This window comes from Pseudarthrobacter sp. TE3704 (assembly GCF_056279405.1).
On sequence record NZ_JBWCCJ010000002.1, the window covers coordinates 1 to 55,249 of the forward strand.

Annotated in this window: 56 protein-coding genes (1 of these 56 cut by a window edge); 25 read left to right on the forward strand and 31 right to left on the reverse strand. The window is 62.6% G+C overall.

Annotation, left to right across the window (positions count from 1 at the left end):
• Positions 1 to 1,126 precede the first annotated feature (1,126 nt).
• Positions 1,127 to 1,531, reverse strand: coding sequence for a class F sortase (locus ACZ9BC_RS03950; protein ID WP_476244842.1), 405 nt, complete (start codon positions 1,529 to 1,531; stop codon positions 1,127 to 1,129).
• A 423-nt stretch (positions 1,532 to 1,954) separates the two neighbouring features.
• Positions 1,955 to 3,193, reverse strand: a complete 1,239-nt coding sequence (locus ACZ9BC_RS03955) for an ice-binding family protein (protein ID WP_476244843.1) — start codon at positions 3,191 to 3,193, stop codon at positions 1,955 to 1,957.
• 902 nt (positions 3,194 to 4,095) lie between these two features.
• Here ACZ9BC_RS03955 and ACZ9BC_RS03960 point away from each other — a divergent pair.
• The 4 genes from ACZ9BC_RS03960 to ACZ9BC_RS03975 all read left to right on the forward strand — a co-directional run bounded on the left by ACZ9BC_RS03960 (position 4,096) and on the right by ACZ9BC_RS03975 (position 5,076).
• A complete protein-coding gene (locus ACZ9BC_RS03960; protein ID WP_476244844.1) occupies positions 4,096 to 4,338 on the forward strand; it encodes a hypothetical protein in 243 nt (80 codons plus the stop codon).
• 167 nt (positions 4,339 to 4,505) lie between these two features.
• Positions 4,506 to 4,712 (forward strand): ribbon-helix-helix protein, CopG family, encoded by a 207-nt coding sequence (locus tag ACZ9BC_RS03965; protein WP_476244845.1) that lies wholly within the window; start codon positions 4,506 to 4,508, stop codon positions 4,710 to 4,712.
• Entirely contained in the window at positions 4,709 to 4,849 is a 141-nt protein-coding gene (locus ACZ9BC_RS03970; RefSeq protein ID WP_476244846.1) for a hypothetical protein, read from the forward strand. The genes ACZ9BC_RS03965 and ACZ9BC_RS03970 overlap by 4 nt, the downstream gene beginning before the upstream one ends.
• Positions 4,828 to 5,076 carry a type II toxin-antitoxin system death-on-curing family toxin gene (locus ACZ9BC_RS03975; RefSeq protein ID WP_476244847.1) on the forward strand — a complete coding sequence of 83 codons (249 nt, stop codon included), beginning with the start codon at positions 4,828 to 4,830 and terminating at the stop codon, positions 5,074 to 5,076. Before ACZ9BC_RS03970 ends, ACZ9BC_RS03975 begins: the two co-directional genes overlap by 22 nt.
• A 965-nt stretch (positions 5,077 to 6,041) precedes the next feature.
• Here ACZ9BC_RS03975 and ACZ9BC_RS03980 read toward each other — a convergent pair.
• The 4 genes from ACZ9BC_RS03980 to ACZ9BC_RS03995 are packed head-to-tail and all read right to left on the reverse strand — an operon-like array spanning position 6,042 to position 8,933.
• Entirely contained in the window at positions 6,042 to 6,329 is a 288-nt protein-coding gene (locus tag ACZ9BC_RS03980; protein ID WP_476244848.1) for a hypothetical protein, read from the reverse strand.
• A gap of 12 nt (positions 6,330 to 6,341) precedes the next feature.
• A complete protein-coding gene (locus ACZ9BC_RS03985) occupies positions 6,342 to 7,511 on the reverse strand; it encodes an acetyl-CoA C-acyltransferase (protein WP_476244849.1) in 1,170 nt (389 codons plus the stop codon).
• Positions 7,508 to 8,224: a CoA transferase subunit B gene (locus ACZ9BC_RS03990; RefSeq protein WP_476245388.1), complete on the reverse strand. Its 717-nt coding sequence runs from the start codon at positions 8,222 to 8,224 to the stop codon at positions 7,508 to 7,510. The genes ACZ9BC_RS03985 and ACZ9BC_RS03990 overlap by 4 nt, the downstream gene beginning before the upstream one ends.
• 1 nt (position 8,225) lies before the next feature.
• On the reverse strand, positions 8,226 to 8,933 hold the full coding sequence (locus tag ACZ9BC_RS03995; RefSeq protein WP_476244850.1) for a CoA transferase subunit A: 708 nt from the start codon (positions 8,931 to 8,933) through the stop codon (positions 8,226 to 8,228).
• Positions 8,934 to 9,081: 148 nt separating this feature from the next.
• Between ACZ9BC_RS03995 and ACZ9BC_RS04000 the strand changes: the two genes are divergently transcribed.
• From ACZ9BC_RS04000 to ACZ9BC_RS04010, 3 genes are all read left to right on the forward strand, one after another.
• Positions 9,082 to 9,849: an IclR family transcriptional regulator gene (locus tag ACZ9BC_RS04000; RefSeq protein ID WP_476244851.1), complete on the forward strand. Its 768-nt coding sequence runs from the start codon at positions 9,082 to 9,084 to the stop codon at positions 9,847 to 9,849.
• Between the two features lie 638 nt (positions 9,850 to 10,487).
• Positions 10,488 to 10,694 carry a ribbon-helix-helix protein, CopG family gene (locus ACZ9BC_RS04005; RefSeq protein WP_476244845.1) on the forward strand — a complete coding sequence of 69 codons (207 nt, stop codon included), beginning with the start codon at positions 10,488 to 10,490 and terminating at the stop codon, positions 10,692 to 10,694.
• Positions 10,691 to 10,963, forward strand: a complete 273-nt coding sequence (locus ACZ9BC_RS04010; RefSeq protein ID WP_476244852.1) for a type II toxin-antitoxin system death-on-curing family toxin — start codon at positions 10,691 to 10,693, stop codon at positions 10,961 to 10,963. The genes ACZ9BC_RS04005 and ACZ9BC_RS04010 overlap by 4 nt, the downstream gene beginning before the upstream one ends.
• Positions 10,964 to 11,271: 308 nt before the next feature.
• On the opposite strand, the gene ACZ9BC_RS04015 is transcribed toward ACZ9BC_RS04010, so the two are convergent.
• The 5 genes from ACZ9BC_RS04015 to ACZ9BC_RS04035 form a co-directional block, all read right to left on the reverse strand.
• Complete coding sequence (locus ACZ9BC_RS04015; RefSeq protein WP_476244853.1) at positions 11,272 to 11,925, reverse strand: IclR family transcriptional regulator; 654 nt, start codon at positions 11,923 to 11,925, stop codon at positions 11,272 to 11,274.
• A gap of 22 nt (positions 11,926 to 11,947) precedes the next feature.
• Positions 11,948 to 13,639 (reverse strand): thiamine pyrophosphate-binding protein, encoded by a 1,692-nt coding sequence (locus tag ACZ9BC_RS04020; protein WP_476244854.1) that lies wholly within the window; start codon positions 13,637 to 13,639, stop codon positions 11,948 to 11,950.
• A gap of 133 nt (positions 13,640 to 13,772) precedes the next feature.
• On the reverse strand, positions 13,773 to 15,155 hold the full coding sequence (locus tag ACZ9BC_RS04025) for a 2-hydroxycarboxylate transporter family protein (protein WP_476244855.1): 1,383 nt from the start codon (positions 15,153 to 15,155) through the stop codon (positions 13,773 to 13,775).
• Positions 15,156 to 15,296: 141 nt separating this feature from the next.
• Entirely contained in the window at positions 15,297 to 16,169 is an 873-nt protein-coding gene (locus ACZ9BC_RS04030) for a hydroxymethylglutaryl-CoA lyase (protein ID WP_476244856.1), read from the reverse strand.
• A complete protein-coding gene (locus tag ACZ9BC_RS04035) occupies positions 16,170 to 17,399 on the reverse strand; it encodes a CaiB/BaiF CoA transferase family protein (protein WP_476244857.1) in 1,230 nt (409 codons plus the stop codon).
• A 376-nt stretch (positions 17,400 to 17,775) separates the two neighbouring features.
• Between ACZ9BC_RS04035 and ACZ9BC_RS04040 the strand changes: the two genes are divergently transcribed.
• Entirely contained in the window at positions 17,776 to 18,846 is a 1,071-nt protein-coding gene (locus tag ACZ9BC_RS04040; protein WP_476244858.1) for an isocitrate/isopropylmalate dehydrogenase family protein, read from the forward strand.
• Positions 18,847 to 18,917: 71 nt separating this feature from the next.
• Positions 18,918 to 19,907, forward strand: coding sequence for an NAD(P)-dependent oxidoreductase (locus ACZ9BC_RS04045; protein ID WP_476244859.1), 990 nt, complete (start codon positions 18,918 to 18,920; stop codon positions 19,905 to 19,907).
• A gap of 687 nt (positions 19,908 to 20,594) precedes the next feature.
• Here the strand turns inward: ACZ9BC_RS04045 and ACZ9BC_RS04050 are convergent.
• Both ACZ9BC_RS04050 and ACZ9BC_RS04055 read right to left on the reverse strand, forming a co-directional pair.
• Complete coding sequence (locus ACZ9BC_RS04050) at positions 20,595 to 20,771, reverse strand: SDR family oxidoreductase (protein WP_476244860.1); 177 nt, start codon at positions 20,769 to 20,771, stop codon at positions 20,595 to 20,597.
• A 71-nt stretch (positions 20,772 to 20,842) separates the two neighbouring features.
• The gene (locus tag ACZ9BC_RS04055) at positions 20,843 to 21,391 is read right to left on the reverse strand and encodes an AMIN-like domain-containing (lipo)protein (RefSeq protein ID WP_476244861.1); all 549 of its coding nucleotides are present in this window, start codon (positions 21,389 to 21,391) and stop codon (positions 20,843 to 20,845) included.
• Between the two features lie 407 nt (positions 21,392 to 21,798).
• Here ACZ9BC_RS04055 and ACZ9BC_RS04060 point away from each other — a divergent pair, with 407 nt between their 5' ends.
• The gene (locus ACZ9BC_RS04060; RefSeq protein ID WP_476244862.1) at positions 21,799 to 22,056 is read left to right on the forward strand and encodes a DUF4259 domain-containing protein; all 258 of its coding nucleotides are present in this window, start codon (positions 21,799 to 21,801) and stop codon (positions 22,054 to 22,056) included.
• A 29-nt stretch (positions 22,057 to 22,085) separates the two neighbouring features.
• On the opposite strand, the gene ACZ9BC_RS04065 is transcribed toward ACZ9BC_RS04060, so the two are convergent.
• Positions 22,086 to 22,256, reverse strand: a complete 171-nt coding sequence (locus ACZ9BC_RS04065; RefSeq protein ID WP_476244863.1) for a hypothetical protein — start codon at positions 22,254 to 22,256, stop codon at positions 22,086 to 22,088.
• 555 nt (positions 22,257 to 22,811) lie between these two features.
• On the opposite strand from ACZ9BC_RS04065, the gene ACZ9BC_RS04070 reads away from it, so the two are divergent.
• From ACZ9BC_RS04070 to ACZ9BC_RS04080, 3 genes are read left to right on the forward strand one after another with little or no spacing between them, the layout of a single operon-like run.
• Entirely contained in the window at positions 22,812 to 23,075 is a 264-nt protein-coding gene (locus ACZ9BC_RS04070) for a BatC protein (RefSeq protein WP_476244864.1), read from the forward strand.
• A 3-nt stretch (positions 23,076 to 23,078) separates the two neighbouring features.
• Entirely contained in the window at positions 23,079 to 24,284 is a 1,206-nt protein-coding gene (locus ACZ9BC_RS04075) for a cupin domain-containing protein (RefSeq protein ID WP_476244865.1), read from the forward strand.
• A complete protein-coding gene (locus ACZ9BC_RS04080; RefSeq protein ID WP_476244866.1) occupies positions 24,274 to 25,203 on the forward strand; it encodes a sucrase ferredoxin in 930 nt (309 codons plus the stop codon). The genes ACZ9BC_RS04075 and ACZ9BC_RS04080 overlap by 11 nt, the downstream gene beginning before the upstream one ends.
• A 563-nt stretch (positions 25,204 to 25,766) precedes the next feature.
• On the opposite strand, the gene ACZ9BC_RS04085 is transcribed toward ACZ9BC_RS04080, so the two are convergent.
• The 3 genes from ACZ9BC_RS04085 to ACZ9BC_RS04095 all read right to left on the reverse strand — a co-directional run bounded on the left by ACZ9BC_RS04085 (position 25,767) and on the right by ACZ9BC_RS04095 (position 29,332).
• Positions 25,767 to 27,101, reverse strand: coding sequence for an MFS transporter (locus ACZ9BC_RS04085; RefSeq protein WP_476244867.1), 1,335 nt, complete (start codon positions 27,099 to 27,101; stop codon positions 25,767 to 25,769).
• Positions 27,102 to 27,195: 94 nt separating this feature from the next.
• Positions 27,196 to 28,209, reverse strand: coding sequence for a PDR/VanB family oxidoreductase (locus tag ACZ9BC_RS04090; RefSeq protein WP_476244868.1), 1,014 nt, complete (start codon positions 28,207 to 28,209; stop codon positions 27,196 to 27,198).
• A 28-nt stretch (positions 28,210 to 28,237) separates the two neighbouring features.
• A complete protein-coding gene (locus ACZ9BC_RS04095) occupies positions 28,238 to 29,332 on the reverse strand; it encodes an aromatic ring-hydroxylating oxygenase subunit alpha (RefSeq protein WP_476244869.1) in 1,095 nt (364 codons plus the stop codon).
• Between the two features lie 159 nt (positions 29,333 to 29,491).
• On the opposite strand from ACZ9BC_RS04095, the gene ACZ9BC_RS04100 reads away from it, so the two are divergent.
• A complete protein-coding gene (locus ACZ9BC_RS04100; protein WP_476244870.1) occupies positions 29,492 to 30,091 on the forward strand; it encodes a PadR family transcriptional regulator in 600 nt (199 codons plus the stop codon).
• A gap of 120 nt (positions 30,092 to 30,211) precedes the next feature.
• Here the strand turns inward: ACZ9BC_RS04100 and ACZ9BC_RS04105 are convergent, their stop codons facing one another.
• The 10 genes from ACZ9BC_RS04105 to ACZ9BC_RS04150 form a co-directional block, all read right to left on the reverse strand.
• Positions 30,212 to 31,252 carry an AAA family ATPase gene (locus tag ACZ9BC_RS04105; protein WP_476244871.1) on the reverse strand — a complete coding sequence of 347 codons (1,041 nt, stop codon included), beginning with the start codon at positions 31,250 to 31,252 and terminating at the stop codon, positions 30,212 to 30,214.
• A gap of 62 nt (positions 31,253 to 31,314) precedes the next feature.
• Positions 31,315 to 31,470 (reverse strand): hypothetical protein, encoded by a 156-nt coding sequence (locus ACZ9BC_RS04110; protein WP_476244872.1) that lies wholly within the window; start codon positions 31,468 to 31,470, stop codon positions 31,315 to 31,317.
• Positions 31,467 to 32,111 (reverse strand): hypothetical protein, encoded by a 645-nt coding sequence (locus tag ACZ9BC_RS04115; protein ID WP_476244873.1) that lies wholly within the window; start codon positions 32,109 to 32,111, stop codon positions 31,467 to 31,469. Before ACZ9BC_RS04115 ends, ACZ9BC_RS04110 begins: the two co-directional genes overlap by 4 nt.
• A 187-nt stretch (positions 32,112 to 32,298) precedes the next feature.
• Positions 32,299 to 32,508: a hypothetical protein gene (locus ACZ9BC_RS04120; protein WP_476244874.1), complete on the reverse strand. Its 210-nt coding sequence runs from the start codon at positions 32,506 to 32,508 to the stop codon at positions 32,299 to 32,301.
• A 213-nt stretch (positions 32,509 to 32,721) separates the two neighbouring features.
• Positions 32,722 to 33,291, reverse strand: a complete 570-nt coding sequence (locus tag ACZ9BC_RS04125) for a cupin domain-containing protein (RefSeq protein ID WP_476244875.1) — start codon at positions 33,289 to 33,291, stop codon at positions 32,722 to 32,724.
• 381 nt (positions 33,292 to 33,672) lie between these two features.
• Entirely contained in the window at positions 33,673 to 34,011 is a 339-nt protein-coding gene (locus tag ACZ9BC_RS04130) for a DUF202 domain-containing protein (protein WP_476244876.1), read from the reverse strand.
• A gap of 4 nt (positions 34,012 to 34,015) precedes the next feature.
• Positions 34,016 to 34,414: a YidH family protein gene (locus tag ACZ9BC_RS04135; RefSeq protein ID WP_476244877.1), complete on the reverse strand. Its 399-nt coding sequence runs from the start codon at positions 34,412 to 34,414 to the stop codon at positions 34,016 to 34,018.
• 2 nt (positions 34,415 to 34,416) lie between these two features.
• The gene (locus ACZ9BC_RS04140) at positions 34,417 to 35,382 is read right to left on the reverse strand and encodes a formylglycine-generating enzyme family protein (RefSeq protein WP_476244878.1); all 966 of its coding nucleotides are present in this window, start codon (positions 35,380 to 35,382) and stop codon (positions 34,417 to 34,419) included.
• A gap of 7 nt (positions 35,383 to 35,389) precedes the next feature.
• Positions 35,390 to 36,184, reverse strand: a complete 795-nt coding sequence (locus ACZ9BC_RS04145; protein WP_476244879.1) for a MoaF C-terminal domain-containing protein — start codon at positions 36,182 to 36,184, stop codon at positions 35,390 to 35,392.
• A gap of 62 nt (positions 36,185 to 36,246) precedes the next feature.
• A complete protein-coding gene (locus tag ACZ9BC_RS04150) occupies positions 36,247 to 36,876 on the reverse strand; it encodes a TetR/AcrR family transcriptional regulator (protein ID WP_476244880.1) in 630 nt (209 codons plus the stop codon).
• Positions 36,877 to 37,076: 200 nt separating this feature from the next.
• Between ACZ9BC_RS04150 and ACZ9BC_RS04155 the strand changes: the two genes are divergently transcribed.
• The 7 genes from ACZ9BC_RS04155 to ACZ9BC_RS04185 all read left to right on the forward strand — a co-directional run bounded on the left by ACZ9BC_RS04155 (position 37,077) and on the right by ACZ9BC_RS04185 (position 45,315).
• Positions 37,077 to 38,756: an amidohydrolase gene (locus ACZ9BC_RS04155; protein ID WP_476244881.1), complete on the forward strand. Its 1,680-nt coding sequence runs from the start codon at positions 37,077 to 37,079 to the stop codon at positions 38,754 to 38,756.
• 27 nt (positions 38,757 to 38,783) lie between these two features.
• A complete protein-coding gene (locus ACZ9BC_RS04160) occupies positions 38,784 to 39,770 on the forward strand; it encodes an ABC transporter substrate-binding protein (RefSeq protein ID WP_476244882.1) in 987 nt (328 codons plus the stop codon).
• Positions 39,771 to 39,798: 28 nt separating this feature from the next.
• On the forward strand, positions 39,799 to 40,572 hold the full coding sequence (locus ACZ9BC_RS04165) for an ABC transporter permease (RefSeq protein WP_476244883.1): 774 nt from the start codon (positions 39,799 to 39,801) through the stop codon (positions 40,570 to 40,572).
• Positions 40,572 to 41,348, forward strand: coding sequence for an ABC transporter permease (locus ACZ9BC_RS04170; RefSeq protein WP_476244884.1), 777 nt, complete (start codon positions 40,572 to 40,574; stop codon positions 41,346 to 41,348). Before ACZ9BC_RS04165 ends, ACZ9BC_RS04170 begins: the two co-directional genes overlap by 1 nt.
• Before the next feature lie 107 nt (positions 41,349 to 41,455).
• Positions 41,456 to 42,256, forward strand: a complete 801-nt coding sequence (locus tag ACZ9BC_RS04175) for an ABC transporter ATP-binding protein (RefSeq protein WP_476244885.1) — start codon at positions 41,456 to 41,458, stop codon at positions 42,254 to 42,256.
• Complete coding sequence (locus tag ACZ9BC_RS04180) at positions 42,253 to 43,836, forward strand: sulfatase family protein (RefSeq protein WP_476244886.1); 1,584 nt, start codon at positions 42,253 to 42,255, stop codon at positions 43,834 to 43,836. The genes ACZ9BC_RS04175 and ACZ9BC_RS04180 overlap by 4 nt, the downstream gene beginning before the upstream one ends.
• A 69-nt stretch (positions 43,837 to 43,905) precedes the next feature.
• Positions 43,906 to 45,315, forward strand: a complete 1,410-nt coding sequence (locus ACZ9BC_RS04185; RefSeq protein ID WP_476244887.1) for an aldehyde dehydrogenase family protein — start codon at positions 43,906 to 43,908, stop codon at positions 45,313 to 45,315.
• Between the two features lie 188 nt (positions 45,316 to 45,503).
• On the opposite strand, the gene fdhA is transcribed toward ACZ9BC_RS04185, so the two are convergent.
• The 3 genes from fdhA to ACZ9BC_RS04200 form a co-directional block, all read right to left on the reverse strand.
• Positions 45,504 to 46,724 carry a formaldehyde dehydrogenase, glutathione-independent gene (gene fdhA / locus ACZ9BC_RS04190; RefSeq protein ID WP_476244888.1) on the reverse strand — a complete coding sequence of 407 codons (1,221 nt, stop codon included), beginning with the start codon at positions 46,722 to 46,724 and terminating at the stop codon, positions 45,504 to 45,506.
• Positions 46,725 to 46,843: 119 nt separating this feature from the next.
• Complete coding sequence (locus ACZ9BC_RS04195; protein ID WP_476244889.1) at positions 46,844 to 48,250, reverse strand: ferredoxin reductase; 1,407 nt, start codon at positions 48,248 to 48,250, stop codon at positions 46,844 to 46,846.
• A complete protein-coding gene (locus tag ACZ9BC_RS04200) occupies positions 48,247 to 49,551 on the reverse strand; it encodes an aromatic ring-hydroxylating oxygenase subunit alpha (RefSeq protein WP_079595942.1) in 1,305 nt (434 codons plus the stop codon). The genes ACZ9BC_RS04195 and ACZ9BC_RS04200 overlap by 4 nt, the downstream gene beginning before the upstream one ends.
• Before the next feature lie 156 nt (positions 49,552 to 49,707).
• Between ACZ9BC_RS04200 and ACZ9BC_RS04205 the strand changes: the two genes are divergently transcribed.
• Positions 49,708 to 50,640: a LysR family transcriptional regulator gene (locus ACZ9BC_RS04205; protein ID WP_476244890.1), complete on the forward strand. Its 933-nt coding sequence runs from the start codon at positions 49,708 to 49,710 to the stop codon at positions 50,638 to 50,640.
• Positions 50,641 to 50,715: 75 nt separating this feature from the next.
• Here ACZ9BC_RS04205 and ACZ9BC_RS04210 read toward each other — a convergent pair whose 3' ends face one another.
• The gene (locus ACZ9BC_RS04210) at positions 50,716 to 51,507 is read right to left on the reverse strand and encodes a PIG-L deacetylase family protein (RefSeq protein ID WP_476244891.1); all 792 of its coding nucleotides are present in this window, start codon (positions 51,505 to 51,507) and stop codon (positions 50,716 to 50,718) included.
• A gap of 185 nt (positions 51,508 to 51,692) precedes the next feature.
• On the opposite strand from ACZ9BC_RS04210, the gene ACZ9BC_RS04215 reads away from it, so the two are divergent.
• From ACZ9BC_RS04215 to ACZ9BC_RS04225, 3 genes are all read left to right on the forward strand, one after another.
• Positions 51,693 to 52,895 carry a pyridoxal phosphate-dependent aminotransferase gene (locus tag ACZ9BC_RS04215; RefSeq protein ID WP_476244892.1) on the forward strand — a complete coding sequence of 401 codons (1,203 nt, stop codon included), beginning with the start codon at positions 51,693 to 51,695 and terminating at the stop codon, positions 52,893 to 52,895.
• A complete protein-coding gene (locus ACZ9BC_RS04220) occupies positions 52,892 to 53,851 on the forward strand; it encodes a 2-hydroxyacid dehydrogenase (RefSeq protein WP_476244893.1) in 960 nt (319 codons plus the stop codon). Before ACZ9BC_RS04215 ends, ACZ9BC_RS04220 begins: the two co-directional genes overlap by 4 nt.
• 107 nt (positions 53,852 to 53,958) lie before the next feature.
• Positions 53,959 to 55,249, forward strand: the 5' portion of a protein-coding gene (locus ACZ9BC_RS04225) for a Re/Si-specific NAD(P)(+) transhydrogenase subunit alpha (protein WP_476244894.1). Its footprint extends 266 nt past the window's final position; only the first 1,291 of its 1,557 coding nucleotides appear in the window; the start codon lies at positions 53,959 to 53,961; its stop codon lies off the right edge, out of view.

The window sequence follows — 55,249 nt, forward strand, 5'->3', positions numbered from 1 at the left end:
CGACACGGGCCCACTGCTCATCGGTAAAAATCTGGAAACGCGACACCAGCCCAGTTAATCAACCGAACACCGCCCATTTAGGAGACACGCCCTAGCCGGGAAATAAACTCTCCTCCCAGCCCGCCTCGCCTGATAGACAGCCCGGCTGGCTTATTAACCCTAAGAGGGTCATGCTGGTCAAGAGGGAAGCGAAAAATCGGTCGAGCCCACGGCGTCGGATTTGTGAACCTCAGGTGCTCGAGAGTTCACCTGTTTCTGTCCGGCCGTTACGCAGTCAGCGGCCTGATGGGCCTCACTAGGCCAGCTGCTACCGGAACCCCTGAGGTGTGCTCACCAGCCTGCCTCCGGTTTGGGAAATTTTTAGTCCGCGATGCCAATGCTTCATTCCGCTTCTTAGGGCTCTGGTACAGGGCCAACCTCAGGCCAAGGGCCGCCGGAGTTGTTCCGAGGACCAGGCAAGGAGCCTGGCTCCCCGTTGGCTGGTCTTAATTGATTGTTCGGAGCATGTATTTACCGGATGATGTGCAGCGGTAGGTGTTCTCTGTCCTTGTTTGGTGGAGGTCCTTGTGTCTTCGCCCAGGAGCAGATGTCATGGGGACGGGGCTGGCTCCCGGTCTCAGCACGTCTGGAATCAGCCCTTTGGTGTGCGACGGGGTGGACGAGGTCGTGCAGCCTTTTGCCCACACCTTCATATGCTTGGCCCTGACGACATGCTCAGGACAGGAGCCGGGTGGACTGTGGGACTACGAGGGTGTGCGTCGGGCTGCTGAATGACGTCTCCGTTCCGGCAGCACCTGCATCTAGGTTTGGCGGGCCAGCCTCCAGAAGGCATCCGATGCAAGGATCAACCCATCAGTTCTTGATAGGGCAGGCTTTCGGTCAAGAGAAGTGAAACCGGGGGGAGCGGGCTGGGTCGGTAAGATCCGCGGTCTCCAAAGGAACCGAGGGGCGTACAGCGTCGGGCCTTGCTCAGCAGGCGGCGACAGCTCCTATTTCGACTTGGTCTTGAAGGTCTGTGGAGGGAGTTGCCAGGGAGAGGTTGCTTGCTGCTGGGGGCGGGGGTCAGCGCTGTGCAGACTGCACGGTGACGGGCAACGGCTAATCCGCGCACGCGGTTGCGCGGCAGCTACGGATTAGCCTCGGGACTGGCTTGGATGATGATGTTCTTGCCCCAGAGATCTGCCGTGTAGCAGGTGATAAGGATGAGTCGGCCAGGCACCTTGGTCCAGATCGCGCTGTCCTTCAGGGTGTCCTTATTTTCTGTCGTGATCTCGTCGATCCTGTAGTTCAGTGGCCCTTCTGAGGTAGTGACGGTGAGCTGATCGCCGGGCTTTGAGCGGGCACTGATGTTGTTGAATGGGGAAGGACGGCCCTCCCAGCTGTGCCCGATGATGTACGTGGTGTTTGTCGACCGGGCGCCGGGCATACCGTAAGGGCTGAGCCAATACGCGTCGGCCGTGGGCGGCGGAACGATGGAACTGAGTTCCATCTCCTGCTCCGTCGGAACCAGTGGCAGGACGTCCTGGTCCATCCCCACCGCCCCATAGCTGATGTGGATTGGTGGGGACCCGGCCTCCCGGGCAGGGGTACCACCCAGTGTTTGGATCTGTAGATCCGGGACGGGAAACGACACTGCTGCACTGGACGGGGGTGTTGAATCGGCGCTGGGTACGGGCTCCGCCCCCGCCGGGGCGGCTGCGGGTGCCGTACTGCCCTGGGTTGTCACAGGGGCGGATTGCTGCATGGTGGTGGGAGTTGGTGCTTGCGCTGACCACCACCCCAGGAGCAACACCGCCAGCAGGACTGCGGCAAGCGAGGCTAGAACTGCCCCGCTGCCGCGGTTGCTTGGGTTCCTGCCCTGGTGATGACCACGCCCTTCTAACGTCCGGTTGTCGTGTTCTTCCGGCGCGGGCGTGCGGCGATGCCTGCCTCGTTGCACCGGTTGTCGCCGGCCCTAGTCCTGGTTGCCCCGGCGCCGGATAGTCTTCAGCCGGGCTCCAACAACGACTGCCCCGGCCACTGCAAGGGCGGCGATGATTGCGCTGGAAATTGCTGCCTGGTTCCCGGAACCGGCACCGGGAACACTTGCCGCAGTATCGACATTTGTGCCTTGATTCCTGTCGTTTGTTCTGGCCAGAGGTACTGCGGGAGCCGGAGCGGCGGAGATCTCGTCCTCCGTGATGTTAGCCGTCGGGGTTGCATTGGGGGCTGTCTGTGTGGCTGTCGCGGTGGCTGTTGCTGTTTCCGTCGCGGTGATTGTGGGCGTCGCCGTCGTAGTGGTGGTTGCCGTCTGAGTGGGCGTGACGGTTTCGGTGATTGTGGGCGTCGCCGTCGTAGTGGTGGTTGCCGTCTCAGTGGGCGTGACGGTTTCGGAGGCGGTTACGGTTGGCGTTGGCGTTGTTGTCTCAGGAGGAGCCGATGTAGTCGGTGTTGTGACACAGGCCGGGGTAGTCACCACATTCGTATCCAAAGAGACCTGACCGTTGCGTGCCAGGGCGCGACCCTCCATTCGTGCGTTGGTTTCCACTGTTATCGACGTGAGGGCAAGAATGGTTCCTTTGAAGCTCGACGCGGTACCCAGTGTGGCTGAACTGCCGACCTGCCAGAACACATTGCAGGCTTGGGCGCCGTTGGTGAGGATGATGCTGCTGGACGATGCGGTGATCAGGGTGGAAGCAACTTGGAAGATAAACACGGATGCGGGGTTGCCCTGGCCATCGAGGGTGAGTTGTCCGCTTAGCGCCAGGGAGGTGGTTGACCTGTAAACGCCCTCTGTTAGCGTCCTGCCCACCAGATCTCCGGAAACGCTGGTGGTCATTGGCTGGCTGGCCGCATCGTTGTAAGCAGTGGTCAGGTCCGATTGAGCCTGTAGGGCGACGGCGTCCGCAGCGTGAGTGGTTCCAGCTGCGACGCCTGGCGGGAATCCTGTGATTGCAGTTCCAGGGCTCACACCCAAGTCTCCTTGGAGGGTGGTGGGACCGGTGTTGGTTACCGTCGTGGCCCCAAGGACCGAGTAAGAGGTTGCCGTGCCCAGATTGACGGCCGTGGCCGCGAACGCAGGCGACTGCTGCCAAACAATCGTTGCGATCAGGAGGATAACACCGTACACAGCCGCTACTGCTGCCACATGTCGGCGACGGCGCCGCCCCGTAGTTAGTGTCCGTGACCCTTTTTGCGCAGCGCTATGTCGCATGACAGTTCCTTCCCCCAGCGGGGCAAATGCCCCAAAGCAACTGCCCGACAAAACGTGGGGGAGCTATAACGACGGACTGTACGCCCGAAAATGCAGCGTGCCTAGGGCACCCGCAACCAAGGAAAACAGACATGCATTAAACACACCGGCCCAATAAAGGTTTCCGCCGGCTATCTTGCCTGCTCAGACGGGAATGAGGCTCACCAAACGGACCGGACGCAGCGATGTGACACCGCAATAATTTATCCATCATTCAGATAAATCGTGCCGTGCCGCCACCGCCGACCTGGGAATTAGGCGTCGACGATAGCTGACCTTCGGCATCAAGGCCGATGGCGGGACACCACAGGTGACGACGGGCCCCTGATGCTGGCGCATGTAGAGTACTGCTTGACCCTCACCTTGTTCGATCCAAGCTTCCGGGTTACCCCGGCCCCTACCACTAGGCCAGTTCTTTTATGCCCAGCCATGGTCGGCCTCCGCTCTGGGAAGGTGGCCAAAGTCCTGGAGCAATAGCGGACCTTCGGACCAGCCTCTCCACTGCTGCAACGAATTTGCGCAGGCGATTCACTCGTGCAATCCCCGGCCCCGGACAGAGCTACCCGCAGGCCTGCGTGTAAGAACGTTGCCGGTAGGGAGAGTCGGAATAGCCGTACTGCTGGCCGAAATAGCTTTGAGATTACAGGGTTGAATCCACCCAACAGGCTGGGGCCACCCATGATTTCGAGGATGATGTCGAAGACCACGATGGACACTTTAAACCATGGCCATGGAGCGCGCCGCGAGTGGGCGCTGCGATGGTCAGCAAGGCGATCAGAATTAATGACGTGGACAGGCCCTGCACCAGCGGTATCTTCGGTACTTCCAGGGGTAGGGTTTGCCCTAGCCGACGAAGGGTCACCATGAGCTACAAATTTCGAACTGTCCGGGTGCGCGGTACTGAACTGGTTGGAACTATCGCCAGGAAGCACGGGAGTGCGGCTGAGATCTACGAAACGTCCAAGGACCTGAGTACATCGGTCGTTCCAGTGTTCTTCGAGGTAACAGGCGAGATCCGTTTCTTCGACAGGTCAGTGCTGGAGGATGTGGTGGCCCAGCTGATTGACTGCCCAGGCACAGGCACAGGGACAGGCCGGGCCGGGTAGTAAGGAGAGAGGGGCTAATAATGTTCCGCTTTGTGCAACTTACCCAGCGCTTTTGCGGTAAGGTGCGGGCGAAGCTCTCCGGGTCCGTGCGAGAAGTACCGTCGTGGCCGATGAACGTAGGGAGTTTTCCCATAACGCCATCAGGTACCGGTTTGTACCACGAGTGCATGGCTATGAATCTGCGTGTCCCGGAAGATCTCGATCGTCGTCTGGACCAACTTGCCGCCGAGGAACACACCTCGAAGTCGGCTTTGCTGCTGCAGGGTGCGGAGTTGGTGCTCCAGCGTCACCGGCGCACTCGCGAGATCGGTGAGGGTCTGGATTTCGTGATGAGCCATGACGCCGAGCTTTTGACGCGCCTTGAGGATGCGTGACCGAATACCTCGAGATTGAAGACGCGCTGAAGGTCGTTGACCGGTACGGGTTCCATGTCCTGGATATCGGTTTGCTGGCCTCGGCGTTGGCCCGTCGGCAACGACAGTCATGGGTGTGGAAGCTCATCCGCAGTTAGCGATGAAGGCGGCGGCCTTGATGGAGCCAGTAGCGCGCTTCCACCCGCTGATCGACGGCAACAAACGCACAGCGTGGACACTGATGGTTTTGATGCTCTGGATCAACGGTTACCCCCATGGCTTCAGCACCGATACGGCATTTGATCTCGTCGTCGGGGTCGCCGCCGGTGATGTCTCACTTGAAGCCAGCGGCGGGCTGATTGGCAAACATCTCATCCGGCGCTAGCTAACGGGTTCGGGTTGCCGACTGGGCAATTATTTCTCGATGCGTCGTCCTGTGAGGCGGTGCCGGCCCGTTCAAGGGATGCCTGAACGGAGGCGGCAGCGATTACAAGGTCCCGGAAGCTGACCAGGACGCGAAGGCAGGTCAGGCTCTTTTATGGCGTCTCGTGGTGGGAAATGGTGTGTGGACAATGTCCACAGATTGGGCATCAAATCGGGTCGTATAGCCCGCGAACTGCTCCAAATTCCGCAGTTTCCGGGGGTTCCCAGTGTCTGCAAGGCCTGAAAGGTAGTTCGAGTCCCACCTCGGGCACGGCATATCCCCTCGTCAGAGGGGTTTTTGCTTTAATGTGTTGACATGGCTTGTGGTGGCGTCCCTCTGACGCTAGGTTTGCGGGCTGTGGCCGGGCTGCCGCGGAGCCTATTCAGGTGTGTGGGGTGGCGGGTTCAAGTCCCTGGCTGGTCGGCCTTCCGCCTGCTGTGGCTGGATTTGTGCGTTCCTCGTTCCGGATCTGTCTGGTTGGGCGTGGTTGTCCAACACCTATTCATGGTCCGGGACTGCGGGCACTGCATGACCTCGCAGACTTTTCCTTTCGGAGCCTCGTCCGCGGCTCTTCGCAGATGATCAGGAGCGCTGCCGGGGCGTTTGGCGTGCCAAAGAGGGTGTTGACAGTGTCAACACTTACATCTGCTTTATGGCGTTGCCGGGGCTGTCGTTGATGAAGCCAGATTCAGATGCCCAGGGGCTTCGTACTACGTCTGGGTGGGGTGTACTTCATCACTGACAGGAGTGGTTGCCAGCATTAGTTCCTTGCCCGGCTGGCGCAGTCCTCGATAGCAGATATCGTGCTGCTGACAATTTTCTGCCACTCTGCCATATGGATAGAGGTGGAAGCCCGGCGCTGGCCCCGACTTTCGGGTTGCGTTAGTTGCGACTCCGCGCCAGCGCCGGGAGTCATGAATTTTTGATTATTGTTCCCCAGCTATCGTCCTGACAGGATCGACGAGCATCTGGTGTCCGTCGACGTGATGAAACAATTTCCGACCGCCCGCGTGCTCGAGTAGCAGCCAAAGGACGCTGCCGTCCGCCGAAATGGCGTCTACCGTTCCCCTGTGCCGCTCCTCGGCCAGGGGGCCGAGAAGCAACACAGTGTCACCAGGTATGAGTTCACACCAGTTCGCCACCACCGATCGCTGGTAGCCGTACTGGGTCGGCCTGTTTAGTTGCTCAGGATTGAGCTTGGTGCTTGCCGTCATCGGGTGCGGTCCCTAGAGCGACCTGAGAACGACCGCGGATCCCTGTCCGCCTCCGCCGCAGATGCCCGCGGCGCCCAGTTGACCTGATCCAAGCTCGGCGAGTTGACGCGCGAGTGTTCCGACAATACGGGCGCCTGAGGCTCCGATGGGGTGTCCGAGGGCGATCGCACCGCCACGGGTGTTGACGATGTCGGGGCTGATTCCGAGGCTGCGGACGGATTGGACGGCAACGGCGGCGAAGGCCTCGTTGATCTCGACGGCGGCAAGGTCTTCTACCCCGAAGTCGACCTTCTTGAGTGCGGACAGGATGGCGTTGGCGGGCTGGTCGTGCAGTCGCACATCCGGCCCGGCCACGAATGCGTGGGATTCCACCGCAGCGATGGGGGACAGGCCCAACCGTGCCGCAGCTGCCGGGCTCACCAGAACCACTGCGGCGGCGCCGTCTGTGATTTGCGAGGAGTTCCCGGCGGTGATGGTCCCTTCCTTGCTGAAGGCCGGACGCAGGGCTGCGAGTGACTCGGTGGTCGTCCCGTTCCGCACTCCGTCATCACCGGCAACCACGCTGTCGCCACGGCGTGACGTGATGGTGTAGGGGGCGATTTCTTCGGCATGGAAGGCGGCATGTGCCTCGGCGCGCTGGTGCGAGGAAGCCGCCCATTCATCTTGGCTTGCCCTGTCCAAACCGTAGTCGGCATTGCCGTCCTCGGTGGAGCTACCCATCGACCGGCGGTCAAAGGCATCGGTAAGGCCATCGAATTCCAGTGTGTCCACGACCTGCATCGCCCCGTACTTTTGTCCAGCCCTCACGTTGAACACGTGAGGGGCCAAGGACATGGACTCCTGGCCCAGCGCTACAACGATGTCCGCCTCGCCGCTGTCGATCAGCCGTGCGGCCGAAGCAACGGCCTCCATGCCCGAGAGGCACACTGCATTGAGCGTTATTGCCGGGACGCTCAGGGGGATTCCAGCCGCTACGGCAGACTGTCGGGCAGGGTTCTGGCCTGCTCCGCCCTGCAGGACGTGTCCGGCGACCACGCGTTGGACTTCCTGCGGATTTACACCGGCACGGCTAAGCGCTGCAGCGATCGCATGAGAGCCAAGGGCTGTGGCCGGGATGGAGGCGAATTGTCCGTTGAACCGGCTGAACGCTGTCCGGGCATAGCCGGCGATCAGGGCGCTCATGCGTCGGCCCCCACAGCCTCGGATACGGTGTTAGCGGTGTCCGCGTGCCGGAGTACTTCGGAATCACCGGAAACCAACTCGGGGGCAACGGTGAAAGCGGCCCCAGTCTGTGTGCGCAGTTCTTCGACAGTATGCCCTGGCGCGGTTTGGCGCAGGACAAGAGCGCCGTCCACTACATCGAAGACTGCACGGTCGCTGATGATGCGGTCGACAACGCCAACACCGGTCAGCGGAAGGTCGCACTCGGACACGATCTTCGGGGTTCCGTCTTTTGCTACATGGTCGGTGACTACGATCACGCGCGGGGTACCGGCGACAAGGTCCATGGCACCGCCCATACCTTTAACGAGCTTTCCTGGAATGGTCCAGTTGGCCAGGTCTCCTGCCCCCGATACCTGCAGGGCTCCGAGGATTGCGGTCTGAACGTGTCCGCCACGGATCATGCCGAAGGAGACAGCGGAGTCGAAAAAGCTGCCGCCCGGCAGAACGGTGACGGTCTGTTTGCCGGCGTTGATGAGGTCCGCGTCCTCTTCGCCTTCGTAGGGGAACGGGCCCATGCCCAGCAGTCCGTTCTCGCTTTGGAGAGTAACGCGGACGCCCTCGGGCAGGTGGTTGGCCACCAGCGTCGGGATTCCGATGCCCAGATTTACATACTGGCCGTCTTCGAGTTCGCTGGCGGCGATGGCCGCCATTTCATCACGGGTCCACATGATTTCATACCTCCGCGCGGACCCGAACGGTCCGCTGTTCGATGTCTTTAATCGGGTTGACGACGCGCACCACTCGCTGCACGAAAACCCCTGGCGTGATTACGTCCTCGGGGTCCAGGTAACCATCGACTACTTCCTCGGCTTCAGCGATGGTCATTCGGCCGGCCGCTGCCACGAGGGGATTGAAGTTTCGTGCGGTCATCCTGTAGCGGAGGTTACCTTCGCGGTCTGCCTGGTGGGCACGTACCAAGGCGACGTCTGCGACGATCCCGCGTTCCAGGATGCAACGCTGGCCATCGAATTCCGCTTCGGGCTTACCCTCCGCAATAGGCGTGCCAACGCCAGTGGGAGTGTAGAAGGCCGGGATGCCTGCTCCACCAGCGCGCAGTCGCTCCGCCAGGGTTCCCTGCGGAACGAATTCAACATCCAGCGTGCCTGCCAGGTACTGCTCCGCAAAGAGCTTGTTTTCCCCAACGTAGGAAGCCAGAACCTTGCTCACCTGCTGGTTCTCCAGCAGCAGACCCAGTCCCTTGCCGTCCACGCCCATGTTGTTGGATACGACTGTCAGGTTACGTGCACCGCTATCACGTACTGCCTCGATGAGGTCCCGGGGGATGCCGCTGAGGCCAAATCCCCCGACAGCGAGGACCATTCCGTCCTGGATGGTTCCGGCCAGCGCCTCAGCGGCCGTGCCCCAAAGTTTAGATGCCATCTTGTTTCCTATCCGTCCACTATATGATCCGTGTGAGGTCTGTCATGAACCGTAGCCATCGCGGAAACGCTGGTCAATGAAAGTAGGATCTCGAAGGGATATTGGTCGTCTTGTGGTCATGCCTGGGCAAACCGTCCATAATGTAGACATGAGTGAGACGCTTCCCGGGGCTCAGGTCGTCGGCCGCATCGGTCAGGTTCTTCGAGCTGTCAGCGCGGCAATGCCCCGTGGAATAGGGACAACGGAGGTCGCCCGGGCCACGGGATTGGCGCGCCCCACGGCCCATCGGTTGCTGTCATCTTTGGCCGTCGAGGGATTCCTCGACCATGATTCCAAGGCGGGACGCTGGCACTTGGGTCCTGAGCTCTACCTCATGGGGTCCATTGCCGCAGAACGCTATGACATCACCGAGCTGGCCCGCGACCACGTCCGGGCCCTTGCCGAAGAGACCGGCGAGAGCGCCTTCCTGTCCGCCCGACGCGGGGACGAAACTGTCTGTGTGCTACGCCAGGACGGCAGCTTCCCGATCCGTTCCTTCGTTCTCTATGAGGGCAAGCGCTTCCCTCTCGGCGTCGCCTCCGCGGGCCTGGTTATCCTCTCGTTCCTGCCGCCGGACACCGCCGAGCGCTACCTTGCCCGCGCGAAACTCGAAGAACACTTTGGCCCGGAACACGCTGCGGACGTTATCCGCCAACGCGTCGAAGAGACCCGCGCTGCGGGATATGCAACTAATCCCGGGCTCCTCGTTCAGGGCAGTTGGGGTATGGGGGCGGCGGTGTTCGACGCCGCAGGGCAACCCGCCTGGGCCCTAACCATCACCGGCATAGAGTCCCGCTTCGCCGCTGAGCGACGCCCCATGCTTGGGGCCTTACTGTTGCGCCACGCCCACGCTCTATCCGAGAAGATCAAACGCTGATCTTCGGCCCCGCCGCGGAGGCGATGGACAGACGGTGATGGAAGCCCACTGATCCAGCGCATATCCCGGCACGCCGTCAGACGGAGCAGCGAGGTCGCCGACCCAACGCATTAACAGGCCGGGAACCCAATGACTTTCATGTGCCACAAGTCAGCGACCGCGGTGACCTTTTCAGAAGGATGGCCCCGGTTCACCAAAACCCTTAGGCAGTTCCATGCTTCCGCTGCGTATATGGAGAAGTAACCCGAAGCCGCCGCTACCACTGGGTGACGCCATAGGAGCCAACCTTTCCCGAAGCGGCAATCCCAAGGGGTAGGGTGTGCCCTAGCCGACGAAGGGGTCACGATGAGCTACAAATATCGAACTGTTCGGGTTCGCGGTACCGAGCTGGTTGGAACAATTGCGAGGAAGCACGGGAGTGCGGCTGAAATCTACGAAACGTCCAAAGACCTGAGCACATCAGTAGTTCCTGTGTTCTTCGAGGCAACGGGAGAGATCCGTTTTTTCGACAGGTCAGTGCTGGAGGACGTTGTGGCACCAGCCAGTTAAGCCGGCTAGGCATACGGGGGCGGGCACCCCGCGAAGAGATGGAGCGAGTTACCCTAAACGCGCTGGTACTGGTTCGGTACCACGAGTGCATGGCTATGAACCTGCGCGTGCCGGAAGACCTCGATCGTCGTCTGGACCAACTTGCCGCTGAGGAACACACCTCGAAGTCGGCTTTGCTGTTGCAGGGTGCGGAGTTGGTGCTCCAGCGTCACCGGCGCACTCGCGAGATCGGTGAGGGTCTGGATTTCGTGATGAGCCATGACGCTGAGCTTTTGACGCGCCTTGAGGATGCGTGACTGAGTACCTCGAGATTGGAGACGCGTTGCAGGTCGTTGACCGGTACGGGTTCCATATACGGGATATCGGTCTGCTGGCCGCGGCTTTGGCCCGTCCGGCAACGACAGTCATGGGTGTGGAAGCTTATCCGCAGTTGGCGATGAAGGCGGCGGCTGATGTCAGCATCGATGCGGCATTTGATCTCGTCGTCGGGGTGGCCGCTGGTGATGTCTCACTCGAAGTCAGCGCCGGGATGATTGGCAAACATCTCATCCGGCGCGAGGTCTGAGAGCTCTGAAGCGACGAAAATGGCGTGGGACAATGTCCACAGATTCGGCTTCGGACAGTTCGAGTCCCACCTCGGGCACAGTGTTTCCGCAACTCAGAGGCTTTTTCACGGTTCAGTGTGTACAAAGCTTGAGACTTAGGAACTTCAGGGAACAGGAGCAGGTTTTGTTGCGGGCCTGACAGCAGCTATCCCTGCTGGCCCCGAAATGTCTGCTCAACAACTGAAGACAAGCCCTCGTCGACGGGTTCCGCCCTCGTACTGCACGTTAGCGGTCTTGCCGACATAGTCCTCGCCAAGACGGCCTGATACTAAATCCTTTGCTGCAGAGCCTGTGCAATCCTCTGCGCTGCTTGAATGACTTTGTCACCATGGTCCTTACCGGGAGATGCGATGACGCGGGCCAATGGCATGGCAAGGCAGACCGCGGCGACGATTCCCTCGTCGGTTTGTACCGGGGCGCTTACCGATCCCAGTCCTGGTGTTCGGATACCGGCTGACTCAATCCAGCCAACTGCAGCCAACTCGGCAAGGGCGTCATCCTCGGCTGCCAGCAGTCTCCCGCTGGATCCTTGGGGGAGGGGCAGCCTTGCGCCTGGAGGCATGATCGCACGGAGTTCGTGCAGGCTGTCGGCGCTGAGCAGGCACACGCGCTCATCTCCCCGTCGCACCCACAGTTGCGCGGTTTCTCCGGTCTGGTCCCGCAGTTCGCGGAGGACTGGCATGCCGGCGTTCTCCAATGCTGAGCGGACGAACCGGTCCCCCAGCCGGAAGGTGCCGGAATCGGTGCGGCGGAGGAATCCGTAGTCAGCCAGTTGCAGCGCCAGTCGGTGCGCCGTGGACACCGACAGGCCGGTCTGCCGTGACAGCTCACTGGCTGACACGGCCGACCGGCCTACGGCATCAAGGATCGACGCGGCCCGCTCAAGTGTGCGGTTGCTTCCGTTGGTTTCAGGAGATGGCATATGAGAAGCCTATGGTGCCCGGCTAACCCTTGGCGGCCACGGATTCTGTCATGAACTCGGCCACCACCTTCTGAGAGATGGCTACGTCGAGGACGAAGATGCCTTCGTCGTTGGTGGTCAGCCAGTCCTGGAGGTGCTGCAGGTCTGACATGGTGCGGACTTTCGCCCCCGAGGTGCCAAGGGCACGGCCGACGGCGGCGAAGTCCACTTCGTCAATCAGCATTGCCTGATCGTGCAGCCCTTTGGCCGCGTACTGGTGCAGTTCTGCGCCGTACGCGGAGTCGTTGAGTACCACTACCACGCCTTTGCGGGTGGCACGGATGAAGGTTTCGAAGTCGGCGAGGCCCATCAGCCCGCCGCCGTCGCCGCTGACCAGTACGGTCGTCCGGTCAGGGCGGGCTACGGAGACACCGGCGGCAGATCCGAAGCCCATCCCGATGGATTGGAATGCGGTACCGACGAAGACCATTGCGTGGGGGTCCGGCACTGAAAGGTACATGGGTGCCCAGCCGATGAAGTGCCCGCCGTCCATCACCACGGACCGTTCGGCCGGCAGGATTCCGTCCAGGGCCGCGACGACGGCCCGTGGATTCAGCCGCCCGTCCGGGCCAAACTCCTCGGGGTCTTCACTGGGTAGGGACGAGCGGAACTCGGGGCTCGTTACTTCAGGGGCAGTGTCCCGCCACGTTGATGTCGGGGCCGCGATGACGCGTTCCAGCAGGCCTTCGACGAACGGGCGGATGTCCGCACGGATGTACTCTGCGGACGGCAGGTTGCCCAGGTCCGGTTCGTTATCGATCCGGATGATCTTCGTGTCCACGGGGAACAGGGTGCCATAGCGGGTTTGGAAGAGGTTTTGGCTTGCCCCCACAACCAGGACCACGTCTGCCTGGCGGGCGATGTCCAGGCGGTGAAGTCTGGTGAAGCCACCGGCGATTCCCAGGTCCCAGGAGCTGTTGAATGCGTTGGCTGCCATGAGCGAGGTCATGAAGAGCGCGCCAAGGCGGTCGCCGATCTGGAGAAGGGGAGCGACGGCGTCGGCCAGGAGCATGCCTCTTCCGCCCAGGATTAGCGGCCGCTTGCCGGCAGCGAGAAGCTCAGCCACCCGGTCGAGGTCGTGAGGGTCGGCGGGCCAGGCTGGTTTGGCGGGCATCGGTTCGAGGGGCTGGGGTGTGGACGCCGGGGCCGTAGCCAGGTCATAAGGGATGGCCAGCACCACGGGCTGGACGGTCTGCAGGGCGAGGTCGAAGGCGCGGTGGGTGATGGCTTCTGCGTTGCCCGGGCCGGCGACAAGGGTGATGACTCCGGCAGCTTCCGCCGCTTTGGCTTGGTCTATGTCGAAGGGCCGGGGGCCGGTAGAGGGCGCGTCGCCCACTACCAGTACCAGCGGAATCCGGGCTATCCGGGCTTCGGCGAGGGTGGTGTAGGCGTTGGTGAAGCCGGCGCCGTAGGTTGTGGTCGCTGCTGCGATGTTTCCGGTTGCGCGGTAATAGGCGTCAGCCATGGCGACTGTGGCTGACTCGTGGCGTGCGGAGGTGAAGGGGTAGCCCCGGCGCGTTAGTCGGCTGATGAGGTGGACGTTGCCGTTGCCCATGAGGCCGAAGAGGTGCCCTGCGCGCTCCGCGACCACGTCGGCGACGATCGCGGCCACATTGCCTTCATCCGGCAGGGCGGCTGTCCCGCCGGGCAGAACTTGGGTGCTGGTGCTTGTCATGGCTTTTCTCATTCCTAGGTTGGGGCGGCAGGACCGCTTCAGTTGTCAACGGCAACGCTCGCTGCTTCCCGGTGCTGTTGCATGCGACGGCGGCGCCCGGCTTCGTGCCGGGCGCCGCGGTTGATCCCTGCTGTTAGGCGAGGAACGGGACGATCAGCGACGTCACGAACAGGACCAGCGCGCCACCGAGGCGGTTGGTCAGGGCTGCGAACGGCATGAGGTGCAGGCGGTTTGCCGCGCTGAGAACTGCAACGTCACCGCTGCCGCCGGTGTCTGCCATGACCAGGCCCGGGGTGATGGAGGCTTCGACGAAGTTGAACTTGACCAGCCATCCCAGGATGCCTGAGGTCACGGTGGCGATGACGACGGTGCTGATGGTCAGGAGGATGAACAGCGGGTTGCTCAGCGAGGCGAGTACTTCGGTGATGTCGATGTAGGTGAGGCTGACGCCGACCAGGAGTGCGGGAACGAGGACGGTGCCGATCAGGTCGCCCCAGTCGGCGGCGGAATCTTCGACGTCCTGGGGGAGCAGCCCGAAGATTTTGACGACGGCGGCCGCGATGATGGCCCAGGCGTAGGGGTGCAGGCCGCCCGGAAGGAGGGCTGCGATGAGTTCGCCGAAGACGAAGAGGCTGCCGGCGATGAGCAGGCCTTTGCCCAGGGCGATGAAGGAGGATGTGTCCCGCTTCGGGGGAACGGTGAGTTCGTCGGAGCGGCCCTTGATCCGCAGCAGCTGGCCGTGGCCGTTGAAGCCGACGAAGAGCTGCTTTTTCCGCTTGCCCAGGCCGTTATAGATTCCGGCGATGAGGATGCAGAAGACGTTGGCCATGACGACGGCGGACATCAGGTCACCCATGAAGGCCGCGGAGTCGCCGCCGGTTTTCGCGGCGTACATTTCGGACATCGGCAAGGCACCAACGCCAAGGCCCCCAGCCATGATGGGGGCTGCGATGAAGAGAATGCCTTCGATGAATCCAAACCCGGTCACGGCCCCCAGGAGCCCGACCAGGACGAATGTAGCGATGAGGCAACCCACGATGGGTACCGCGAAGCGCGGTCCTGCCTTGAGCAGGAGTGCTCGTGGCATGCCAAGGATGGCGCCGGCGATGATGCCGACGACGAAGAAGTCCAGGAAGCCATGGCCGTCGGTGAAGTTCTGTACAACGGTGACCAGGTTCTCGGGCATCAAACCGAAGAAAGCCAGCGTGGCGGGTGCGAAGGTGCACAGGACGGTCGGCAGCCCGAAGTCCCGGACTACCGGGAACAGGTTACCGATCCAGATGAACAGCCCACCGAGCAGGATGGTTGCGGCAAATCCGACCACCATGGTGTCGGGAAGGTTGCCGGTGATGGCGGCGGCGAGGACGAGGCCCGCCAGGATGAGGTAGAGGGGAGCAGGGACGCTGGCGATTTTGAATCCTAAGCGGCCCGGGTAGTGGGTGCCCGGCCGGGCACCGACAGTTTTGGTGACGGGGTGTTCGATACCACCGGCGGGGCCGGGGCTTATCTCGCTCATGGCGTCATCCGTTGGTTCGCTGGTGGTTTCCGTGGTTCCTGGGTTTGTTGACATCATCGTCTCCGGAATGGTGGGTGGGAACTGTTTGTGTAGGAATCGTGAAGCGTTGTGGGTTGAGCAGGGGGAGTCGGTCGGGAGTTTTTAGCGCGCCGGGTCCAGCAGCGCGGCGGGGGAGTGCGCCACCACGTCGCGGGCGAGGCGTACAGCGTCGGCCAGGCGGTCCTCGTCGATGCCTGTCTCGTGGCCCGCATCGTGCAGGTAGCGGACCAGCTCTTCGGTCGCGATGTTGCCGTGGGCGCCGGGCGCGAAGGGGCATCCGCCGTAGCCGCCCAGCGCGGCGTCAAACCGGACGACGCCGGCACTTACGGCAGCGCCCGCTGTTGCCAATGCCTGGTGGTGGGCGTTGTGCAGGTGGAGGTAGTACGTCAGATCCGGTTCGGCGTCGCGGACGTGGTTCAGGCTGGCCAGCACCTGTTCGGTGGGCGTGGTGCCCAGGGTGTCGGCCAGGCCGACGTCCCTGATCCCCATGTCCGAGAAGGCCCTGACGACGCGGAGCAGATACTCGGGGTCGATGCTGCCCTCAAAGGGGCAGGTAAAGGCAGTGGAAATGCCCGCGAAGAAACGGGTTTCCGGGTACCGGCTGACGGCGGCGCCGATGCCGGCGAGAGCGTCCTCGATGGCTTGCCCGGCATTCGCATTGCTGTGCGCCTGGCTAGCGGATGTGACCACCTGGATGTCGGTGGCGCCGGCCTCGACGGCCCGTTCGATGCCCTTCCCATTAAGTGCAAGGCTGGTGTAGGCGACGCCGTCCACCACAGGCAATGAGGAGATGACGTCGGCGGCGTCCGCCATCTGTGGAACCCGCTTCGGATTCACGAAGGATGCGGCTTCGATGCGCTTGATTCCAGCGGCAATGAGGGCCTGGGCTACTTCCAGCTTGTGGGCGGTGGAGACGATGACCGGTTCGTCCTGCAGGCCGTCGCGCAGGAAAACGTCTGTGATGTCCACCTTCATTCAGCGCACCTCCTGCAGTCCGAGGTCATAGATTTCGTCAGCGTTCATCCCGGCGAGTTCCTGGAGGACCTCCTGGGTGTGTTGGCCCAGTTCCGGGCCAACCCACTTGACCTGGCCCTGATGGCCCGGAATCTTGGGAACGACGCCGGGGAAGCGGATCAGCTCGGGTTCGTTTTCGACGACCACCTCGTGGGTCTGGATCATGTCGCGGGCCAGGTAGTGCTTGTCCACAGCGATGCTGGGCGCGTCGTAGACGGGTCCGGCGGGGACGCCGGCGTCGTCCAGCTTGTCCAGGACCTCAGCCAGGGGCATGCTGCCGGTCCAGGCGGAGATGGCGCCGTTCAGCTCTTCCTCGCGCGCACCGCGGCCTTGGGTAGTAAGGAGTGTTTCGTCCTCGGCCAGGTCGTCCCGGCCGATCGCCCGCATGAGCCGGACAAACACGGAGTTGGAGTTGCCTCCGATGACGACCTCGAGGTCATCGCCGCACAAATAGGAGCCGGTGGGCACGACACCGGGCAGGGCGCCGCCGGTACGCTTTCGGACCATGCCGTACGCGTCGTAGTCCGGGACGAGTGATTCGAGGAGGCTGAAGACGCCTTCGTAGAGTGCGACGTCGACTACCTGGGAGGTGTCGGTCTTCTGCCCGCGGGCTTTCTGGAGCATGAGCATCAGGGCGCCGATCACCCCGTAAAGGCCAGCGACCGTATCGCCCAGGCTGGCAGCCGCACGCCCTGCCGGCCGGTCCGGCTCGCCCGTGACGTAGCGCAAACCTGCGAAAGACTCTGCGGAGCTGCCGAACCCGGCGCGGTTCTTGTAGGGGCCGGTTTGGCCGTAACCGGAGATCCGGACCATGACGAGGTCGGGGTTAAGTTCCTGAAGGACATCCGGGCCCAGACCCCACTTTTCAAGGGTTCCGGGACGGAAGTTTTCGATCACTACGTCGCACTGGGCGGCGATCTTCTTGACTGCCTCAAGCCCGCCCTCGGAACGTAGGTCCAAGGCAACGGATTTCTTGTTCCGGCCGATGGTACGGAACAGCATCGAGGTCGTTCCCCGGGTCTTGCGCCAGTCGCGCAACTCATCGCCGCCCTGGGGCTTTTCGATTTTGATGACTTCAGCTCCAAAATCACCAAAAATCCGCGCTGCGAACGGGCCGGCGATGAAGCTGCCCAGCTCCAGCACGCGGATGCCTTGGAGCGGGAGGGAGTTCCCCTGAAGTTGCTGTGTCATGTCTTCCTGCCTGCGTCGTTTAGTGCAATTTGACCTTTGAGTTCTCACTGTGTGGGAGAAGCTTGTCATCGAGCGGATAGACATTAGCAGCGGATTGTGATGCACGCAACAGGTGCATGCAGTCAGGTTGATCGGCTAACGCCGCCGCCGCCCGTGGGCCGCCTGCCATTCCGCCTCCGGGCCTCCCGTGATACCTGACCGCCGAATGTGCCTTGTGAGCCAACTCATCTTCTGCTAACGTCTTCCCACTTAGCAAATAATGCTTCCCAGCACATGGGAAAGGCTCGCAGGTAGGGCCGTCGCGTAGGCGCGGCTTCCTGTCCTGGGGCAGACACTTTGCGCCCGAGCGCGCGCACTTAGCAAGGCAGGAAGACCAATGACTCACTATGACATCGCTGTCATTCCCGGCGACGGAATCGGAACTGAAGTCGTCGACGCGGCTCTGTCGGTACTGAAGGAATGCGAAACACGCTACGGGCTGAGGCTTAACTACACGTACTACGACTTCAGCGCGGACCTGTACAGGCGTACCGGACGAAAGATCACCGCTGCCGATATGGATGAAATCGGCAAGAAAGACGCTGTACTGTTTGGCGCGATGGGGCTGCCGGACGTGCGCGGACCCGAAGGCCTTGAACTGGGCGCCCAAGTTGAAATGCGGGCCCACTACGGGCTCTTCTCAAGCCTCCGGCCGGTACGGCTTTTCCCGGGAGTCGAGAGCCCTGTCAAGACGAAGAACGTCGATATGCTCGTCATCCGCGAAACGTCCGAGGGCATGTTCGCAGGCCTGTCCGATCATCATGAGCCCAGCGACGAGACTGCCAGTGACCGTATGACCATCACCCGCGCCACATGCGAGAAGCTCTTCGACGTCGCATTTTCACAGGCGCGGGCGCGCCGCAAGCGCGGCACCCCCGGACACGTAACGCTGCTGCACAAATCAAACGCCCTGCGCAGCAACGTTCTGATGGAGAAGGTCTTCGACGAAGTCGCCGCCAAAAACTCCGACATCGGAAGCGCAAAGTACTACATCGATGCCGGATCCATGTACATGGTGACCGACCCGGAACGGTACGACGTAGTCGTCTCGGAAAATATCTTCGGCGACATCCTTTCCGAGATCGCTGCAGGGCTCGTCGGCGGTCTCGGCGTCGCGCCTTCTGCCGACGTCAGTCTCACGCATGGCGTGTTCCAGCCCTCACACGGAAGTGCGCCCGACATCGCGGGCAAGGGCATCGCAAACCCGACGGCGATGATCCTCTCGGCCGCGATGATGCTGGAGTGGCTGGGCGAACGCCATGGAGATGACCTTTGCACCCAGGCAGCACAGAACATCCAAACCGCGGTAGAGTCCGCACTCCTAACGGGACCCCGGGCACGTGACCTGGGCGGGACAGCCGACACTCAGGAAGTTCTGGAGACCGTCCTCAACGCCTTGCCGGCATAGCTGATGGGTAGGCCGCCCGGCATACCGGCCGCGGCCATGACCGTCTGACATTGACTAAGAAAGGTGCACCAATGACATACAAGGTTTTGTTCGTCAACCCACTGAACGACTACATCGACCGTATTCTGGAATCGACGCCAGAGGGTTTTACCGTGAAAGTGATGCCTCTATCGGCGGATGTATCGGAAATTTGCCGTGAAGCCGAAGACGCCGATTTCCTCATCTCCGGCGTCGATGTTCCCGAAGAGGTGTTCCGCGCCGCCAGGAACGTGCAGTTTATCCAATACATGAGCTCCGGCTATGGGCAGCTTCCGGTCGCCGTCCTGGACGAACTCGGCGTTCCGGTTGCGCAGATGAAGACCCACTCCATCTCTGTAGCGGAACACGCCCTGACGCTGATGCAAACGGTGATGCGGCGGATTCCAGCCTCTACGCAGCTGCTGCGCGACGGAAAATGGCGTGAAGACCTCGATGAGACTTCGTACTCCGAGCTGTACAACAAAACAGTCGGCATAATCGGTCTGGGAAATATCGGACGCTGGATCGGCAAGATCGTCCACCACGGTTTCGGCGCCAACGTTGTCTTCTACGACAACGCGGAGATCCCGTTGACCGTGTCGGAACTGATCCCGGCCCGCGCCGTGCCGTTGGAAGAGCTCATGGCGGTATCCGACGTCGTCTGCCTGAGCCTTCCCCTGAACGCGCAATCGAACAAACTGATCGGACGGGACGAACTCGGCCTGATGAAGCGCAGCGGCGTTATCGTCAACGTCGGCCGCGGCGAAGTGGTGGACCAGGACGCTCTCATCGAGTTCCTGCACGAGGGCCGCATCGCAGGCGCCGGACTCGATGTCTACGAGAAGGAGCCACTCGACACCGCCAGTGAACTGCTGAAAATGGAACAGGTGGTCTGCACGCCCCACATGGCAGGCGTCGGCTGGGAAAACGTTCAGCGCCGGATCGCGACCGTATGGCAGAACTTCGACGCGGTCCTCCGTGGCGATATTCCAAGTGGAGTCGTGACGGCGACGAAGCGGTCGGTCAGCGTCACGGCCGTTTAGAGTCCCCGGGCGGGGCCGCTGCAGCCCGGCGGCTCCGCAGGGAACCTTCATCAGAAGCAAAATGGCCGAGGAACACCTCCGGTCTAACACACCCAGGGGGACTCACTACCCTGGACAAGGCCCGAAATACGGCAGAATAACCAGCTTCAGCGTGGCTGACTTTCGACCATCGCTGACAACGCGCCACTGCAACTTGGAAGACACGTCGCTGGTTCAAGACGCGTTACCGCAGCATTCAGGCGGCAGCGTCAAAAGTAGCCCTTCAGCCGTGTACTTTCCTGATTCTCAGCCTGTGCCGCCGACGTGCGGGGATCTTGCCGGTTGCGGCGCCAACGTCGTGCCAAGGTCTGTAGGAAAGACTGCTGACAGGTCCAGCCTTAGTTGGAGCGGAAGCTACCAGTGACGACCCACGCCGGCGCCGGCGCAACCGTAAGAGAACGAATACCGTCAAGCCGATCCAGGCGATGGCAACACAGAAAATCAGGATCAACGATGCGGTCGTGCTCATGGCTCAGTCTAGGTGTGGGGCGAGGAGTCTGTTCCTTCTTTTGACCAAGGGTTACTGACCCGTGATTGCGGCGATACAGCCGTTACCGGTTCATGATCTTCCGCCCGCCGGTAACGCTCCGGGGGCAAGACATCTCCGCTGCGCACTCCGGCCCTTGAGCAGAGCGGCTCCACGGCATATCAGCCCAAGGATTGGGCGTCCTTCTTCATGAGGAAGTCAGCGCCGGTGTATCCGCCATCAACCATGATCGCTGCTTCCGTGACTAAGGCGGCATCAGAGCCGAGAAGGAAGACGACGGCTTTGGCGATGTCTTCGGGGCTTCCGCTGCGGCCCGAGTCAGTGAGAGTCGCCGCCACGTACGACTCGGTCGTAATACAGAAACGGTGCCGCGCCCCGGTTCAGCGGAGTGCGGCACCTTTTGGATCCGTTACCAGGAGTGGGCTACGTCCACGATCAGCCGGGAACCGGACCCTGGCCCGTCGAGGGTGAAGACCCGGAAGGGCAGCCGGGCGCGGACGCCCAGGCCGATGCTGGTGGAACCTTCGAAGCTGTTCGCATAGACGACTTGCCGGAAGGTCTGGTAGCCGGCCACGTTGGACAGCTCAGCCTTTGCGGCCGGGTTGTAGGTGACGTTGCCGTTCTGGTCGTAGGAGGGGGCGTTCACGACGACCTGCAGGCGTGCGTTGCCGTAGACCGGGATCGTGAAGCCGGTGCCGTCCTGGACGATCTCGGGGACGTACCGGACTGTGTAGCCCCTGACGGGGCCGTTGAGGTCGACCACCATCCGGTCGAAGCAGGGTTGCTGCCCGGTCCGGACGTTGGTGACGGATGCTGAGCTCATCTCGGGCGCGGTCTTGTCCTGGGATCCCCATGCGAGCCCGCAATAGGAGGTGGCTGCCGAAGCGGGCCCCGGTGCCAGGATGCCCAGACCAACGGCCGCCAGAAGCGCCGTGAGCCAGAGAAGGAGTTTTTTCATTGGGGTGCCATTCAGAGAGGTGGTGCTGCTGGATAGCTCAAGACTAGGGAGCGCCAAGCACCGAAACGAGGCTTGTTGCCGCTTCGGGGCGCAACCGTAAGGAAGGCCGCATCCGGGTCACGAGCCAGTAAAATCCGGGCCTATTTGTCCGCCGTCGTAACCGTTTCGGTGCCGTTTTCTGCACCCGGCCGTAACGCTGGTAACGGCCGTCAGGACAGGACAAAACCTGCCCGGTGCGCTCTGCGGTCCTCTCTTTGGCAGCTTCAATCAATGAGGGTCCAGGTTGCTCCATCAACACCATAAAGTAGGCTAGCGCCTTCTCGTCGTCCTGCTTGAAGATCAACTTCGGAAGGGTACTGCTCCAACTTTTGAGGCGGCGATCCAGGAACAGATGGATCTCGCCAGCATTGCCATCGCCGCCGCCGACGTCATTGCAGCCTGCCAGGGGAACGCGTCAGGGGACCCTGCCGGAAAACGTTGCCGACTGGGTAACCGCCCACGGGGCCGAGCTTACCGCCGAGGACGCGGAGCTGGCACTTGAGGCGGTAGGCCGGGTGGTAGGGGAGGAATCCGAGCTGGCGGAGCTGTGGGACGACGCCGACGAACCGGAATGGCGCGAATCCCTGGAAGACCTCTCCGAAAGGCTGCGCGCTGCCCTGGGTTAGGGGCGCAGCGCCGGCGCACCCGGTTATGTCTAAGCCGCCCTTTCATCGACGCTTTGGACCTCCACACCATGGACTGCGCGAGCGACTTCGCCGGGCGGCCGGCGCCGGGCTTTGACCACAACAATCAGCATGGTCAGGACGGTGACCGTCCAGGCAATCGCGGCGAGGAACACCAGGCCGATTGCCACTAAGGGGTGCATGCCGAAAGTCTAGGACCGTGCGGCTTTGATTCTCGGACGCAACTCCGCAGCATTAGAGCAGGAATTTTTCGCAAGCAGGAATCACAAGTCGGCGGACACGCGTGAGGGCACGAAAAGGGTGCGCCCCGCTCGCAGAGCGCACCCTTTTCGACTCCCCTCGCAGCCAAATCGTGGATCCATGACTCTTCAGGGGTGGGAATGGCAAAGGCCACCACGATGGCTACCCCCGACACTCAAAGGATGACCACCCGACGGGCGTTATCGAGCCCATAGCAGAAATGACGCTTCTGAAGCTGCTCAGTCCACAGGGAGCAGGGTTTCCGGGCGCCGATGCGCACTGGAGTCAATCTCGTAAAGGGGACGGGATGGCCGTGCCGGCCGACCGAGTAGGACTGGCCCAGTTCTGAAGCTACCTGAGTTGTATAAGAAGGTGTTCCCAGGGCTGGCTCGTGCCGTTAGGGTGATCACGGGCGGTGCCGGTGAAGGATCGCCCGGTTGGGTAATCAGGTGCCAGTAATGGAGCTGATTCTAGCGATTCGATTCTCGGGAGGAAGCATGACCAGTCCAGAGCAGGATCCAAGCCAGCAGGAAGGGCCCGCGGACGGTGGCGCCGCCGGCGTCCCCGGCATGCATGATGGCGGTGCCGACGGAGGAGCTGACAGCGGTGCCGATGGTGGGGCTGACAGCGGTGCCGACGGCAGTGCCGATGGTGGGGCTGACAGCGGTGCCGACGGCGGGGCTGACAGCGGCGCCGATGGTGGAGCTGACAGCGGTGCCGACGGCGGAGCCGATGGGGGAGCCGCAGAACGGGGCATCTGAATCTTGAGCACCACCCGCACGGACTTTCAGGACCCCGACGCCTTGGAAAGCGGCGGGGTCCTGGAGACACGCCTGATCAAGATTGGCCGTGAAAGGTTCGCCGACGGCGTCTGGGGGCGCACAGCCCTGCTCACCCGTGGCGCAAGCGACTTCGCCGATCTGTTCTCTGCCGCGGCCGTCGACGAACTGGTCTCGCGCCGTGGACTGCGCACACCCTTTCTCCGCGTCGCCAAGGGCGGCACGACATTTCCGGACTCATCATTCACCTCACCCGCCGGCGTCGGTGCCACCATCTCTGACCAGCTGGACGACACAGCGCTGTGGCGCAAATTCGCGGACGGTGCCACGCTCGTGCTGCAGGCACTGCACCGCACATGGGAGCCTGTCTCCGACTTCAGCAGCAGGCTGAGCACCGAGCTCGGACATCCGGTGCAGGCCAATGCCTACATCACGCCGCCTCAGAACCGGGGGTTCGACGATCACTACGACGTGCACGACGTCTTCGTCCTGCAAATCGAGGGGACAAAGCGCTGGATCATTCACGAGCCGGTTCACACTGACCCGTTGCGTGACCAACCCTGGACCGACCGTCGCTCCACCGTGGCCGACGCCGCGAAAGGGGAGGCGTATATCGACACGGTGCTAGAGCCCGGGGATGTCCTCTACCTGCCGCGTGGCTGGTTGCATGCTGCCCAGGCGCAGGGCGAGGTCTCCATCCACCTCACGCTTGGAATCCACAGCTGGACCCGCTACGCATTGGCCGAACAGCTTGCACAGGCCGCGCTCGCAGCGCTGTGCGACGATCCCGAGATGCGCCGTACGTTGCCCTTGGGCGTGGACGGGCCAAACGGGGAGATCGACGTCGTCCGTGGGCGACTGGCCGCCGCCCTCGCTGAGGCTGATACCACTGCCCTGTTCCACCGCACCCGGCGAGGACAGGGACGCCCCGCGCCGTTGGGACCGCTGGCCCAGCTCGCGGCTGTCGAAGGCCTAAGTCCTAGGACTGTGGTGCGGCTTCGCGATGCACTGGAAGCACGGCTGGAGGGATTGCGCCTGACCACACGCGTGGGTTGGCTCGACTTCCCGGAAGCCGATCTGCCGTCTGTGATGTGCGCGCTGGACGGCGAGGTTCACACCGCGGGTGATCTCGGCGTCGAAGTGGTTGAAAGGCTGTTGCGCGCGGGGGTCCTCGTTCCCGTTGAACAGTGATCCAGGCAGTGAGTTCGCCGCAGTGGCGGCCACGGAGCGCTTCTTCTGCTCTGAAGGCGCCCGGTTGCGCGGCGATCCGATTGCAGGCACAGCGTCGCATGGCGTCGTCTGGGTCCTCATCGAGTACCGGGGCGGGTGGCCTCTCAATGGCTTCGAAGGGCTTGATCTCGAGCCTGGGACCAAAGCTATCGTGCTCTCCGCCGCGAAAGCGGCGCGGGCGAGGGTGCTGCTGGTGAGGCGGCCCGGCCCCCGCCGCCGTGAGGGCCAGGGACAATGGGCAGTACTGCACAATGAGGATTCGGGCGAATATCGCCAGCAATGGGGAACGTGGGCCAAGGATGAGGATCTGGCGGAGATTGCCACAGCCCTCAGCCTCCCTGGAACGGTCGGCCATCCGCCCGTCATCCTGGTCTGCACCCACAGTCAACATGACCAATGCTGTGCCGTATGGGGACGGCCCGTGGGACGTGCGCTCAGTGAGCGGTGGCCAGAGCTGGTGTGGGAATGCTCGCATGTAGGCGGTGACAGGTTCGCAGGCAATGTCGTTGTTGCGCCCGATGGTGTGTACTACGGGAATCTGGACGCTGCGTCGTCCGTCGCCACGATCGAAGAACACCTCGCCGGCCGTATCCACGCGGAGTATTTGCGCGGTTACACGGATCTCTTCCCAGCACAGCAGGCCGCTGTCGCAGCCACGCTCGGACGTTTCGGCCCGGCCGGCCGGAATGACTACAGGGTGGTGGAGACCTCCCGCGACGGCGATCATTGGCGGATCCGCATCTCCGGCCGACCGCCTCACCCGGTGCGTATCGACATCGAACTGCAGGCCCGCCAGGCCACACCGCGCCAACTGACCTGCCGCGGACCGGCGATGAGCTCGGCCACGGTCTACGAGCTCATTTCGATCCGGGCAGTCTAAAGGACGGGTTCGCCGAAGGCGGCTTCGTTGGTGGGGAAGTCGACGAAGGTCCGAAGCCCCCGGCGACCCTTGGTCGTCGGACTCAGCCGCTGTCCTCAGCGGAATCTAAAAGCGTTCGCTTTTTATGGCAGTCCCCGCCAATGCGCGCAAAATGGAGCGGACGACGGCGGGCGCGTCCCGCCGTCGTCCGTTGCTTGCGTTGGTTTATTAGAACGTGCCGACTCCGTCGACTTGGGCGATGATGATGGGCCAGGCCGGCAAATGCCAAGACGGCGTCTACGGGCGATGGTCATGCATGGTTCGCCAGTTCTTTGTCGCCGTCTTTTGCGGATGACGTCTCGTTCCATCGAAGGAGCAAAAGCCATCGGGCAGGAAGCCGAGATTGGCTCCCTCACGCCCGGGAAACGAGCCGCCTCCTGGAAAGGGCCAACAGCCACAAGACCATGGCCGGAATCTGACCCAGCTGCAAGAAGCGAAAGGTGCCGCAGGGCAGCCGCCGGCTGTAGCGAGTTAGCCTAAAAGCTCATCGGGTAGCCTGCAGCATAAATTCAGGCCCACCGTGATCAGACTTCGGTGAGCTCCTCAACGGGCGCGCTCTTGACGGGTTCTTTGGACCGGATCATTCCGACGGCGGCGGCGCTGATGAGTACAACGACACCGACGGCGAGATAGAGCTGTACAGCGGACCAGGATGCATCAAGGAGGGCGCCGGTGATCAGCGGGGCAATGATGGCTCCGATTCGTCCGATGCCGATACCCCATCCCACGCCTGTGCTGCGGACCGATGCAGGGTAGAGGGCAGGAGCAAGTGTGTAGAGACCGGCGATGCAGCCGTTGATCAGCATCCCGACGAGGACCCCTGCACCCATGGCGAGCAGGATCACTGAAGCGGAGGAGATGAAGACGACGATCATGACGGCGGAGAGCACCGAGAAAGCCACGAGGACGATCTTGCTGTTCCACTTGGTGGCGAGGACGCCGTAGAGGACCGAGCCAAAGATGCCGCCCAAGGTCAGCATCAGGCCTCCGGTAATGCCTTGGCTTTCCGTCATGCCTGCGGTGACCAGGAGACGCGGGGTCCAGCTGTTGACGAAGTAGAAACCAAACATTGTGGTGAAAAACGCTACCCAGAGCAGAAGGGTGGAACGCCGGTTGGCGGGGGTCAGCAGGTCGGAAATAGGGTTGGTTTTTGCCTTGACGACGATTTGGGAGTCCTGGAGGACATCGATTTCGGGATGACCGGTCTTGCGTGCGATCCGGTTGAGGCGGTCCAGGACGTGGCGGGGCCGCTTCGTTACGAGGAAGTCAACGGATTCGGGTAGGAAGAACAGCAGGACAGCCAGGATGCTGAGCGTGCTGATGCCGCCGAAAACAAAGACGGAGCGCCAGCCATATTGGCTTTGGAGGGAAACTGCTGCGGCGCCTCCAAGCGTCGCTCCGATGCCGTAACCGGCCGTGTAGATGCTGATCGTCAATCCCCGGCGTTTCTTGGAGGAGTATTCGCTGGCAATGACGTTGGTGCAGGCAAGAATGCAACCAACACCCAGTCCTGTCAGGAAACGCCAGATGCCCAGCTGTGCCATGTTGTTCGCCGTTGCTGCCAGCAGCATGCCGGCACCTGCTGCGCCCACTGAGGCGATAATCATCGGGCGCCGTCCGACGATGTCAGCCAGTGGTGCGAGACAAAGGGAACCAATGGCCATGCCCACGAGCCCCGCGCTGAGCAGGACGCCTAGTTCGGAGCCGGTAAGACCAAACTCTTTGGTGACGCCGTTCGCGGTGAAGGCCATTGCGAGTACGTCAAAGCCATCGAGAGCATTGAGCAGGACACACATGCCGATGATGGCCCACTGATATGGCGACATTTTTGAGTTGTTGATGCGTTCACGCAGATCCATGGCGTCTTCCTTGAAACCTAGGAGGCTCCCTCGGGAGCTTTAGCTGTTATAGCTGCGCGAGGTGCGCAGCCCTGATGGGGAGATCAGAGTGTGTCTAGGACACGTCGATGGTGACAACGGCAGGGGTTACAGAAGAATTGGCGTCTGTACGGGAACCTGTGGGGGAGCTGACGGCCCGTGAGACGCAGCAGCACATCTTCTCTGCAGCGTGTTGCTGCCGTTCGCTGTAGAAAACGTCGCGGTGGTCGACGGCGCCGTCCAAATTGAGGATGCGGACCTCGCACAGGCCGCACTCGCCCTTGCGGCAGTCGAACATCATGTCCACGCCGGCGTCCTCGAGTGCCTCGAGCATGGAGCGGCCCTGCCCGACTTTTGCCTCGATGCCAAGCCGTGGAATGCGGACGAGGAACTCCTCCGGGTCGTACCAGCCGGAGTTTCCAAACGTCTCGTAGCGCAGGTCGGGCAGCGCCAGTTCGCGCTCGGTCCAGCTGCGGCGGACTGCATCCATCAGCCGGATAGGCCCGCACATGTAGAGTTCGGTTCCCGGGTCGATTCCCCCCACCAAGGCGTTCACGTCCAAGCTGCTTCCCTCGTCGTCGACGTGGACCTGCAGCCGGGCCCCGTGGATCTCCTGCAGGTCCTGCAGATAGGCCATCGCAGCCCGGGTCCGCCCCGCGTAGACCAAGGTGTAGTCGGCCTTGACGTTGCGCAGTACTGCCGCCATGTTCATAAGCGCGGTGATGCCGATGCCGCCGGCCAGCAGAACGTACCGCTCTGCCCCGACCCGCAGCGGGAAGTTTTGCAGGGGCTGCGTGATGCGGAGTGTGTCACCCGGCTTGAGCGTGTGCATGTAGACAGATCCGCCCCGCGAAACCGGTGCCTTGAAGACGCTGATGACCAGGGTCTTCCCGAGGTCCTTGGATTCCACTATTGAGTAGGAGCGTTTCTCCTGCCCGCCGTCGATAGTGGCAAGCAGGTCGACGTGGGATCCGGGCTCTGCGTGCTTCGGTGCTGCCGGTTCCAGTTCAATGCGCCGGATGCCTGCGGCCACATCAGAGACGGCTACCACCGTTGCGGACTGCCAGACTTCGTTGTTGGTTGCTGCCATGGTCTTTTTTCCTTGAGTCCTTGGCCGGTCAGAGCGCCGCCGCCAGGCGGCCCTCTGCCTGGAGCATGCGCTCGATCAGCCGGCGGACCCACATGCCGCCGGCGTCGATATTCAGGTTGTAGAACTCGTAATCGGGATTGGCGTCGATTGCTTCCTGCTGGGCCTTCAACATCGCCTCGTCCTCCCCGAACACGCCGTGCACGCCGTTGCGAAGTTGGGTCGTGATGAGCTGGCTGTCCAGCCGATAGTTGCGCATGAAGGCCCAGAAGTAGTGGCAGGTCTTGGCGGTTTCCGGGCTGATCGTGTTCATGACGTAGCCGTTGACGCCTTGGCTGCGGTCGCCGTCGGGAGCGCCGGTGCCGGCTTTGGCAACGCCGACGTCAATGCGGATAGTAGAGGGTGCCTCGAAGCGGATAATTTGCCAGCGGTCCACTTTGCCTTCGAAACCGGGGAATTTGTCCCGCATGTTTTTGAGCCAGAACGGAGGGGCGTCGATGTTGAGCATCCACCGGGACACGGTGACTGTTCGGTCATCGTGCGTGACCACGAAGTCGGATTCACTGAGCTCGTCTTGGCCGATGCTGGAGGCGTGAACGAATTCTTCGTGCGTAAGGTCCATCAGGTTGTCCAGGACCAACTGGTAATTGCAGGGAGCGAAAATGGTCTCCCCGTCGCCGGCCCATTCCTGGCTGTCCATCTGATGCATGTCGGGGACAAGATCGGGGTCGGCCTGGGTTGGGTCCCCCAGCCACACCCACACATACCGATGGCGTTCCACGACGGGGAAGGAGGGGACCGTGGCCGAGGGGTTGATGGTCTCCTGCGCCGGCATGGACGCGCAGCGGCCGGCAGAGTTGTAGACGATGCCGTGGTACGGACACTGGATGCCGTCCTTGCCAACTGTTTTCCCCATGGACAACGGCGCCAGGCGGTGCCAGCACGCGTCCGCGAGAGCAACGGCCTTGCCGTCCTCTGTGCGGTAAAGCGCCAGCGGCCGGTCAGCAATCGTGCGGGCCATGGGTTTGCGGGTAACCTCGTGGTCCCAAGCAGCGACGTACCACGCATTCAGCGGGTGGCCGAGGACTTTAGCGGTGGTGGAACTACTGGACTGGAGCACAGTCATCTTTGACCTCTTTCCGGTGCCGGCGGACGTGTCTTACGCATGCCAGGCGAATGAAGAATCTTTGGGGAACGCCGCAACTATCTATGTCCATAGTTGGTGGCTTGGGTCACAGACTATCTATCGATATAGTTATTAGCAAGACCTTGAAGGGAACCTACTGTGAGTTTGCGTTATGCGCTTTTGGCTTTGCTTTCCGTCGAGCCAATGACCGGTTACGACCTGGCAAAACGATTCGAGTCCTCGGTTGCCTTCGTCTGGCATGCGCCTGATTCGCAGATCTATCCTGAGCTGCGGAAGATGGCCAAGGAAGGTCTGCTGCAAGCGGAGGAGGTGTCGTGGGGCCCCCGGGGAAAGAAGACGCAGTACCGCATTACTGAAGAAGGGCGGGCCGCGTTCCGGGCATGGATGCGTGAGCCGGTGGAGTATTCCCGTGAGCGCGACCCCGTGCACCTTAAGGCTGCCTACCTGGAGTGGGCTGAACCCAAGGCGGCACGGGAGCATATGCAGGCCCACATTGACTATCACACGATGCGCCGCGATCAATGGGCGGAGATGATCGACCAGTTGCGGGCAGGAACTAACGAGATGTTGAGCAAACGCCTGGCTGCCACTGCTGAGGCTGACCGCCAGCGGACTGTTGAATACAAGGTCTTCACCTATGAAGGCCTAATTGCCCGGGCGGAGACGGAGATCGAGTGGGGCAAACGGGGGCTCAAACTCATCGATTCACTATCGGGACCTGCAGGGCAGGATAGCTGACTAGACTTCGGTGACCAATGCTTTCCCGCCCGGGCCACTGTGTGACTCTAGGGATACTTCGAGGGTCCGGCGCTCTTGGACATCCTGTTGAGGCGCCTTCGGAACCCGTGCAGCGGAAGGTCAGGCCAGCCAGCGCCACCAACGTGATTGGACCGGTTCCGGCGTCGGTTCCGGCTCCGGCTCCGGTTCCTCGCCCAAGGCCAGCGCGGCCTCGACGATGTCGTCCGCGGTGAGCGTCATGACGGCCTCACGATCGAGTGCGTCGAGACTTTGTTCCTCGTCGAGCGACAGCCGCAGTGCCTGGCGGTTAAGCGCCTGCTCGAACAGTGTGCGGGCGAACCGTGCGTTGCCGGAGTCTTCGCCCGCGTGGAGCCCCGTGAGGATGCGGCGCAGCATTTGTTCGGCACCCGGCTCCAGCATGTACTCGTGCTGGGCCAGCATCTGGTGGAAGATCGTCTGAAGTGCGTCGACGGAGTAGTCGGGGAACGTGATTTCGCGGGCGAACCGGGAGCGCAGTCCGGGGTTCGAGAGCAGGAAGGACTCCATTAGCCGCGGGTACCCGGCCACGATCACGACCAGGCGGTGGCGGTGGTCCTCCATCCGCTTGAGCAGGACCTCGATCGCCTCGGGGCCGAAGTCCATCCGGCCGTCCTCCGGGGCCAGCGCGTAGGCCTCGTCGATGAACAGGACGCCGTCCAGCGCACGCCGGATCACCCGGTCCGTCTTGATGGCGGTCGCGCCAACGTACTGCCCCACCAGCCCGGAACGGTCGACCTCGACCAGGTGGCCTTTCTGCAGCAGTCCGACCGCGCGGTACATCTCGGCCAGGAGCCGCGCCACGGTGGTTTTGCCCGTGCCAGGGTTTCCGAGGAACACCAGATGCTGTGATGTGGCCACCTCCGGCAGGCCGTGCGCCTTACGGCGGGCCTGGACCTGGAGCAGTGCCACGAGGGCCCGCACCTGTTCCTTCACGGTCTCCAGTCCGACCAGCGCGTCGAGCTCGGCCTGCACCTCGGACAGCGGCCGGGCCGGCCCGGGCCTGGCACCGATGAGGTCTCCGACCAGGTCGTCGACGCGCTCCGAACTGGGCAGCTTGAGCTGATCGGCCAGATGGCCGATTGTTTCGCGCAGGTCGTCAAGCGGATGGCGGCTGGGAGCCATGCATCAACTGTAGTACTAGATTCCCGACGCACGTGGGGTTGTGCTCGCCAGTAGCCTGGGAGTCATTGTTCAGCCTTGGCCTCCTCCTCGTGCTTGAGCCGCCGCTCATTGGCCTGGAGGATGCCGTCGCGGACGGCGGCGCGGATGACGCCGTAGAGGACGTAGAAGAAGACCCCCGAGAAGAGCACGGTCAGGACAAAGCTGTCGAGAGCCATCATCCTTGTTCGCCCTCCGTCGGCCAGTATTTTTGGGCGCCTGATGCGGCCGCCCGGAGCTGGCCGCCGTCGATCGTAATGGAAGTTTCGGGAATTCCGAGCTCTGCCCATTGGGCTACCAGCCGGAGGTCCCCGTCCGGTGGCAAGGGCCAAAGCCACAATGTGCCCTTGCCGGCCATTTCGTCGTCGCCTCCGTTGCCGCCGTTGCCTTGCTGGATGAGGATCGGCGGGTCGGGCTGCTTGGCATTTCCCGGAGGATAGCGGGAGTGCAGCATTGAATCGGCCCGGGCCTTGGTCCCGTCGGCCAGTCGGACACCGAAGAGGAGGGCTGCGAAGGGACGTCGTTCTACGGCCTGCATGTTGTGAGGGTGACCGAAGAATGCCCCATTCAACTGGGCCCAGGCTTCATCATCTTCCTCCGCCCGTCGGAGTGTCCATGTCAGGTCGAGGGAGCAGCCGGTCGAATAGACCTTTGCGAGCTCGACGGCCAGTACAAAGCTGCGGCTGCGATGCAGGAACTGCCCGATATGAACAACTGCCGGCAGCTCATGGGCCGGCGCACCAGCCCAAGCCGGGGGAACGTACCTGACGGTCCTGCCGCGGCGTGGTTCTTCGGGTACGGGCAGATCTTTGAAGAAGGTCATGGACATCCTTGGTTCGCTGGCGGCGACCGACCAGCGGGACGACGGCGTGAGCCGCCGTGGATCCCCCAATCCGTCCTCACCCGGCTCAGTCTAGCTCTGGCAAGCTTTTTCGCCCTTCCCGGGTAGGCACAGGCTCGCCTAAGCCTTACTGATTGCCTCTTCTCCAAGTACTTCCCAAAGGCCATGATTAGCCTTCCGGCTTCGTTGCGTGGCCAGCCAAGAAAAGCTGGGCAAGCCCCCAGAAAAAGACATCACCATGATCCGGAAACTGCTTTGCAGATGGGGAATCGGCCATCACTGGCTGGCCCGAATGAACGACGGCGAGTATCGCCGCCAATGCAGGTACTGCGGGAAGGAAGATTCCCACAGTGACCGATGGTCGGGGAGGCTCGCTCATGGGGACCACCCTGAACATCCCCACACCCGCGACTACTACTAGGCGCTATCTGTGTTCTTATTCGGAGGCTGACATGATCCAGGCCCTGCTCTGCAAGCTGAACATTCGGCACGATTGGCACGTCGAACACGCCGAAGACGGCAATGTGTACAAGCGCTGTCTGCGGTGCGGCAAAGACGATGATGAACGCACCAGGGGAGGGGGCAACTTCGGTCATTGGGCAGGCGGGTGAAACGCAGCAGTGGATTTCAGGGGTCGTTTCAGGGCATGCCCCATTTCTGCCGGCCGGGCCAAGTCGAACCGCTCGATCAGCTGGGGCAGGGAGTCGAAGGCCATTTGCAGCCCGTATTTCGCGTTCGCCCGTGCCATGGTGTCAAGATCCGGTGGAGCGTCATCAGGGAAGCAATCGGCGATCTCGTGGAAGTACTGTTCGAAGCCAGCGGGGGAGATAATCTCCAGTACCCGGCCCTGCTCGTCACCGGCGTTCCAGAACGTATGCCACTGGTCCCGGGGCTTCCGCACCAGCTCACCGGGACCTGCATAAAAGACGTCCTCTCCCAGCAGGAAGCCGAAGCGTCCTTTGGTGACCAGGGTGAACTCATCCTCACGGCTGTGCATGTGCAGCGGTGCCACAAGTTCTCGTGGAGCGATTAGGTGCTCAACCACCGCAAGGTTCGTTGCTGTTGACTCTGCCCCGAGAACGGTCCGTGCCGTCACGGCTTCAGTGAAGCGAATCAGGATCCCCTCGTCCGCACCGACGGGACCATAGCTACTGGAACTCATGGGGACCATGTTCCACCCCGTACATACCGGCAGGAAAGGGAAGGGACTCCGAGATTTTGCGCAGGGAACCTAGGTAGGATCATCGCGTCAGGCGCTGACGGACCTCATTGACGCTTCGATCTGGGTGCAGTGTGACAACCTTGAAGCCCGACGCCGCCTCAGGGCTTGAGATGGGCAGGAAGAAGAAGAGCTGCACAGGGAGTGGGAAGAACAGGAAATTCCCTTCCTGCTTAAAGGCCGGCCACGGGAGCGCGCTACCGTGATCTTGGCCGGAAGGCCAGCTTTGGAGCACGATCCGGATACGCAGGTAGTAACCGCTCAGCCGGCACCAACACGCGTGAAGATCACCTGACGCGCCAAGTTGCAACAACACCTCCCGGCCTAGCTGGAGAGGACGACTGCGATTCCGAGTATTCCCAGCACTACTCCGGCGAAGGCTGTCCACAAGACGGCGGCTATTTCGGCGCTCACCTTCTCCTGCAAGATGCCATGGGAGCTGGTGCTGTACCGGCGGCGCTGCGTGACGTAGATGGCGGCGGCGGCAGTTACCGCCACTGCGAACAATGCGGGGATGGGCAACCCGTGATGAGGAAGCCAGCGGAGGAAGATGGCGCTGACAGTTACCAAGGCCATCATGGTCCTGCCCCAAGCGAGAGTTGTACGTTCGGGTTGCAGGCCAGCATCCCCGTGCACTCGTTCGCGCGGCCGTATGGGCGTCATGCGTTCAGCGCCAAAGGATGAAGACCAGTACGACGGCGGCGGCCAGTGCTCCGGCTGCGGCGAGCAGTGGAATGATCAGCGGAAGTGGAAGGGGCGCCTTCTGGCGCATGCTGCGCTCTACCCGCAGCCACCGCACAGCCGATCCCGCGCTCAGCATCATGCCCAGCAGGAGCAGAACGACCGCCAGCCCCTTCCGGACGGGCTCCAGGAAAAGGTCCGCCGTGAACGCCTCAATGGCGATACCGCCGGCCAGGAGGGCAAGCGAGGTGCGGATCCAGGCGAGGAAAGTCCGCTCATTAGCGAGCGTGAATCGGGGGTCCGGTTCGATCCCGCCCGGCAGCAGCCGCTCGGCGATCTTTCCGCGAGGGGGCGGGACGGGTCCCTTCGTGATGTCACTGGCCACAGTCAGTCCGCTGCCGTCCGGAATCCGCAATTGCCGCTGGACGAGTCAGGTGTGCTGGAGCTTCTGGCCGCAACCCGGTAGCGGTTGCAGTACGAGTCGTGACAAAGGTAGGAACCGCCGCGCATGACACGGCCTCGGCCGATGGTGGGCCCTTGGGGGTTGCCGACTGCTGAGTTGCGGTAATACTTGGGCAGGAACCAGTCCGCGCACCATTCCCAGATATTCCCGCTGACCTCGTACAGCCCGTAGCCGTTGGGCGGGAAGCTGCGGACGGGCGCCGTTGCCAAGAACCCGTCGTCTTTGGTGTTTACTTCGGGGAATGCACCCTGCCATATGTTGCAGTTATGCGTCCCGTCAGCGCCGATCAGCTCATTCCCCCAGGGATAGCGTTTTTGTTTGAGTCCTCCCCGGGCCGCGTATTCCCACTCGGCCTCGGTCGGCAGCCGCCGGCCAGCCCAGCGGCAATAGGCCATTGCGTCATCGTGGGAAACCTGCACCACAGGGTGGTCGGGGATATCTGTCCAGTGCTGTCCCGGCCCAGTCGGGTGGGCCCAATCAGCCCCCCTAACGGTGAGCCACCACGGGGACCCGGAAGCAACACCAAGGACGTCGCTTGGCCGGGCTTGAACTGCCAGGTGGAACACTGCCGACGTCCCGTAGTTCTCCGCTTCCGTGCGGTATCCCGTGGCATCCACAAAAGCGGCGAACTGTCGATTGGTCACCGCCGTGGTGTCCATCCTGAACGCTTCCAGTTCAACGGTATGGACCGGGGTTTCACCGTCGGCGGGATAGCCCTCGCCGAAATTGTCGCCCATCTGGAAAGTCCCGGCCGGAATCAGGACCTCCTCGTGTGACGGAGGGTGTTCTGCTGGGGTGGACCTGAGAGTTCGATCCGGTTCAGGTGGCTTCGCTGCTGTCCGCTTGGGGGAGCAGCAGGTCGCGGCAGGTATATGTTCCGGCTTCACCATGGGATATCTAGAAAGTAGTTATGTTCAGTACGCTGGCGTTGGCTCCGACTGGGAAATTGCTGTAGCTGGAGTAGTCAAAGCCGTTGTATCCGAAGATCTTGCCGTCCGTTTTCATGCGTTTCAGGTCAATGAGGATGACGCCGAGTGTGGGAACGATTTTTTCCCGCCAGATGAACAGGTACAGCTTGTCGGATATTGCGATGTAGTGGCAGCGATCCGTGTCTGCGAGGCCGGATTCTGAGCCTTTTATGCAGCGCCAGGTGTAGAAGTTTTCGCTCAGGTAAATGTGTTCGTAGACCTCTTCCGGGCTGTAGTCGTAGCGGTTCCGAAGGCCAATCAGCTCCTCAGTGGGAGCGTGTGTATTCCCGCCCTGTGTCCCGTTGAGGGACCCGTGGAGAATGGTTGCGTCCACTCCAGTCAGTTCCATACCTTGGCGGGCACGGTCGTAGGCGCTCAGGGAAGCGGCTTGTTCGTTTGGTAGCGCTCCTTTCACCAAAGTCACTTGCCCGTTGGCGTCGTCCAGGACAAGGCTCACTGACTCCTTGGCCTTCTCACCCGCAAGGAAGTCCACAAAGTAGATATCTTCCCTTATGGAGGTGACGCGGGCTTCGTAGGTACGGCCGTCCCAGGTCAGACTGGTGCTGTCCAGGATCCTGCACGCATGCTTTTGTCCCTCCAAGAAGGTGAGGCTGAAGCTGCGGCCGTTCAGCCCCTCGTGCACCTCGAGCACGTTGCTGCCGGGGGCAAATCCTTCTCCCAAAGCCCCGACGGGGATGAAGTCGGGTGTTGTAGTGTTCTTCAAGCTGGAAGTCCTTTCGGAAGTTTCCTTCGGGAGCGCCTCAGGTGGCACCTGAAGGAAGGGGGTTACTGGGCCGAGAGCGTTGAGTCTGGCACGAGCAGGGACGCCAGGCCTTCAGATAAAAGATCCACCAGGGCCGCGGAACGTTCCGGGTCGGGATCGGCCAGGTGCTGCATGCTGATGCCGTCGATTCCGGAGATGAAGAGCCTTGTAACGAGCTCGAGGTTTTCGGGCACGTCCTCGCCGGCCGCGGCCGCTGCGTCACGGAATAGCTCGATCGTGGACTGGATCCAGCCTTCGTACATGATCCTGTTCTGCGCCCGGACGGCTGCCTCGGTCTCGGGTTTTTCCCGGAAGCGGCGAAGCAGCAGTTCGAACGTGGTCACCTGCTCGTGCGGATTCAGTAGCATGCGCTCCCAGATACGGCGTGCATGGGCGCGCATCACGTCCGCCAGCCCACCGCCAGCCACGTTCACCGGCGGAAGGGCCTGGGCGTAGTCGCGGCTAAGGAACGTGTAAACCTCCTGGAGGAGTTCGTCCTTGTTCCGAAAGCAGTAGTGCAGGGCAGCAAGGTTCGCGCCCGCCTCGGCCGCAATCCTCCGTGTGGTTGCGGCGGCAAGACCGTCGTTGGCTATGACTCGTGCAGCGGCCTCGACGAATTGAAGTCGCCGGGTGTCTGCAGAAACTCTGGCCATTTTCAGCGCTCTCCCTTTTTCTTGTTGATCCTAATGCTCCCTGGTAGCGGAGGCCCCAGGCGGCCGCGGCGCACCCGCTGCCCGGACCCTTGAAAAAAATTTTACGCTAAAACCTAGTCAAGTGACCCAGTCAGGCGACATACTTTTTTCATCGCGTTATCCGGATCACACTTCGTGGCCCCAAATCGGAAGGAGCGCAGGTGCAGGAAACGGCAGATTTGGCGATAACCAGGGCCCAGGTCCTGACCATGGACCCGGCGAACCAGGGAAGGGCGGCTGATGCCATCGCCGTCCGCGGCGATAAGGTGATCGCCTTGGGCAGCGAGCATGTGCGTGCTGTCACCGGCCCTGAAACCAGGGTCATCGACGCTGGGGGAGCGGCTGTCATTCCCGGCATCAATGACGCCCACCTGCATTTTGTCTCCGCTTCGATGGCCGCTTTTGGCTACCTCAAACTTGATCGTGCATCCGCGCCGGACCGCGCGGCAGTAGAGGCACGTGTCGAGGCCGCTCCGGTTGGAGAGGACGGTTGGATTCGTGCCCACGGCTGGGACGACACCGCTGTCGGCTCGGGTGCGGGCCTGTTGCTGGACTGCAGGCCCGACGCTCCTGTCGTGGCCTTTGACAGCACCGGTCATCAACTTGCTGTGAACCGCGAGGCGCTTCGGCGGGCGGGCATAACCGCAGCCACAGCCGATCCAGCGGGAGGAGTGGTAGGCCGCTCAGCCGACGGCGAGCCGAACGGGCTGCTGCAGGACGGTGCTATGGAGTTGCTCTCGCGTTCCTTGCCGCCGCTCCCGGAGGGGACGTTGCGTTCCTCGCTGCTGTCCCTGCAGCGGCACCTGCACGGCGAGGGCATCACCTCATTGACCGAACCCGGGCTTGGTCCTGCCAGTCCAGGCCTCCTTGACGGGGCTGGCTCGACGGCGGCACTTGAGCTGCTGGGGAAGCTTGCCCTGGAGACCGAGCTGACCCTGCGGATTAACGTCCTGATGCTGTTCGCAGGCACCGGCGGTGCAAATGCCGCCGCGGTGGAGCACGGGCTCGGCAGCGGTCTGGCCGCCACCTACAGGAACCGGGGGATAGCTGAACAGCAGCTGCGGATAGCGGGCGTAAAAGTTTTCGCCGACGGCATACCGCGAAGTGGAACGGCCTGGATGTCCGAACCCTATGGTGCTGCCTGCTCGCACGGCAGCCTCGTCATCAAAGGCATGAACGATGCCGATAAGGTCGCCGAACTGAACCGGATCCTTGCGTTGATTGACGACGCCGGACTTCAGGCCGGAATCCACGCCACCGGGGATGCTGCCACTGACGCAGCCGTGAACGCCTTGGCCACGAGGGACGGTTCCTCGAGGAACCGCCACTACATCATTCACGGCTCATTCACTGGCACCGGAACGCTCAAGAAGATGGCAGCCCATGGCATCGGCTACAGCACCAATCCCTTGATCCGTGCCGAGGCCGGGGACGCGATGCGCCGGCTGCTGGGCGAAGAACGGTTCGCGAACCACCAGCCGCTCCGTTCAGCCCTGGACGCCGCTGTCCACTTCAATATCGCTTCAGACGCACCGGTGACCAGCACTGACTGGCGGCGAACAGTGCTCGCCGCCGTCCGGCGTTCCACCCGGACCACCCCCGGTTCACCCACTGACCCCCAGCGTCTGGGCGGCCTGGAAGCCCTCGCCGCGATGACCGTTCAACCGGCGTGGCAAGACCGGGCAGAACACTACAAAGGAGCGCTGATCCCCGGTATGAAAGCCGATCTATGCCTCCTCTCCGATCCCTGGCCAGACGACCGGGACATCGAAAAAGTCCTGCACAACGCTGCCGTCCTCACCCTCAGCGGCGGCCGCGCAGTCCACGACGTCACATCCTGACCACCCACTAAACCTAGGAGTATTTCCATGCGACGCAGTATTCCCCTTGCACTCGCCGCCGCCATTTCCCTTGGGCTCACCGCCTGCGGAGGCGGACAAAGTTCCACCCCGGCAGCCGGTGGCGACACCACCCTCAAAGTAGGCACCATCGGCATTGGCTCCGACGCCGCGATCCGCCTCGCAAGCGACAAAGGCTACTTCAAGGAACAGGGCCTCAACGTCGAGGTCAGCGTTATCGCCAACCCGCCGGCCGGAATCGCCGCCGCCCAAAGCGGCCAGCTCGACCTGACCTACACGCCATCCATTCCCTTCCTGAATGCCCTCAGCCAGAATGTCCCGCTGAAAATCGTTGCTGCAGCGGACGGGTATAAGGACGGCGCAGCCGACGGCGCCGATCTCATGCGGGTGGACGACACGGGACTGCTGGTTCCGGAGGGGTCGCCGGTCACCCGCCCCAAAGACCTCGAAGGCAAATCAGTCAGTGTGCCGGCCCGCAAGGCGCAGCTCGAAGTCACCGTCAGCAAACTGGTTAAGGACGACGGAGGTGATCCCGCCAAGGTCAATTGGATGGTTCTGGATCCTTCCTCGGCCCTTCAATCGCTGAACTCCGGCCGTGTGGACGCGGCGTCCCTGGTGTCCCCCTTCACGTCCAAGGCTGTTTCCGAAGGGAACCGCCTGCTGGCATCACCTGGCGTCGAGTTCTTCAAAGAGGGCGCGATCGGCCTCTGGGTGGCAGGTGCCAACACCGTCACCTCCAAGCAGGATCAGATGAAGAAGTTCCAGGAAGCCATTTATAAGGCCAATGCCTACGCGAATGAGCACATCGATGAAGCCCAGCAGGTCAGCGCTGAGATCACGAAGACTCCGCTGGAGGTCGTCAAAGCCGGTGCGGTGAACTACTGGCCCGAGAGCGTCCGGAAAGCCGACATCGAGCGCGCTAACCAAGGGTTGGCCGATCTGGGGTTCCTCAAGGAGCCGGCCGAGCTTCCTGCTGACCTCATCGTCGGAAGCTGAACCGGTATTTGACCATGGGAGCCTCACTATGAAGCCGGCATCCAAACCAGCGGTCTTTAGCGCCCTCGGCATCGCGACCGCCCTGTCCGCGTGGCAACTGATGGCAATGGGAGAAGTAGCAGGTACCGCGCTCCCGTCTGTGGCCGCGGTGTTTGCGGCCCTTGGCAGCATCCTCGGAACCGGTGCCTTCTGGTCATCGTTGGGCGCAACGGTTGGCATTTCACTGCTCGCACTGGCCCTGTCGGCCGTGACGGGAGTGGTGCTCGGAGTCCTGATCGGCAGCTTCGAGCCGGTCCGGTACGCCACCTTGGCGGTGCTTGAGTTCCTCAAGCCCGTGCCGCCCATCGTCATCCTGCCCCTGGCCGTCCTGGTCTTCGGCCCAACCCAGGAAATGTCACTGTTCCTGGTGGCGTTCGGATGCCTGCTGCCGATCGTGATGCAAACGGTAGACGGAGTCCACGGGACCGACCCCGTCGCCCGCGACACGGCACGCTCCTACGGACTCAAATCACCCGAAATCCTGTTCCGGGTTGTCCTGCCAAGCGCCATGCCCTACATCGGAACCGCGATGAGGGTCGCCGCCCCGGCCGCCCTCGTCATCACCGTCGTCGCGGGCCTCCTCGGAGGCGGCCCAGGCCTCGGCCAAAGCATCTACCAAGCACAATCCGGCGGGGACTACGCCTCGCTGTACGCCCTGGTCCTCGTGCTCGGTGTACTTGGCCTGATCTTCCAGGGAGCCACCCGGGCCGCCGAACGCCGGGCCCTGCACTGGCATCAATCATTCCGGGAAGTGGTGCACTAATGAACCGCACAGCACGAAACTCCCTGCTCGGCGTCGGAACCCCCGTGGTCCTGCTGGCGCTCTGGTGGGTCCTGTCCGACCAGTCAACCAATGCATTTTTCCCGCCACTGCGGATCATTCTGGAGCGTTTCCAGCAACTGTGGATGTTCCAGCATTTCCAGTCAGACATCCTGCTGAGCCTGGGCAATCTCTTCACAGGATTCGCCATTGCAGCCGTCCTCGGCATCACCATCGGTTTCGTGACCGCCCTCGTTCCAACCGTCCGCTGGCTCATCGACCCGCTGATCCACTTCCTCCGCGGAATCCCGCCGGTGGCACTGGTGCCGATCTTCATTTCACTGATCGGTTTTGGTACGGAGATGCGCGTCACGAGCATCGCGCTGGCGGCGCTGTTTCCCGTCCTGATCGCCACGGTCGATGGCATTCGAAGCGTCGACCAGGACATCCTGGACGTCTCCCGGGTGTACCGGCTGTCGCGCCGCGAACGGATTACAAGCGTGATACTGCCCTCAGCCGGCCCGCAGATCTTCTCAGGACTGCAGGTAAGCCTGCAGGTCGCCTTCATCGTCATGATCGCCAGCGAGATGCTGGGATCTTCCCAAGGCATTGGAGCCATGACCCTGCTGGCCCAGCAGAGCTTCATGATCGCGGACATGTGGGCCGGGATCCTGCTGCTCGGGGTCATTGGCTTCGCCGTCAACATGGCATTCGACCTGGTCCGGCGCAGAGTCCTGGCCTGGTATATCGGCTCCCGACGATTGGTTAAATCAGCATGACAACCACACCCTCCACCCCGAAGCAGGACCCCAAGATGCAAACCAACAGCACCCAGGATTTTTCGGTCCCGGGCAACCACGTCCCGTCCCGGTCCAGGAAGCAAGCTATGGCACAGCAGCCAGACAGTCCTGATCACTCCGTTCCCCGCCTCAACGTGGTGCACCTGGCTAAGACCTATGGTTCGGGCGAGAACGCCAAGACAGTAATCGAGGACCTGACGTTTAGCGTCGAGGCCGGTGAAGTCATGTGCATCGTCGGCCCTTCGGGCGTTGGCAAGACCACTTTGCTCAAATGCCTGGCCGGCCTCCATCCCGTTTCCAGCGGCAGCGCCGCGATTGATGGCCGGACCATCAGCGGACCTCCACCGGAAATGGCCCTGGTCTTCCAGGACTACAACCGTTCCCTGATGCCCTGGCTCACGGTGCGGAAGAACCTGGTACTCCCGCTGCGGCATATGCGTCTGTCCGCTGCCGAGGTTAAGGAACGCTGCGACAGCGCGCTGGAAGCTGTCGGGCTCACGCACGCCGAGCAGCAGTATCCGTGGCAACTCTCCGGCGGGATGCAGCAACGCGTCGCCATTGCCCGCGCCCTGGCGTACCGGCCCGAGATCCTTATTATGGATGAACCCTTTGCCTCGGTTGACGCCCAGACCCGGTTCGACCTGGAGGATCTCTGCCTGAAAATCCGCCGTGACTTCAACATGACCATCCTCGTGGTCACCCACGACATCGACGAAGCCGTGTACCTGGCCGACCGCGTCGTGGTCCTGGGCTCCAAACCCGCCCGCGTGCTGAAGGTGATCGACATTGACCTGCCCGCACCGCGGGACCAGATCACCACCCGCTCCCTGCCGGAGTTTGCCCACCAGCGCACCGACGTCCTGTCCCTGATCAAGAGGCCGGCATGACCAGCAGGCGTCCCAACGTCCTGTTCATCATCGCGGACCAGTTGCGTGCAGACCATCTGGGCTTCGGCGGGAACAGCGTTGTCCGGACACCGAACCTGGATGCGCTGGCAGCGCGGGGGACTGTGTTCAGTAACGCCACCGTGGCCAACCCCACCTGCATGCCGAACCGGGCCAGCCTCATCACAGGGCGTTGGCCGTCAACCCACGGGACGCGCTGCAACGGTATTCCCCTGGATCCCCAGTCGCGGACCTTGATCCGTTCACTCGGTGAAGTGGGGTACCACGCCATCGGGGTAGGGAAACTGCACCACCAGAACATGGGATGGGACTTCGAGCCGGAGCAACAGCAAGAGATTAAGGCAACCGATCCGCTCCTGCTCGACCCAGCCGCCGGCAACGCCCGGAGGGAGACTTCGGGGTGGGACGGCTGGGAGGACCGGGCCGCACACGACGAACGCTTCATCGAATTACCCCCGGATTACTACGGATACGACCATGTGGACCTCGTTGTGGGCCACGGTGACCACCCGGGCGGCCATTACCTGCACTGGGCCCGCGAACGCGGCATTGATCCTGACCTGATCGGCGGACCTGAACATTCAGAGAACCTCTACCCCGGCTGGAACCAGGTGTACAGGACAGCAGTTCCCGCCGAGCTCCATCCCAGCACCTACATCGGTGAGAAGGCGGTGGAGCATCTCAAGGATGCAGGGGGCAAGGACCGTCCCTTCTTCATGTTCGTCTCCTTCCCGGACCCGCATCACCCCTTCTCACCCCCAGGCGGCTACGACACGATGTACGACCCGGGACTGCTGGAGCTGCCGATCGGCTTCGAGCAGGACCACACAAAGTCACCGTCGCACATCCGCCGCATGATCGAGCACCGGGGCGAGCCAGGCACAGATCCAACCATGACCTGGGCGGCCAACGAGCAGCAATACCGGTACGCAGCCGCGGCGCAGTACGGGCTGATCACGCTCATGGATGAACAGATTGGCAGGATTCTCGCCGAACTCGACACTCAAGGCCTGTCCGAAGACACGATCGTGGTGTTCACCAGCGACCACGGAGATTTGTTCGGCGATCACGGACTGATGCTGAAACATTTCTGCCACTACCGGGCCGTGACTAACGTGCCACTGGTAATCGCGGTGCCCGGCGGCACCCACCAACACAGCGACGCGCTCGTTTCCAGCCCGGACCTGGTGCCCACGCTGCTGGAGCTCAGTGGCGCACCTGCGTTCCGGGGAATCCAAGGCCGCTCATTGGTCCCGCTGTTGAGGGGTCACACCGGGGAACACCGCCAGGCTTTGCTTGTGGAGGAGGAGCAACCGTTTGGTTTACCCGGCCTCCCGGGACCGGTCCGGATGCGGACAGTCATCACGGTGGAAGGGCGCCTCACGCGTTTTTTCGGAACGGATATGGCCGAGCTTTACGATCACCGGACGGATCCGCAGGAACTCCATAATGTGGCCGGTTTGGCAGAACACGCTGATCTGGAGCGGAGGCTCACCGCGGTCATGCTGGAGGAGATGGCAGCTCTGGCCGACAACGGAACAGCGCCCACGGCCGCAGCCTAAATGGCATCGAAAGTATGGATAAAGGGCAATAACAGCCGACGTCCCTTACCAGAGTGAATTGGAGTAATCATGGAAAGCTACAAAGTACTGCTGTCCTCGATCACCGGCGGCACCGCCGAGACAAGGACCATTCTTGACCCGGCGACCGGCGCCGCCGTCGGTGAAGCGCCCGTTCATACCGTTGAAGACTTAGACCGGGCTGTCGCCGCTGCCGCAAAAGCCCAGCCTGTGTGGGCCGCGCTCGGGCATGAGGGCCGCAGCGCTGCCCTGCACCGGGCGGCCGATGCCGTGGAACGTTCAGCAGAGGACCTTGCGCAGGTGCTTTCCCGTGAGCAGGGCAAACCGCTGAACGGTCTGAACGCCCGCTTCGAGGTCGCCTCCTGCGTAGCCTGGCTACGCGCTACCGCGACTACGGTTCTTGAACCGGAGAAGGTGGTCGATGACGGTGAAACACATGCCGAGGTGCACTACCGTCCTATCGGTGTCGTGGGCGCCATTGGTCCGTGGAACTGGCCGATGATGATCACCGTTTGGCAGATTGCCCCCGCCCTTCGCATGGGTAACACCGTGGTGGTTAAACCTTCCGAGTACACTCCTCTCAGCGTGCTGGCCCTGGCGAAGATCATCAATGAGGAACTGCCCGAAGGCCTCTTGACGGTCATCTCAGGAGGGCGGGACGTCGGCGAACGGCTGGCCGGACACCCCGCAGTCGGCAAAATCATGTTCACCGGCTCCACCGCCACGGGCAAGGCGATCATCAAAGCCTCCGCCGATACGGTCAAACGGCTCACCCTGGAGTTGGGCGGAAACGACGCCGGCATCGTGCTTCCCGATGCCGATCCGAAGGCTATTGCCGAAGGCCTGTTCTGGGGTGCGTTCATCAACACAGGCCAGACCTGCGCGGCCCTCAAACGGCTCTATGTCCACGAGGACGTCTACCATGCGGTCTGCGAAGAACTCGCCGCGATCGCAGCAGCGGCGCCCATGGGCAACGGGTTGGACGAGACCAGTGTCCTGGGCCCGCTGCAGAACAAGCAGCAGTTCGACATCGTCAACCGGCTCGTTGAGTCGGCCAAGGGCTCCGGCGCACGCGTCCTGATAGGAGGCAACCCTCCGCAGGAACAGCCCGGGTACTTTTACCCCACCACTTTGGTCGCGGACATCGAGAACGACAATCCGCTCGTGGCCGAAGAACAGTTCGGCCCAGCATTGCCGATCATCCGCTACAGCACCGTGGACGAGGCGATTTCCATGGCTAACAGCCTGGATGTCGGATTGGGTGCCTCCGTCTGGTCATCCGATCCGGCAGCAGCCCGTGAAGTGGCAGCAAGAATCCAGGCCGGCACCGTCTGGATTAACAAACATGGCGCCGTAGACCCACGCATACCTTTTGGCGGCGCCAAACAATCCGGCTACGGCCTCGAATTCGGCGTCGAAGGCCTCAAAGCCCTGGGCGTACCCCAAATCATTAACGGCTGAGGGCAGCATCCAGGCGAACCCCATCGAAGCGCCGACTGTTCTTCCGTCAACGTGGTCAGGCGTGGACCCAGGGGATGGGCGGGGTGGTCTCTTCGTTAAAGACAACGCGGTTGGTGCACCACCTCCACTATCTGGGTGGTGCACCAACCGCCTGGCCTGCCTGCAGGGAACCCTGCCTTGCCTGGGACTTAGTTGCTGAGGTAGCCGTTCGGGTCCAGGACATACTTTGTAGCGGCTCCGGCATCGAATTCCGCATACCCCTGCGGAGCATCCTCGAGCTTGATGGCCGTGGCGTTGACCGCCTTGGCGATCTGGATCCTGTCATGCAGGATCGCCATCATCAGCTGCCGGTTGTACTTCATGACCGGGCACTGGCCGGTCGCGAAGGAGAGGGATTTTGCCCAGCCGGTGCCAAGGGACAGGGACAGGCTGCCCTTCTGGGCCGCCTCGTCCACGGCACCCGGATCCCCGGTGACGTACAGGCCGGGAATGCCGACGGAGCCGCCGGCGGCGGTGAGGTCCATCAGCGAATTGAGCACGGTGGCCGGTGCCTCCTGGGCCCTGGCGCCGTGTCCGTGACCGCGGGCCTCGAAACCTACGGCGTCGATGCCGGCATCGACTTCCCGGACGCCGAGCAGCTGCTCAATTTGGTCAGCCGGGTCACCGTTGGCCACGTTGACGGTTTCGCAGCCAAAGGAACGCGCCTGGGCCAGGCGATCCTCATTGAGATCCCCCACAATGACCACCGCGGCCCCCAGCAGTTGGGCGCTTGCCGCCGCGGCAAGCCCCACTGGGCCGGCGCCGGCAACGTAAACGGTGGACCCGACGCCGACACCTGCCGTGACAGCTCCGTGGAAACCGGTGGGGAGGATGTCCGAGAGCATGGTCAGGTCCATGATCTTCTCCAGGGCCTGATCGCGGTCCGGGAACTTCAGAAGGTTCCAGTCTGCGTAGGGGACCAGGACGTACTCGGCCTGGCCGCCGACCCATCCGCCCATGTCAACGTAGCCGTAGGCGGACCCGGGACGGTCCGGGTTCACGTTCAGGCAGATCCCGGTCTTGCGCTCCTTGCAGTTCCGGCAGCGCCCGCAGGAGATGTTGAAGGGGACAGAGACGATGTCCCCGACCTTGATGAACTCGACGTCGGGCCCGGTCTCGATGACTTCCCCGGTGATCTCGTGCCCGAGGACGAGGCCGGCCGGGGCGGTGGTGCGGCCACGGACCATGTGCTGGTCGGAGCCACAGATGTTGGTGCTCACGGTGCGCAGGATGACCCCGTGGGGGACCTTCCGGCCGACATTGACGGGATTAACGCCAGGGCCGGCCTGCAGTTCGAAGGTGGGATACGGAGTGTCGATGATTTCCACGATTCCCGGTTCCTTGTACGCAACGGCTTTGTTACCTGACAATGGATGGCTCCTATGGGTTGTGTATCGAACCCTCACGTGATTCTGCTTGCAGCAGACTGTCCGTGAGGTAGTTTGTCGTCGGTTTTGGTGAAGGAAGTTTTTAGCGAAGCTGGAACCGGCTAGGCGTCGATTACCATGTCGGTCTTCGCGGTGGAGCAGCAGGGCAGGAACTTGCCTGCAGCGATTTCCCGTGCCCGGATGCCGCCCTGGTGGTTCATCTCAACGTCCCCGGAAAGCTTGACGACCTTGCAGGAGCCGCACATGCCTTCCTTGCAGTTCGCGCCGATCCTGACGCCCGCCCGTTGTGCCGCCTCGAGGATGTGCTCGGCGGGGTCGATGCGTACGTTAATGCCGGTGCGCATGAAGGACAGGGTGAGGCTTCCCGTTCCGACTGTGTCGAAGCTGGAGGCATCGGGGGTCGCGGCTTCGGGCCCCGCGTCGGGACTGCCGTCGGGAGAGGGCGCGTCCGGGTCCACGGTTTCCAGCGGCAGCCCCGTAGCCTTCAGGGTTCCCTCGGCGTCGTAGCCGGGCTCGTAGAGCCCGAACGCGGCGGGCTGGCTTTCATAGTAGTCCTCGGCGGAATCGGCGATTTCCTCGGCGATTTCCTCCGCAATATCCACTGCAAGCGCGAGCTCCGCCTGGTATTCGAGGAGCGTCTGGCGGTCTCCGGAGAAGAATTCCATGTAGATGGAGGTGTCGTCGACGCCCACCTTTTGCAGGAGTTCGGTGGCGGTATTCAGGTAGCCTTCCGGGCCGCAGGCATAGACCTGGCGGCCGTTGGCATCGGGGGCCACCTCGTCGAGCATGGCCGCCGTCAGCCTTCCGCTGAGCCCTTCCCAGCCCTCGGGTTTGCTGCGGTCACCCAGGGAGTAGAAGACCTTGATGCGCGAGTCCACGGAGGCGATGTAGGCCAGTTCCTTATGGAAGGCAAAGCCTCCGGCCTCCGCTCCGTGGTAAAGGACCACGACGTCGGCCTGTCCGGGCAGGGAGTGAATGGTCCGCACCATCGACATGATGGGCGTGATGCCTGCGCCGGCGGCCAGCAGGAGGTACCGTGCCCGCCGGTCGGCGTCGGGCAGGTGGAATGCCCCGACCGGTCCCAGCATCTCGAGGACGGTGCCGGGTTTGACGTTCTCGTGCACCCATGGTGAGACCAGTCCGGTGGGATCACATTTGACGGTGATGTCGAAAGTCCACGGTTGGGTGGGTGAACTGGACAGCGAGTAGCTGCGGTCCGCCGGGTCCTGGTCCTCGCCGTTCACGGGAAATGCGACGTTCACGTACTGGCCCGGACGGAACGCCAGCGGCGCACCGTCGCAGCGGCGGAATACGAAGGTCATCATGCCGCCGGCCTCAGGCACCGTCTCGACACATTCGGCCATGAACTCCTGCGGATGCCAGGGGCCCAAGGCGCGGGCGGCACTGGCGGGTCCCTCGGTGGTGCCCATGACCCTGTTCCACGGCATCTCAAGACCGCGGATGCGCTGTGGTTCCTGGGTTGCCGTCTCAGTGAGGAGTTCAATCATGCCAAGTGCTCCTGCACGCGCTGCACGTACCAGTTGATGAAGGCCTCCACCTGGTACTCGCTCTTCATGTACGGGCCGGGCTCGTAGGCGGGGCTTCCGGCGCCCGTCTGGCACAGCTCCACGAACGCCTTGTCCTGCAGATTGGTCTGCTTCCAGGTGTAGGTGAGTTTGTCCAGGTCGTAGTCGACGCCTTCCTCGGCGTCGTCAGCTACCAGCCAAGTGGTGCGCACGAGGGTCTGGTGTTCGTTGATGGGGAAGACGCCGAAGGTGATGACGTGGTCTCCCAGGAAGTGGAACCAGCTGTTGGGCTGCAGGTGCATCGAGCAGCGGCCAAGGCGGAAGTCCCGCAAGTCACCGAGCAGCTTCTTGGAAAGCCGGCGCCCGTCGGGCGAGAACGATTCCCCTTCGCCGTCCAGCGATTCCCGTGAGATGCGGATTCCCGCGATGCGCGTGTCAAGCTCCTCGACCACCTCGTAGGGGAGGCCATAGCGGCGGCAACGCTCCTCGAGCGAGGACTGTGCTTCCTTGTTGCGGTCCCACACTTCCTCGAGATGGGCCGGGATCAGGCCCTCGGTCAGGCCCCAGGTGGGAAAGAGGGAACAGGCGAGCTCCGGATGGCCGTCACAGTGGTAGCACTCACGGTTGTTCTCCATGACGAGCTTCCAGTTGCCCTCCTCAACGATGTTCTGCTGGTAGGCGATTTTCGTCTTCGACAGATCGTGGGGTGCAAGGTAAGGCTCGAAGATCTTGGAGGTTTCGTCAAAGTCGGCAGGCGGCTCGTCCGCAATGCAGACGAAGATGAGTCCGGCAACCTCGCGGCTGTGGGCGCGCTTGAGGCCGAAGCAGCTCTTGTCGAATTTCGTTTCCCCGGGTGCCGAGGCGTGGATCAGATTGCCCTCGGGGGAGTACGTCCAGGAGTGGTAGCCGCAGACCAGGTTTCCTGTTGACCCCGCAGTCTCGGTCAGGACGCGGGCGCCGCGGTGGCGGCATACGTTGTGCAGGACGTTCACGCCGCCGTCGTCGTTGCGCAGCACGATCAGGGAGTAGGGACCATAGTCGACGGTGACGTAGTCGCCCGGCTCCGGGAGTTCGGCAATGCTGGCGGCAAAAATCCAGTGCTGGCCAAAAATGGCTTCCATGTCGATTTTGAAAATCGTGGAATCGGTGTAGAAGGGTGCATCGAGGGAATACCCTGCGCGCCGGAAAGCGAACAACTCGGTGATTTCCGCCAGCTGCTCAGCAGGCAATGATGAGGCGAGTTTTCCGCGTGAATTGAGGGGCAGGTGCACTGGAGCAGTCATGGGTTTCCTCCCGGGAGGCGTGGGTACTTGTGAGATCTGTCGAGACCGCGGATGCGTGGTGCAACCGTTGCCAAAAGTCGTTGTTTCAAGAGATTAGGGCCGACTGGGCTGCAATAAAAGCGCAAGATTCCGGAGATAACAGTGCACAATAGGTGCATGATCGATCCACGACTTACAACACTGCGGGTGTTTGCCCGCTGCGGCACTGTCGGCGCCACCGCGGAGCTCTTGGGTTACTCTCCCTCCGCCGTCTCCGCTCAATTGCGGGAGCTCCAGCGCGTGCTTGGAATGCAGCTGCTGACGAAGGACGGCCGGGGTGTGCGGCTGACCGCCACGGGCCGCTTTCTGGTGGAGGGCTCGGACACCCTTATTGCTGAATGGGAGAGCCTGCGGGCTGCGGCTATGGAGGCAGGCGACCAGGTGCAGTCCCGTTTTGGCCTCGGCGGATTCTCGACGGCGGCCGCCCAGTTACTAGCGCCGTTGGCCGCTGCCTTGCGCTCAACACGCCCCCTGCTGGAAGTGCAGGTTCTGGAGGCCGACCCGGACCGCTGCTTCGACTTGTTGGTTGCCGAGCGAATCGACCTCGCGGTCATCGTCGCCATGCAGTCCCACACCTACGTTGAGGACGATCCCCGCTTCGAGCAGACCGTTCTGCTTGATGACCCCCTGGACGTGATCATTCCCTCCGACCATCCGCTGGCATCGCGGGAAACGGTGACGCTCGAAGAGCTGGCGTCGGAACCCTGGATCACCGAGGCGGTCGGATCCACCTACCATTCCCTGTTCACCGCGGCGTTCACGGCAGTCGGGGTGACGCCCCGTATTGCCCATGAGGCCGTGGAATGGGAAACCCAGATCGCCTTCGTTGGTGCCGGGCTGGGCGTGGGCCTGCTGCCGCGGCTGGCGCCCCTGCGCAGCGCCGAAAACGTGGTTCGACTGCGCATTACGGGCAAGGGGAAGCCCGCCCGCCGGATTGTCGCTGCGGTGCGCAGCGGCAGCATCACATCGCCCCTGATCCAGGAGTCCCTCGGCATTCTTCAGGACAGGGCCCATCGGATCCTCACCGCCCGACCCGAAGACGATCTCTGAAGCAGCACGGTCACGGTTAGTTGCTGACGGGCAGGCAGGTCCACCCGCAGTGAAGGCGGAACGCTGAGGGACGGCTCAGAGTCCCTCAAACAGGTCGGTCAGCAGCGGACTGTCCGGCAGCCTGGCCGGCCACGCGATGATCGAGGACTCCCGGGAAACGATTCTGGCCCACCGGCGCTCGTTCACGCCGGGGTCGACAATGACATGTCGCTGGGATTTGTGCTCCAAAAGGCCTGCGACGATCCGGTGCGCTACCGTGCTTGTGTCCACGTCAATATCGATCCACTCATCCGGAACCGGGCGCAGATGGTACTCACGGGCAGGGTCCCAAGGCTCCAGGCCCTGTTGTTGGCGCCTCTGGTTCCAACGTTCAAAGGTGGACGCGCGCAGGGCGCCGTGAACGAGCCGTTTTAGTCCAGGGCCCGGAACCTGACGTGCGCGTGTGAAGGCTTCGTCCGTGGCCCTGCCTATTGCGATGTGGTCGCGGTGCCCTGTGATCCCGTCGGGCCCGAAAGTCGCCACTACCTGCGGGCGTTCCTGGAGCAGGATGGCCAGGATCCTCGTGACCAGCTCCTCGAAGTCCACGTCCGCGACGTGCCCGTCGTCGTAGTCCAGCCATTCGTGCCGGTCCGGAATGGTGCCGTGGGCCCGCCAGGCATTGACGCTTTCCTTTCGCCGCCAAATTCCCAGTTCCTGCGGCGTAGTGGGCACGCCCTCTGCGATCTGCCCGGCCCCGCCGTCGGTTGCAAGGACCAGGCAAAACCGGAACCCGGGGTCCTTCTCGTGCAGGGCAATGGAGCCCGCGCAACCATAGGCATCGTCATCCGGATGCGCAACCACAACCGCCAGTGAACGAGCTTCGTCCATAGGACAGAGGCTAAACCCCGCGGATTGAGAAAAACAGGCCACCAATTGATGCACGTGGACGAACTGTCATGTTTAGCAGGTAATGCGTTGCTCTTATATCTTTTTTCGGCTATTGATATATGAGTCCTATATTAGGGCTGCATCCGCGAAAGATGGATCGCCAACTCAATGAGGAGTGGAACAGCATGCAGCAACTCGCGCACCGGCTCGAACGTCTGGGCACCGAAACTGCCTTCAGCGTCGCCCAAGCCGCGGCCGCCTGGAAGGCGAAGGGTAACCCCGTGTTCCCCTTCCATCTCGGCGACATCAACATCCCCACGGCCCCGCATATCGTTGAAGCAATGAACCGGGCCATTGCCGATGGTTATACGGGCTATTGCCCCGGCCCCGGCATCCCGCAGCTGCGCGAAGCCCTTGCCGAAGATATCGGGGCCCGCCGCGGTATCGAGTTCTCCCCTGACAACGTCGTGGTGATGACGGGCGGCAAGCCCGTGATCACCAAGTTCCTGCAGGCGGTCATGAACCCCGGCCAGGAAGTGCTTTATCCCAACCCCGGCTTCCCGATCTACGAATCGCAGATCGAATACCTCGGTGGCACGGCCGTGCCGTACCGCTATGTGCCCACAAGCCAGGGCTTCGCCATCGACCTCGACCAGGTGCGTGCATCGATCACCCCGAACACTGTCGCAATCATCTACAACGACCTGCAGAACCCCATCTCGGCCGAGTCGACCAGTGCGGAGCGGGAGGCAATCGCGCAGCTCGCGCAGGAGCACGACCTTTGGGTCCTCTCCGATGAGGCGTACTTCGAGACGCGCTATGAGGGTGTCTCGAGCTCCATCGCGTCGCTTCCCGGCATGGCGGAGCGCACCGTGATTCTCTACACCTTCAGCAAAAAGTTCGCCATGACCGGATCCCGACTGGGCTGCGCCGTGGCCCCGATCGAGATTGCCAAAATCCTCAGCACCCTCAATACCAACGACGAGTCGTGCACCACGCACTACGTGCAATGGGCCGGCATCGAAGCGCTCCGTGGCACCCAGGAGCCTGTAAGGGAAATGCTCGACATCCTGCGAGGGCGCAGGGATGCCGCCTGCGAACTCGTGAACGACATTTCCGGCGTGCATGTCGCTGTCCCGCAGTCCACGTTCTACCTGTTCCCTGACGTCACCGACGCCATGCAGCGCATGGGTTACACGGCAGTGGGTGATTTTGCCTCAGCAGCCCTGTACGAAACCGGCGTCTCCTTCTGCACCCGCGAGCACTTCGGCCGCCGGCAGCCCGGTGAAGAGCGGCAGTACATCCGGCTCGCCTACTACTCCGGCATCGACGTCGCCGATATCCGCGACGGCCTCGGACGCCTGCGCAAGTGGATCGAGACCGCATGAGCCGGGTGGTCGTTACGGGACGTGTACCCGAAACCGCACTTGAGAAACTGCGTGCAGAGCACGACGTCGATGCCTGGTCCGGTCCGGAGTCCATTGGCCGCGAGGAGCTCCTGCGCCGGGTGGCCGGGGCCGATGCCGTGGTGAGCCTGCTCACCGAACGCATCGACGCTGAGCTGCTGGACGCTGCGGGCCCGCAGCTCAAAGTGGTCGCGAACGTCGCCGTCGGTTATGACAACATCGACGTTCCGGCCTGCACCGCACGGGGCATCGTGGCCACCAACACGCCGGGCGTGCTCACGGAGGCCACCGCCGACATCGCGTTCGGCCTCATACTCTCGGCAACACGCCGGCTGGGCGAGGGGGAACGGCTCATCCGCTCCGGCGAGGCCTGGAAGTGGGGCATGTTCTTCCTGCTCGGCAGCAGCCTGCAAGGCAAGACCCTCGGCGTCGTCGGAATGGGCGGCATCGGCCAGGCCACCGCACGCCGTGCCAAGGCCTTCGGCATGGAGATCGTCTACCAGTCGCGCAGTGAGATCGATCCAAGGGTGGCAGCCGAGCTGGGCGCCCAGCGGCTCGAGCTCGATGAGTTGCTGGCCACCTCGGACATCGTCTCGCTGCACTGCCCCTACGGGCCTGCCACCCATCACCTGATTGGCGCGGGGCAATTTGCGGCAATGAAGGATTCGGCATACCTCATCAATACTGCGCGGGGCCCGATTGTCGATGAAGCAGCACTCGTGGCTGCCCTTCGCGACGGGCAGATTGCCGGCGCCGGGCTCGACGTTTTCGAAAAAGAGCCCAGCGTACACCCAGGGTTACTCGAGCTCGACAATGTGGTGCTCGTGCCGCACCTGGGCTCCGCCACTGTGGAGACGCGAACCGCAATGGCCATGCTTGCCGCCGACAATGCCCTCGCCGTGCTCTCAGGTGAACGGCCGCCTGCACCTATCGCCTAGGACAAACCAGCTGCCCCGGAGCGACACAACAACGCGGCCAAGTAAGGCCCCTGTCCATTGGACGGCGGCAGCAATGACCGGGCATCACATCTTAGAGAGAAGAAATAGTGACACGTATTGGCATTGTGGCCGAGTTGGGCCGCGAAACACGGGTGGCGGCGACGCCTGTCACCGTGAAGCAGTTGTTGGGGTTGGGCTACGAGGTTGTGGTCGAGAAAGGTGCGGGGGAGTCGGCATCCTTCCGTGATGAGGCTTACGCCGAAGCGGGTGCCCTGGTTGTGGGTGCTGATGAGGCGTGGGGCAGCGAGGTGGTGTTGCGGATCAATCCGCCTACTGAGGATGAGATCGCCCGTCTCACCGAGGGTGCCACGCTGATCGGGTCGTTGAGCCCTGGATTGCGGCCTGAGTTGGTGGAGGCGCTGGCTTCGCGTCCGATTACGGCGTTGGCGTTGGATGCTGTGCCGCGGATCTCGCGGGCCCAGTCGATGGATGTGCTTAGTTCGATGGCAAACATTGCCGGGTACCGTGCCGTGATCGAGGCCGCGCACGAGTTCGGCCGGTTCTTCACGGGACAGGTGACCGCGGCGGGCAAGGTCCCGCCGGCGAAGGTCCTCGTCGCGGGCGCAGGCGTCGCCGGGTTGGCCGCGATCGGCGCTGCGTCCAGCCTGGGCGCTATTGTCCGGGCGACTGATCCGCGGCCGGAGGTTGCCGATCAGGTGAAATCGATCGGCGGAACTTATCTTAAGGTTGAGGTCGCCGAAGAGATGAAGTCCACGGACGGGTATGCGAAGGCGACGTCCGAGGCGTATAACGCCAGGGCTGCGGAAATTTACTCGGAGCAGGCAGCGGATGTGGACATCATCATCACCACTGCCCTGATCCCGGGACGCCCGGCGCCGAAGCTGCTCACCGCCGAGGACGTGGCAAGCATGAAGGCCGGCAGCGTGATCGTGGACATGGCAGCGGGCCAGGGCGGAAACGTCGAAGGCTCCGTCGCCGGGGAACGGATTGTGACGGACAACGGGGTGGTGATCCTGGGCTACACGGATCTGCCGGCCCGTTTGCCGGCCCAGGCGTCCCAGCTGTACGGGACGAACATGGTGAATCTGCTCAAGCTCCTGACCCCGGACAAGGACGGTCAGCTTCGGATCGATTTCGACGACGTGGTGCAGCGTTCGGTGACGGTGGTGCGCGAGGGGGAGAAGACCTGGCCGCCGCCCCCGGTCCAGGTCTCCGCCGCACCTGCGGTGAAGACCGACGCCGGAACGGCCGCCGAAAGTACGGCACCGAAGAAGAAACAGGGCCTCAGCACAGCCGGTAAGGCAGGACTCTTCGCCGCGGGCATCGCCGCGCTGTTCCTGGTCAACGCGGTGGCTCCGGCGCCGCTGCCGCAGCACT

Coding starts and splice junctions, on each gene's coding strand:
- ACZ9BC_RS04200 (WP_079595942.1), bottom strand. CDS start 49,551: ATGACTGCTCCAGTGCACCTGCCCCTCAATTCACGCGGAAAACTCGCC.
- ACZ9BC_RS04120 (WP_476244874.1), bottom strand. CDS start 32,508: ATGAGCGAGCCTCCCCGACCATCGGTCACTGTGGGAATCTTCCTTCCC.
- ACZ9BC_RS03985 (WP_476244849.1), bottom strand. CDS start 7,511: ATGAGCGCCCTGATCGCCGGCTATGCCCGGACAGCGTTCAGCCGGTTC.
- ACZ9BC_RS03980 (WP_476244848.1), bottom strand. CDS start 6,329: ATGACGGCAAGCACCAAGCTCAATCCTGAGCAACTAAACAGGCCGACC.
- ACZ9BC_RS04025 (WP_476244855.1), bottom strand. CDS start 15,155: ATGAGCGAGATAAGCCCCGGCCCCGCCGGTGGTATCGAACACCCCGTC.
- ACZ9BC_RS04185 (WP_476244887.1), top strand. CDS start 43,906: ATGGAAAGCTACAAAGTACTGCTGTCCTCGATCACCGGCGGCACCGCC.
- ACZ9BC_RS04015 (WP_476244853.1), bottom strand. CDS start 11,925: ATGCCATCTCCTGAAACCAACGGAAGCAACCGCACACTTGAGCGGGCC.
- ACZ9BC_RS04035 (WP_476244857.1), bottom strand. CDS start 17,399: ATGACACAGCAACTTCAGGGGAACTCCCTCCCGCTCCAAGGCATCCGC.
- ACZ9BC_RS04055 (WP_476244861.1), bottom strand. CDS start 21,391: ATGAAAAAACTCCTTCTCTGGCTCACGGCGCTTCTGGCGGCCGTTGGT.
- ACZ9BC_RS03960 (WP_476244844.1), top strand. CDS start 4,096: ATGAGCTACAAATTTCGAACTGTCCGGGTGCGCGGTACTGAACTGGTT.
- ACZ9BC_RS04000 (WP_476244851.1), top strand. CDS start 9,082: ATGAGTGAGACGCTTCCCGGGGCTCAGGTCGTCGGCCGCATCGGTCAG.
- ACZ9BC_RS04140 (WP_476244878.1), bottom strand. CDS start 35,382: ATGGTGAAGCCGGAACATATACCTGCCGCGACCTGCTGCTCCCCCAAG.
- ACZ9BC_RS04065 (WP_476244863.1), bottom strand. CDS start 22,256: ATGCACCCCTTAGTGGCAATCGGCCTGGTGTTCCTCGCCGCGATTGCC.
- ACZ9BC_RS04150 (WP_476244880.1), bottom strand. CDS start 36,876: ATGGCCAGAGTTTCTGCAGACACCCGGCGACTTCAATTCGTCGAGGCC.
- ACZ9BC_RS03950 (WP_476244842.1), bottom strand. CDS start 1,531: ATGGACCAGGACGTCCTGCCACTGGTTCCGACGGAGCAGGAGATGGAA.
- ACZ9BC_RS04175 (WP_476244885.1), top strand. CDS start 41,456: ATGGCACAGCAGCCAGACAGTCCTGATCACTCCGTTCCCCGCCTCAAC.
- ACZ9BC_RS04070 (WP_476244864.1), top strand. CDS start 22,812: ATGACCAGTCCAGAGCAGGATCCAAGCCAGCAGGAAGGGCCCGCGGAC.
- ACZ9BC_RS04215 (WP_476244892.1), top strand. CDS start 51,693: ATGCAGCAACTCGCGCACCGGCTCGAACGTCTGGGCACCGAAACTGCC.
- ACZ9BC_RS04180 (WP_476244886.1), top strand. CDS start 42,253: ATGACCAGCAGGCGTCCCAACGTCCTGTTCATCATCGCGGACCAGTTG.
- ACZ9BC_RS04110 (WP_476244872.1), bottom strand. CDS start 31,470: ATGATGGCTCTCGACAGCTTTGTCCTGACCGTGCTCTTCTCGGGGGTC.
- ACZ9BC_RS04045 (WP_476244859.1), top strand. CDS start 18,918: ATGACATACAAGGTTTTGTTCGTCAACCCACTGAACGACTACATCGAC.
- ACZ9BC_RS04165 (WP_476244883.1), top strand. CDS start 39,799: ATGAAGCCGGCATCCAAACCAGCGGTCTTTAGCGCCCTCGGCATCGCG.
- ACZ9BC_RS04125 (WP_476244875.1), bottom strand. CDS start 33,291: ATGAGTTCCAGTAGCTATGGTCCCGTCGGTGCGGACGAGGGGATCCTG.
- ACZ9BC_RS04105 (WP_476244871.1), bottom strand. CDS start 31,252: ATGGCTCCCAGCCGCCATCCGCTTGACGACCTGCGCGAAACAATCGGC.
- ACZ9BC_RS04130 (WP_476244876.1), bottom strand. CDS start 34,011: ATGACGCCCATACGGCCGCGCGAACGAGTGCACGGGGATGCTGGCCTG.
- ACZ9BC_RS04210 (WP_476244891.1), bottom strand. CDS start 51,507: ATGGACGAAGCTCGTTCACTGGCGGTTGTGGTTGCGCATCCGGATGAC.
- ACZ9BC_RS04030 (WP_476244856.1), bottom strand. CDS start 16,169: ATGAAGGTGGACATCACAGACGTTTTCCTGCGCGACGGCCTGCAGGAC.
- ACZ9BC_RS04170 (WP_476244884.1), top strand. CDS start 40,572: ATGAACCGCACAGCACGAAACTCCCTGCTCGGCGTCGGAACCCCCGTG.
- ACZ9BC_RS04020 (WP_476244854.1), bottom strand. CDS start 13,639: ATGACAAGCACCAGCACCCAAGTTCTGCCCGGCGGGACAGCCGCCCTG.
- ACZ9BC_RS04220 (WP_476244893.1), top strand. CDS start 52,892: ATGAGCCGGGTGGTCGTTACGGGACGTGTACCCGAAACCGCACTTGAG.
- ACZ9BC_RS04090 (WP_476244868.1), bottom strand. CDS start 28,209: ATGGCAGCAACCAACAACGAAGTCTGGCAGTCCGCAACGGTGGTAGCC.
- ACZ9BC_RS04085 (WP_476244867.1), bottom strand. CDS start 27,101: ATGGATCTGCGTGAACGCATCAACAACTCAAAAATGTCGCCATATCAG.
- ACZ9BC_RS04160 (WP_476244882.1), top strand. CDS start 38,784: ATGCGACGCAGTATTCCCCTTGCACTCGCCGCCGCCATTTCCCTTGGG.
- ACZ9BC_RS03995 (WP_476244850.1), bottom strand. CDS start 8,933: ATGGCATCTAAACTTTGGGGCACGGCCGCTGAGGCGCTGGCCGGAACC.
- ACZ9BC_RS03965 (WP_476244845.1), top strand. CDS start 4,506: ATGGCTATGAATCTGCGTGTCCCGGAAGATCTCGATCGTCGTCTGGAC.
- ACZ9BC_RS04205 (WP_476244890.1), top strand. CDS start 49,708: ATGATCGATCCACGACTTACAACACTGCGGGTGTTTGCCCGCTGCGGC.
- ACZ9BC_RS04040 (WP_476244858.1), top strand. CDS start 17,776: ATGACTCACTATGACATCGCTGTCATTCCCGGCGACGGAATCGGAACT.
- ACZ9BC_RS04095 (WP_476244869.1), bottom strand. CDS start 29,332: ATGACTGTGCTCCAGTCCAGTAGTTCCACCACCGCTAAAGTCCTCGGC.
- ACZ9BC_RS04005 (WP_476244845.1), top strand. CDS start 10,488: ATGGCTATGAACCTGCGCGTGCCGGAAGACCTCGATCGTCGTCTGGAC.
- ACZ9BC_RS04115 (WP_476244873.1), bottom strand. CDS start 32,111: ATGACCTTCTTCAAAGATCTGCCCGTACCCGAAGAACCACGCCGCGGC.
- ACZ9BC_RS03955 (WP_476244843.1), bottom strand. CDS start 3,193: ATGCGACATAGCGCTGCGCAAAAAGGGTCACGGACACTAACTACGGGG.
- ACZ9BC_RS04195 (WP_476244889.1), bottom strand. CDS start 48,250: ATGATTGAACTCCTCACTGAGACGGCAACCCAGGAACCACAGCGCATC.